We start from the raw sequence: 57,052 nt of genomic DNA on the forward strand, positions 1-57,052 counted from the left end.
CTGCTCCGCGCGACCTACCCGCGGGTCAAGGTCGACCCCGATGTTCTGTACGTCGACGACGGGCAGTTCGTCACCTCGGCCGGCGCCACCGCGGGCGTCGACATGTGCCTGCACCTGATCAGCCTCGACTACGGCGCCGCGATCGCCGCCGACGCGTCCCGGCTGGCCGTGGCCGCGCTGCACCGCGACGGCGGCCAGGCGCAGTTCATCCCCCGCCCCAGCGCTCCCGCCGCGCAGACCGGCCTCGGCGAGGTGCTGCAATGGCTGGAGGCGCACGTCGAGCGGGACCTCACGCTGGCCGACGTCGCCGCGCGGGCCGGGCTCAGCACCCGGACGCTCAACCGGCGCTTCCGCGACGAGACCGGGCACACCCCGATGCAGTGGGTCAACGCGGTACGCGTGCGACGGGCCCAGGAACTCCTGCAGAGCACCGACCACGGCGTCGACCGGATCGCGCACCTGGTCGGTTTCGCCTCACCGGCTCAGTTCCGGCTGCAGTTCAAGCGACACAGTGGAGTGCCGCCGCAGTCGTATCGCAACACGTTCCGCTTCCCTCATCGGGGCGCGCAGATATCGGGCTCTGCAGGAAAAGCGTAACCAATCGATTGCGCCGCTTTCGAACTCCGGCGTCCTGTTCGCACCCTGGTTTCAGCTTTCCCGTCGACGCTGGATCGCGGCGCCCTCCGGCCGCACATTGGGCATTGTCCAACAGTCGCCAAGGCATCGGGGGAACGTCTCTTGGACTTGGCTGGAGCCTGAAGCGCGTCCTGGGGGTGGGCGGACGACTCGGCGCGGTCGCCCACCCGCGCCTCTTCCCGTACGGTCAACTGACCAAGACGGTCGCGAGGGATCGGGCAGACGGCATGGCACATGCCCCAGACCGTGAGGTGCCCCCGTCGTGAGCCCAAGGGGCGCCCCGGGCGCCCGCCGGTGCAAGGAGTGCCGGGCTTTCTGCCGACGACGCGTTCTCGCGAGTAGCGTTCACCGGCGTGCACCTGGATCTGAACCTGCTGGTCGTGCTGGATGCCCTGCTCGACGAGGGCAGCGTGATGGGCGCGGCCGAGCGGCTGCATCTGTCGTCGCCGGCGATCAGCCGCAGCCTCGGCCGGCTCCGCAAGCTGACCGGTGACGACATCCTGGTTCGCACGGGGCGCACCATGGTTCCGACGCCGTACGCGACGGCGATCCGGGAGGACGTCCGCCTGCTGCTCAGCCAGGCCCATGACGTGCTGGTGCCGAGCCGGACACTGGATCTCGACCGGTTGGAACGCACTTTCACGCTGCAGTGCCATGACGGACTCGCCACGGCGCTGACCCCGGCGTTGCTGCGCCGAGTGCAGGAGAACGCACCGCGGGTACGGCTTCGCATCCTGACCGAGAGTTCCGTCGACACGGGCGATCTCCGGCGCGGCCGTGTCGACGTGGAACTCAGCGAGGACCAGCCGGATCCGGCGGAGTTCCGTTCCGAAACGCTCGGCTCCGATCCCCTCGTGGTGGCGATGCGTTCCGGACACCCGTGCGGCGGGCAACTCGACCTGCGGGCCTACGCCTCGTATCCGCATGTGGTCGTATCGCGGCGTGGCCGTCTCGCCGGGCCGATCGACGAGGTGCTCGCCGCGGAAGGCCTGCGACGTAACGTGTCCGCGGCGGTGACGACCGGCGCCATGGCTCTGCACGCGGCCAGCCGCAGCGACATGCTGGTCACCACGACGGCGCTCGTCAGCCGGCCGCTCGTCGAGGCCTTCAACATGATCTGCGTGCCGTTGCCGGCCGCTTTCCCGGCGGCTTCGATCAACTGCAACTGGCATCAGCGCTACGACTCCGATCTGGCTCACACCTGGCTGCGGGACCAGGTGCGGGCCGCGGTCACGGACCTCGTCGCCGGTTGAGCCAAGGGCGGCACGGCGTGAATTGCGAGAGCCGTACGCCGATTGCGTGACGGTAAACCGTCGATTTACCGAATGGCATTGGATTTCGTGCGGCACGGGATTTAGCGTGGCTCATCGATCAGCGCCCGCGACGGTGTCGCGCAATCGAAGCCATGACGTTTATCGAACGTCAGCCTACTGACGATCCCGGATGCCTATGGACCTCGGACACATTCTGCTGCTGATTCTCGCCGGCGTGGTCGCCGGCGGGATCAACGCGCTGGCAGGTGGCGGCTCGCTGGTCACGTTCCCCAGCTTGATCGCGACAGGTCTTCCCTCGATCGAGGCGAACGTGACGAACTCGGTCTCCGTCTTCCCCGGCTACCTCTCCAGCGCGCTGGGCAGCCGGGCTGACCTGGCGGGGCAGTGGCGCCGCATTCCGGCGGTGCTGCCCGCCTGCGTCGCCGGGACGGTCGCGGGTTGCGCTCTGCTGCTGCGTACGCCCGCTCGCACGTTCGAGGTTGTCGTGCCGTTCCTGGTGCTCGGCGCGGCGGCGATGCTGTTCTTCCAGGACCGGCTGCGCGGTCTGGTCGGTCATCCGCGCGCGTTCGGACCCCGCCGCCGTGCGGTCGCCCTGCAGTTGGTCGTCTTCGCCGGCGCCGTGTACGGCGGCTACTTCGGCGCCGCGCTGGGCGTGATGTACGTCGCCGTGCTGGCCCTCGTGCTGGACGAGACGTTCCACCGCATCAACGCGCTCAAGAACGTCCTCACCGTCTCCGTGGGCGCTGTCACCCTGGTGGCGTTCGCTCTCTTCGGCCCGGTCAACTGGTCGGCCGTTCTGGTTCTGGCTCCCGCGACGGTCGTCGGAGGCTACGCGGGGGCGACCTTGGCCCGGCGCCTTCCCAGCCGCTTCCTGAAGGGACTCATCGTCACCTTCGGCGCGGCGATCGGCCTGGTCCTCCTGATTCGAGCGAGAGAGGTAACGCGATGAGAAGACGTGGGCAGGGCGCATGATCGACTGGGTTGAGCTGACCGAGTCGCTGGGATCGTCGCCGTGGTTGTATCTGATCCTCCTGTCGGTGTCGTTGCTGGACTCGTTTCTGCCGCTGATCCCGAGTGAGCCCGTCATCATCATCGCCGGCGTCTTCGCTGCCACGGGGTCCGTCAACCTCGTGCTGGTCATCGGCGCGACCGCTGTCGGCGCCTTCCTGGGCGACCAGATTCCGTACGCGCTCGGCAGGCGGCTGAGCCTCAGGATCGGGAAGCGGCTTCCGCCCGGCTCCAGGCGACGTGCGACGCACGACTGGATCTCCCGGCACCTGGCGGCTCGCGGCGGATTCGTCCTGGTGAGCACCAGGTTCGTTCCGGTCGGGCGCTATCTCGTGACCGTGACCACCGGAATGGTGCGGTACGACTATCGGAAGTTCATGCTGTTCACCCTTCTCGGTGGCACCGCCTGGAGCGCCTACACCGTCATGACGGGTTACCTCGGCGGCGTGCTCTTCCAGGACAACGCGTTGCTGGCGTTCGCGGTCGGGCTGGGACTCGCACTCGTCCTGTCCGGTGTGCTGGAGGTGATCCGCCGGGTTCGCACTCGCGACACGGTGGCGTGAATGGGTGGTACCGCAATTGCGCGTGAGTAAATCGTCGCTTTACCACATCGCACTGGTTTACCATTACGCCGCGGTTTAGCGTGGTCGGCATGAACGTGAACGTGCTCGACCGTATTCGAATTTCCGACGTGGTCGCCAATCTCGCGCATGCGCAGGACGACAAGGACTGGGAACGCTTTCGGGATTTGTTCGCCGATCGCGTGACGCTGGACCTGACGGGGCGCTCCGGTGAGCCTGTCGAGGAGCTGACGGCGGATGAGATGACCGCCAAGGCCCGCGCGGTCATCGATGGATTCGCCTGCACGCATCACGCGAGTTCCAACCTGCTCATCGAGGTTTCCGGCACGACCGCGCGCTGCCGGGCCCACATGGTCGCCTATCACCACGTCCCGACGCCGGGCGTCGACCATCTCACCATGCGGGGCTACTGGCGGCTGGAGCTGGTCGACGCGAACCAGAGATGGGCGATCCGGCGGTGGGCGATCGTGCGGACCGCGCCGTGGGAAGGAAATCCGAACCTGTACGACATCGCCCGAGAAGGAGCTCACGGTGATCTATGAGATGCGTCGTGAGCCGGCGGTGCCGGGCCGGGGCGCGGAACTGGCCCGATGGATGGACGAGCAGGTCGTTCCGTTGCACGAGGCGAACGGGATGACCGTCGCGGGCACGTTCACCGACGCCGACGACGAGGATGCCTTCGTCTGGATCCGCGGGTTCCGCAGTGCTGAGGAACGAGAAGAGGTCGTGGAGCGGGTGCACCGCGATCCGCGCTTCGATTCCGAGATCAGGCCGCGCCTCGGGGACCTTCTCGCCGGCGAAGCGGTGACCGTGCGCCTGGCGCCGACCGAGCGTTCCCGGCTGCGCTGACTGCCCGAACCCGCGTCCGGCGCGGAGACGTAACGAATTCATGGCCGATTCAGGAGGTAGGACACGTGCGTGCAGTAGTGGCCGGCGGCGGGATCGTCGGGCTCACCAGCGCGATCGCGTTGCACCGGCGGGGCATCGAGGCGGTGATCCATGAGCAGGCGCCCGCGATCCGTGCGGCGGGTGCGGGGCTCGGCTTGTGGGCGAACGCCGTGGCGGTCTTCGACGAGCTGGGACTGGGTGAGCAGGTACGAGCCATCGGCAGACCGGCGGAGATGTATTTCCGGGACCACACCGGCGAACTGATCCGTCCTTCCGGGTTCTCGGAGGACGACCACCGGTATCTGCTCGTGCACCGCGCCAAGTTGAACGAGCTGCTCGCTGACGCGGTGGGCAAGGACAACATCCGCCTGAATTCGCGACTGGTCGGCTACGAGGAGACCGGCGCCGGTGTCACGGCCCACTTCGACGACCGGACGAGCGTTGAGGCGGACGTCCTCGTCGGCGCCGACGGCGCGTACTCCGCCGTTCGTTCCCTGCTGCTGCCGGGCAGCGACGCCGTCGAGCACGAGGGCCATCACGCCTGGCGCTCGGTGGTCAGGCCGCCGGCGGGCGTCACCATCGACGAGGGCGTCATCGTGCTCGGTGAGAACCGTACCCGTGGAGGGTTCGTGCCCACCGTCGACGGCACCGTGTACTGGCTGGTCAACCAGTTCGACGTGGACTCGTTGCGGGGCACCGCGAAAGAGCAGGCCGCGCAACGGGCCGGGTTCCTCGACACGACGGGCTGGAACCCGGTGTTGCCCGCCCTGATCGCATCGACGCCGGACGACCAGGTGCTGCACAACCAGATCATGCTGGTGCCGCCGTTGTCACGGTGGGCGTCGCCTCGGGTGGTCCTGGCCGGGGATGCCGCACACGCGCTTTCTCCGCACATCACCGCGGGTGCGTCGTTGGGCGTCGAGGACGCGCTGTTGCTGGCCCGGCTGCTCGCCTCGTCCGACGAAGTGTCCGCCGCGCTGGCCGCGTACGAGCGGGACCGGATTCCGCATTACCGCAAGGTCGCCGAGTTGTCCCAGAAGGTGGAGGACTCCGTGACGCCGGAGGAGTTCGCCTCCCGTTACGTGGCGTTCAGCCACTGGATGCTCAGCCGGTAGTGGCGTCGAACGAAAGGGAGAATCAGGTGGGTCTGTGCATCGACACCGACGTCGCCGTGCCGGTGCGCGATGGCGTCACGCTGGCGACCGATCTGTGGCGACCGGCCGGGACCGGACCGTGGCCGGTTCTGCTCGCTCGTACTCCGTACGGCAGGACCTCCACCGCCCACCTGGGCAACCCGAAGCTGCCCGACATCCGCGCCCTGGCCGACAGCGGTTACCTGGTCGTCGTCCAGGACGTACGCGGCACCGGGCAGTCGCCGGGACGGATGGAGCCGCACCGTTTCGATCAGAGCGACACCGTCGACACCCTGGCGTGGATCGCCGACCAGGACTGGTGCGACGGCCGGGTGGGGATGTGGGGCGCTTCGTACATGGGCTTCTCGCAGTGGCAGGCGGCAACGCAGGCGCCGCCGGAGCTCCGCGCGATCGCGCCCATGATGACCTCGGCGGACGTCTACCGGGCCTGGTACCCGGCCCGGGGCGCGGTGTCGCAGAGTACGTTGTTCAACTGGTCGGCCCGCATGGCCATGGCCAACTTGTCGCGCCCGGGGAACGACGGACCGTCGGACCCGCGGGACGTGGCACAGATCCGGGCCGCGCTCGAACGCCCCGAAGACCTGTACGCGCTGCCGACCGGCGACCGGGGCGCCCTCGCGCGGGGACTTCCCTGGATGGGCGAGATGCTCGCCCACCCCGGCCATGACGCGTACTGGAAGCCGTTGGCCTCGTTGGACCGCAGCTCGGCGATCACCGTTCCCGCGTTGAACGTGACCGGCTGGTACGACGTGTTCGCGCGAGAGGTGGTCCGCTCGTACACCACCATGCGCCGGGACGGCGGCAGCGTGCCGGCCCGGGAGGGCCAGCAACTGATCATCGGCCCGTGGGGTCACGGTGATGGCGCGGACCTGGGAATCTTCCCCGACCGCTCGTTCGGCCCCGCGGGGTCCGTCAAGGCGGCGGCGATGACGCAGGCCCATCTGCGCTTCTTCGACCGGTGGGTGAGAGGCCGCGCCGACGTCGACCAGGGTGCGCGGGTGCGCATCTTCGTGATGGGCCCGGACCGGTGGCGGGAGGAGGACGACTGGCCGCTGCCCGACACCCGGTACGAGGAGTACTTCCTGCACAGCGCGGGGCGGGCCAACAGCTCGGAGGGAGACGGGCAGCTGCACCGGAGCCCCGCCGCCGAGGATCGCAGCGACACGTTCTCCTACGATCCGCTCGACCCCGTCCCGACGGTGGGCGGAGCGACACTCGGCGTCGACGGGTTCGCCGGTCCCGCCGATCAGGCGGACGTGGAACGTCGCGACGACGTGCTCTGCTACACCAGTCGATCCCTCGAGGAACCGCTGGAGGTCACCGGCCACGTCGCCCTCACCGTGCATGTGTCCTCGTCGGCGGTGGACACCGATGTCACGGGCAAACTCGTCGACGTCTTCCCCGACGGTCGCGCCATCATCCTCTGTGAAGGCCTGTGCCGGATGCGGTACCGAGCCGCGGCGGGCCCGCCCCGGCCGCTGGTGCCCGGCCAGATCGTCGAGGCCACGATCGACATGGGTGTGACGTCGACCGTCTTCGCTCCCGGGCACCGCATCCGGCTCGAGGTGTCCAGCAGCAACTTCCCGCGATACGACCGCAACACCAACGGCGGCGGCACCTTCGCGTCCACGACGGACATCCGGGTCGCCCGGAACCGGATCTTCCATGGACCGGCGCATCCCAGCCGGCTGACGCTGCCGGTGATCGCGAGGCCCGCATGAGCACGCGCATCGAGGCGGACCTGCTGATCCCGGGCCGTGGTGCACCCGTCCGCGACGGTGTCGTCGTCATCGACGGGCCCGTCATCGCCTACGCGGGTCCGCGCGACGGCAGCCCGATCGGTGCCCCGGCGGTCGCGCCGGTGCGGGCCCGCACCGTCATGCCGGGAATGTGGGACTGTCACACGCACGTCAAAGGCGGTCGTCCGGGCACCTTCGACTCCGCCCAGCTGGTGCAGGAGCATCCGGCGACGCGGGCCGCCCGTGGCGTACAAGGTCTCCGCCGTGCCCTCGACGCCGGCGTGACGAGCGTCCGTGAGCTCGGCGGAATGGGTCTGCACCTCGCCCCGGTCGTCGCCGAGGGCTACCTGCCCGGCCCTGCCATCTATGCCGCGGGAGCCATTCTGTCCGCCACCGGCGGCCACGGCGACATCCACAGCCTGCCCAGTGAATGGGTCCACGACTGTGCCCGGATGGGCACCGGATTCCGGCTCGCCGACGGCGAGGCCGAATGCGCGAAGGCGGTCCGGGAACAGCTTCGCCGCAACGCCCGGATCATCAAGGTGTGTGCCTCCGGCGGCGTGCTCAGCGTCATCGACGACCCGATCCACCAGGAGCTGACGGTGCGGGAGCTGCGCACCGTCGTCGAGGTCGCCGGGCTCGCCGGACGTAGCGTCGCGGCGCACTGCCACGGCAAGCCGGGAATCATGGCGGCCCTGGAGGCGGGTGCGCTCACCATCGAGCACGGCAGCTACCTCGACGACGAGGCCTGTACGGCGATGAGCGAGGCCGGCGCGATCCTCGTGCCCACCCTCACCATCGTCCGGGAGCTGCTCGACGACGGTGGGCTGCCACCGTACGCGGCTCGCAAGCTTGCGGGAATCGCACAGGTCCACCGGAGCAACGTCGCTCGCGCCCACCAGGCCGGGGTGCGGATCGCGATGGGGACGGACATTCAGAGCAGCGGCGACGCCCCCGCCGCCTGGGGACGCCACGGGCGCGAAGCGGTGTTGCTCAATGACATCGGCATGGACGCGCTGGACGTCATCGAAGCCGCCACCGCCAACGGTCCCGCCACCCTCGGGCTGCAGGCGCCTCGCTCCGGCCTGCTGCACCCGGGCTTCGACGCGGACATCATCACCGTCGACGGCGACCCGCTGCGCGACCTCTCGTTACTCGCGGACCCGTCCAGAATCACCGCGGTCTGGCAGGCCGGCATCCTGGTGAAGGGCTGACCCGCGCGCAGCCGCTCATCTCCTACCTCGCGGGGCGTTCGCCGAGCCGCGGACGTCGACGCCGGTGTCCGGGGACAGCGAGCAGTGCGCCGCGGTGTTCAGGCCGGGGGCGGGCGTCGTGTCGAGCCCGTTGCGGTACGTCGTGCCGTCGTACCCGCTGAGGCACGGTGGCGGGTTGAAGAACGTGGTGACCAGCCCCATCTCGATGCCGTCCGGGGTGATGGCCGTCGAACCGGCCGCCGTCACGGATGGCAGCGTCACCAGCGCCTGCTCCAGGCCGTCGCGGCGGATCAGCGCGATGTCCGAGGTGGTGAGCAGATTGCTCAGCAGCACGCCGAGGCTCGGGTCGGTGTCCTCGAGCAGCCCGCTCACCTGGTCCGCGGCCGCGGGGGCGGCGAGGATGAGGCGCCGCAGGTCCGGGTCGGAGCTGTCCAGTTGCGCGTTGAGAAGGTTCAGGTCACGACTGAACGAGCGCAGCGCGTCGCTCGAGTTCTGCTGCGTCCGGAGCACCACCCGCCCGTTGTCGAGGAGCTGGGTCGTGGGACCGATGTTCTCCGACGCGGCGCGGGTCAGGTCGCCGCCGGTGTCCAGCAGGATCTGCAGGTTCTGGCCCTGGCCGGCCAGGGCCAGGTTCAGTTCGTCGACCACGGTGCGCAGGGAGTCCTTGGGCACCGAGGCGGCCAGGTCGTCCACCGAGGTCAGGACCGTGGTGACCGGCAGCGGGAGCCGGGTGTCGGCACGCCTGATGTGCGACCCGGCGGCCAGGAAGGGTCCGCCGTCGCTCTTCGGGCGCAGGTCGACGTACTGCTCGCCGACCGCGGACCGGTTCGCGACCACGGCCTGCACCTCGGCCGGGACGGGTGGCGCGGAGTCGTCGATCTTGAGGTCGGCCTCGATGCCGTCGCCGGTCAGCCGCATGTCGCCGACGCGCCCGACCGCCACGCCCCGGTAGGTCACCTCCGCGTTGGTGAAGATGCCGCCGGCCTCGCCCAGCTCGAGGTGGACCACGTAGTAGCCGCTGTGCCCGACGAAACGGCCCAGGTCGGCGTAGCGCAGCCCGATGAAGCCGATCACCAGCGCGCCGAGGACGACGAACAGGACGATCTTGGCCTTCGCACCGATCGTCAGCATCAGCCGGTACCTCCGGGGGACGGTTCGAGCGACGGTGGTGGCTCCGACGAGGAAGGGGACGACGATGGGGCCTCCGGAGAAGGCGAAGAGGCCGGCGGGACGGAGCTGACGGAGGGCAGGGGAAGGGGCGGAGCGCTGGAACGGGGTGAGGGACGGGTCGAGGCCGGGGCGCGACGCTGCTGGTACGTCTTGGCCGCGGCGGCGATGGCGTCGCCGGGCGTCAGCGGCGGGATGACGGTGGTGCCGGGCGCCGCGACCAGCGACAGGTACACGTTCAGATAGTCGCCCTTGATCGCGTCGAGGGCGGCGTCGGTGAACGGGTAGGTCAACAGGATCTGCAACGCCTGCGGGAGGGTCTGCCCGGCGTTGCTGAGCTGTCGCAGCACCGGTTCCAGCAGTTCCAGGTCGGCCACGAAGTCGGCCTGGCTCCGCTCGATGGTGTCGACCGCCGTACGCGACAGGGCGTCGAGCGACTGCAGCATCGTGACCAGCTCGCCGCGCTGCTGCTCCAGCACCCGCAGGCCGGGGGAGAGGTCGTCCAGAATGGTGCCGATCTGCTGGTCCCGCTGGGCCAGCGCGCCCGCGAAGCGGTTGAGCCCGTCGATCGCGGCGGTGATGTCCTTCCGGTTCGCGTCCAGGCTCGACATCAGGGTGTCGATGTTCTTCAGCAGCGCCCGGACCTCCGGCTCGTTGCCGTCCAGCGCTTCGTTGAGCTCCGCGGTGATGGTGCGCAGCTGGGCGATCCCGCCGCCGTTGAGGAGCATGGAGAGGGCGCCGAGGACCTCCTCCACCTCCGGGTTGCGGTTCGTCCGGGCCAGCGGGATCTCGGCGCCGTCGCTCAGCGTCCCGGCGCCGGAGCCGTCGGCGGGCGCGGCCAGCTGGATGTACTTCTCGCCCAGCAGGCTCGACTGATGCAGGCGAGCCACGGCGTTGGCCGGCAGGTGGACGGATCCGTTGACCAGCAGGGTGACCCGCGCCGTCCAGCTCCCGACGGGCAGCTCGATCTTCGCGACCCGCCCGACCGGCACGTTGTTCACCCGTACCGCCGCCTGGGGAACCAGGTCCAGGACGTCGGCGAAGTCGGCGACCACCCGGTACGGGTGGTCGCCCAGGTCGGCGCCGCCGGGCAGCGGCAGGTCGGAGGCGCCGGAGAAGGAGCAGCCGGAAAGCAGCAGCGTCACGACGGCGGGGAGGACCAGCAGGCGGCGCATCAGCGTCCTCCCACAGCGGGCAGGGGCAGGGGAGTGAGTTCCCTCAGGTTCCCCCGGCCTTCGAAGGACCCGGTCTTCGGGTTGTACGCGCCCATCACGTTGGTGAGCGCCAAAGGTGCCACGTCCAGCGCTTCCTCGAGCGAGGCGCGCTGGCTGAGCAGGGTCTCGGTGATCGGCGCCAGTTTGTCCACGTTGGCTTTCAGCAGGGCGCGGTTGTCCTTGATGAAGTCGCGCACCTGGATCAGGGCGGTGGCGAGCTCGTTGAGCGCGGCGGCGAGTTCCTCCCGGTCGTCGGCGAGGAAGCCGGCCACGTCGCGCAGCTGGGTCTCCGCCGTGCGTACCTGTTTGTCGCTGTCCCTCAGCATGGCCGTGAAGCGCTCGAGGTTGGCGATCGTGCCGAACAGGTCCGCCTGGGAGCCGGACAGCGTACGCGTGGCCTTGCCGAGGTCGGCGATGCTGTTGCCCAGCGCCTTCCCGTTGCCGTCCAGGTTGGCGGCGCCGGTGTCCAGCAGGTCGGAGAGGGCGCCGTCGCGGTTGGCGCCGTCCGGTCCCAGCGCGGTGGCCAGCCGGTTGAGGCTCTCGTAGAGCTGGTCGAGTTCGACCGGCGTGGCGGTGCGGTCGGCCGGGATCTCGTCGCCGTTCGCCATCTTCGTGCCGCCGGTGTAGGGCGGGCTGAGCTGGACGTACCGGTCGCTGACGACGCTGGGCGCGACGACCACGGCCAGGGCGCCGGCCGGCACCTCGATCCCGCGGTCGATCGTGATGCCCACCCGTACCCGTGTCCCCTGGGGTTTGACCGAGGTGATGGTGCCGACCGGCACGCCGAGCACCCGCACGGCCGAGCCGGCGTAGACGCCGACCGCCTCGCTGAAGTACGCGACGATGCGCTTGGTGCCGAAGTCGCGCATCACCAGCCAGGCCAGCGAGCCGGTGAAGACGATCAGGACCGCGAGGAGCGCCGCGAGCAGACGGCCCTCCCGGGGCAGTGCCGGGCTCATCGCGAGCTCCCTGTCCGAGGTGGGATGCAACCGGTCGCGGGCGGGGTGCTGCCGGGCGGCAGGTACGAGCCGGGCACCAGGCCGCACAGGTACGCGTCGAACCAACGGCCGTTGCCGATGGCGTTGCCCACCATCCGGTAGTACGGACCGGCCAGCGCGAGTGCCCGGGTGAGGTTGTCCTGGTTGCGCTGCAGCACGTCGGTGACCCGGTCCAGCGAGGCCAGCGCCGGGCCCAGGGTCGCGGTGTTGTCGGCGACCAGCCCGGAGATCTGCGCGGCCAGTTGCTGAGTGCCGGTCAGCAGCGCACGGATCGCGTCGCGCCGCCGCTGAACCTCGGCCAGCAGCAGGTTGCCGTCGGCGAGCAGAGCCTGGAACCGCGCGTTGTCGTCGGCCAGCCGCCCGGTGATCTGCCTGGTCGCCGCGAGCAGCTCGGCCAGCTGGGTGTCCCGGGAGGAGATCGTGCGGGAGAGGTCGGACAGTCCCCGCAACGCCCCCTGCACCGAGTCGGGCGTGTTGCGGAAGGTCTGCGACATCACCGTGAAGCTCTTGGCCAGCGCGTCGGTGTCGATCTGGTCGACGGTGTCCGACAGCTGGCCGAACGCCTCGGTGACGTCGTACGGCGAGGCCGTCCGGGCGGCCGGGATGGTGGTTCGCGGGTTCTGCTCCGCCGCGCCGAGCGGGTCGAGAGCGAGGAACTTCTCGCCGAGCAGGGTCTTGATCCGGATTGCCGCGGTGCTGGCGTCGCCGACCCAGGTGTCCTTGACCCGGAAGCCGACGCGCACCAGGCCGCCGTGCAGCGCCACGCGCGTGACGGTGCCGACCTTCACGCCGGCCACCCGCACCTCGTTGCCCGTGCGCAGTCCGGCCGCCTCGGTGAAGTCCGCGGTGTAGGTCGTGCCGCCACCGACGATCGGGAGGCGGTCGGCGTTGAACGCGAGCAGCGCCAGCACGGCGGCGAGGACGATGCCGAGGACGCCGGCCAGCGCGGGACGACGGGTGGGCCGGCTCACTGGCACCTCGCCTCGGTCACCGGAAGGCCGGTCGGCGGCGGGCTCCCGTCCGAGGTGGCGACCCCGCTGACGGTCGCCGAGCAGAGATAGAAGTTCAACCAGCTTCCGTACGACGCGGTCCGGCCGATGTCCTCCATCTTCACCGGCAGCCGCCGCAGGAACGTGTCCAGCTCGGGGCCCTCGGTCAGGTTGGCCGACACCTCGCCGAGCGCGATGATGTCCTGCCGGAGCGGCTCCCGTCCGTCCTTCAGCAGACCGGCCGTGGTGGTGGTCAGATCGCCGATCGCGTCGATCGCCGTGCCGATCGGCTTCCGGTCGCGGGCCAGCCCGGACACCAGCTCCTGCAGGGTCGCGATCAGGGTGGAGAGTTCGTCGCCGCGGTCGTTGACGGTCTTCAGGACCGCGTTGAGGTTGTCGATGACCTTGCCGATCACCTCGTCCTTGGCGGCCAGGGTGGAGGTCAGCGACGCGGTGTGGGCCAGCAGACTGTCGACCGTGGTGGCCTCTCCCTGCAGGACCTGGACGACCTCGTTGGCCAGCTGGTTGACGTCCTCGGGGGCGAGCGCCTGGAACAGCGGCTGGAACCCGTTGAACAGCTCGGTGAGGTCCAGCGCGGGTGTGGTGCGCCCCAGCGGGATGGTCTGCCCGGGCGCCAGGGCCTGACCGACCGGGCCTGCCCCCTGGCCCAGGGTGATGTAACGCTGCCCGACCAGGTTGCGGTACTTGATGGTGGCGGTCACCGAGGCCGGCAGGGTACGTGCGGCGTCGACGGTGAACCGCACCTCGGCGACCCGGCGGTCGACCACCCGGATGCCGGTCACCTGGCCCACCCGCACCCCGGCGATGCGGATGTCGTCGCCGTCGGACAGCCCGGCCACGTCGGTGAACCGGGCCCGGTAGGACTGGGTCTCGCCGACGCTGGTGTTGGCGATGCTCAGGCCGAGGACGGCAGTGGTGATCACCGTGACGACGGCGAAGACGGTGCCCTTGACGGCCGGGCCGGCGATGCTTTTCGTCATGGGGTCAGCGACACCTCCTGGCCGCGGAAGATCGGGCCGACGAGCAGGCTGCTCCACGGCGGCAGCGACCGCGGCGCGACGTCGAGCGAGGCGGCCATCAGCTCGTTCAGGTACTCGCTCTCCTGCGGGGCGTTGGCCAGGCCGTACGGCGTGGGGTAGCAGGCCGGCCCGCTCTTGTCCCGGTACACCGGGTCGTCCTTCCCGGGCAGGTACGCCCCGCGCGACCGGGTGACGTGCAGCTTCACCCGCAGTCCCGGGTCCGATGTGCCCTTGCCGAGGGCCTGGTCCATGTCCGCCGCCGTGTCGGTGAGCTGTTGCAGGACGCAGGGGAACTCGGGCGCGTACTCGGCCAGCACGGCCAGCGTCGGCCGGCTGTCGGCGGACAGTCGCACGATGGTGTCCCGGTTCTTCAGGAGGAACGCGTTCGTGTCACCGCCGGCCGAGGTCACCGACGAGAACACGGCGCGGAGATTGTTCTGCTGCTCGACCAGGGTGCGGCTGGTGACGCTCAGGTGGGTCAGCGCGTCGGTCAGGTCGGGCGCCGCGTCCGCGTAGCTGTTCGCCACCGCCACCAGCCGGGTGATGTTCTCGTTCAGCTTCGGCAGCGACGGCTCGAGTTCGGTGAGGTACGCGTTGAGTTCGGTCAGCGTCGTCCCGAGCTGGGCGCCCCGGCCGTCCAGTGCCCGGGCGATGGCGGTGAGCGTCACCGACAACTTCTGTGGCTGCACCGCCTGCAGCAGGGGCAGCAGATCGGCGAGAACCCGCTCCAGCTCGATCGCGCCGGCCGAGCGGTCCTGCTGGATGACCGTGTGCTCGGCCAGCCGGGCCGGGCCGGGGCGGCTGGGCAGGACCAGGGCGACGTACCGCTCGCCGAACAGGGTGGTCGGCAGCAACCGCGCCGTGATCCCGGCCGGCAGCAGCGGGAACTGATCGGGCCGCAGCGCCAGTTCCAGCCGGGCGCCGGCGCCGGTCGACGAGATCCGGCGGACCTCGCCCACCACGATGCCGCGGGCCTTCACCTCGGCGCCCGGGTGCATGTTGTTGCCGGCGCTGTCGGTCGCCACGACGACCATGGCGGCCGGGGTGAAGTGCCCCTGATAGCGGGCGACGACGAACCAGACCAGCAGCACGATGACCGCGAGGAACGCGAACCCGGCCAGGCGGCGGCTCAGCACGGTCATCAGCCGGCCACCTTGACCGTCGTGGTGGCTCCCCAGATCGCCAGGCTGAGGAAGAAGTCGGTCAGGCTGATCAGCACGATGGCGCTGCGGACGGCACGGCCCACTGCCACACCCACACCGGCCGGTCCGCCGCTCGCCCGGTAGCCGTAGTAGCAGTGCGTCAGGATCACCAGGACGCTGAAGACGAGCACCTTGGCGACCGACCACAGGACGTCCTGGGCCGGGAGGAACAGGGCGAAGTAGTGGTCGTACGTGCCGGCGGACTGGCCGTTGAACACGATGGTCGTCCAGCGGGAGGCGGCGTAGGAGCTGATCAGGCCCATGCCGTACAGCGGGATGATGGCCACGAAACCGGCCAGCACCCGGGTGGTGACCAGGTAGGGCAGGCTCGGGATGCCCATCACCTCCAGCGCGTCCACCTCCTCGGAGATGCGCATCGCGCCGAGCTGAGCGGTGAACCCGGCGCCGACCGTCGCCGACAGGGCCAGGCCGGCCACCAGGGGTGCGATCTCCCGGGTGTTGAAGTAGGCCGAGATGAAGCCGGTGAAGGCGGAGGTGCCGATCTGATCCATCGCGGCGTACCCCTGAAGCCCCACGACCGTGCCGGTGAACATGGTCATCGCGACCATCACGCCGACCGTGCCGCCGATCACGCCCAGGCCGCCGCTGCCGAACGCGACCTCCGACAGCAGACGCAGGATCTCCCGGTAGTACCGGAACAGCGCCCGCGGCACCCACAGCGCGACGCGTACGTAGAAGCCCAGCGAGTCACCGAGGGTGTCCACCGGCGACAGAGCCCGATTCCATCTCATCTCAACCCCCCTTCGGTGGTACGACGCGCAGGTAGATCGCCGTGATCACCAGGTTGACGAAGAACAGCAGCAGGAAAGCCATCACGACGGACTGGTTCACCGCGTCACCGACCCCCTTGGGGCCGCCCTTGCTGCCCAGCCCCCGGTTGGCGGCGACCACCCCGGCGATGAAGCCGAAGATCAGCGCCTTGATCTCGCTGATCCACAGGTCGGGCAGGTGCGCCAGGGCGGAGAAGCTGGCCAGGTACGCCCCCGGCGTGCCGTGCTGCATGACGACGTTGAAGAAGTACCCGCCGATCACGCCGACGGTGGAGACCAGCCCGTTGAGCAGGACGGCGACGCCCATCGCGGCGTGCACCCGGGGCACGACCAGGCGCTGGACCGGCGAGATGCCCATCACCTCCATCGCGTCCATCTCCTCCCGGATGGTGCGGGCGCCCAGGTCGGCGCAGATGGCCGAGCCACCCGCCCCGGCCACCAGCAGCGCGGTGACCAGCGGGCTGGCCTGCTGGACGATGGCCAGCACACTGGCCGCGCCGGTGAACGACTCCGCGCCCAGCTGCCGGGTCAGCGAGCCCACCTGCAGGGCGATGACCGCGCCGAACGGGATCGAGACCAGCGCCGCCGGCAGGATCGTCACGCTGGCGATGAACCAGAACTGCTCGACGGTCTCGCGGACCTGCGGCCGCCTGCTGAACGACAGCCGGGCCACCTGGGCCGCGAGCGTGAACACCCGGCCGGTGTCAGCCAGGACGTTCATGCTTTGTCCTTCTCCTCGGACATGCCGATGGGTCCGTCGCGCCGGCCGTTGAGGAACTGCTCCACCGCGGGCTCGCCGCTGGTGAGCAGCACCTCGCGAGGCCCGAAGGCGACGAGTTCCCGGCGGTACAGCATGCCGATGTTGTGCGAGACGGTCCGGGCCATGTCGATGTTGTGGGTGACGATCAGCATGGTCGCTCGGATCTGGGCGTTGAGGTCGATCAGCAGCTGCGACAGGTAGGCCGTCCGCACCGGATCCAGCCCGGAGTCGGGCTCGTCGCAGAGGATGAACTCGGGGTCGAGGACCAGCGCGCGGGCCAGGCCGGCGCGTTTACGCATGCCGCCGGAGATCTGGCCGGGCAGCTTGGACTCGGCCCCGCTCAGGCCGACCATCGCCATCTTCTCCTCGACAGTGGCCCGGATGTTCCGCTCCGTGCGACGGGTGTGTTCGCGCAGCGGGAAGGCGATGTTGTCGAACAGGCTCATCGAGCCGAACAGCGCGCCGTCCTGGAACATCACGCCCATCAGCCGCCGGGTGCGGTAGAGCTGGCGTTCCCGGCAGGAGGCGATGTCCACGCCGTCGATCACGACCCGGCCGCGGTCGGGCTTGACCAGGCCGACGAGGGTCTTGAGGAAGACCGTCTTCCCGGTGCCGGACGGGCCGAGCATGACCGAGATCTCGCCGGCCGGCAGGGTCAGCGTGACGTCGCGCCACACCGTGTGCCGGTCGAAGGACTTCGTCAGCCCGTCGGCCGCTACCTCGATGCCCATCCACTCTCCTCGGTCGTCATCGTTGCGGCTCCGGGATCACGGGCGGGCACCCGTTGGCGCCACTGATGTCGGGGGAGCAGAGGTTCCCCTGGATCATCTTCGTGTAGTTGCCCGGACCGGACACCGACGCCGTGAACAGCGGGGTCAGGTCCTCGCCGTCGTCGCCCACGCAGTCGGTGAACGGGGGGATGTCGGTGGTGCCGACGAGCGGCCCACCGCGGGCGACGGTGTATCCGCTGGGCGGGATGGTGGAGTTGTCACCCGATCCCGAGAGGCGGAGGTTGTCCTCCTCCGGATCGAGGGTGTGACACACACCGGTGTTCATCGGCACGCCGTTGACCTCGACATCGGTGAGCTGGATCGTGACCTTGCCGGACAGCGTGGTCGAGACCAGAGTGTGCTGGCCGTTCGCCTGCGTCGTCTCCGCGGTGCCGGAGATCGGGCCGACCAGCCTGAGGTGCATCTTCGCGCTGACCGGCATGAAGCCGAAGGTCAGCAACGTCTGGGCGGCCGGCGGGAACTCCCCTTCCCGCATGTCCGGGGTGATGCCGTTGGGCTCCAGCATGAACTTGTAGTCGGTCACGGTGTGCCGGACGCCGCCCCGGGGGACGCACAGGGCGAGCGGGATGGTCGACGGCACGCAGAAGCTCCGGTTCGCGGTGATGACCACGCTGGCCAGACCGGGGTCGGGGACGCCGAGCAGGACCGCGCCGTTCAGTTTGTTCACGTTGGCGTAGCCGACCACGTACGCGCAGCCCAGCTGCTGGAGCTCACCCGGCACGTGGAACGCGCTGCACGCGGGCGGGGTGGGCCGGGGGGCGGCTGCTTGCGGGACCGCGCGGCCGGTCCGGTCAGTGCTGGCCGGCGCGGCCGAGGTGAGCGTGCCTGCGGCCGCGAGGGCTAGGCAGACCATGGTCAGCCAGCGCCCCGGCCGCAGCAGCGACCGGGGCGTGGCGGTTCTTCCCACGCGCACTACGGCGACGTGATCTGCAGGCCGGAGTCGAGCACGTACGGCGTGTCGGTGCCGAACGGGTCCTCGGCGTCGGCGGTGGCGTAGTACGCGCCGATGTCGCCGTTGTTCACCTCACCGAGGCAGCCGCGGACGTTGTTGATCGTCAGCGGCCCGTGCGGCAGCGTGACCTCGCCCCCGACGCCGGTCCCGTACTCCGGCGCGATGTCCGGGGTGACGTTCAGCGAGGTGGTCGCGTTGTCGTAGTACACCGGAGCGTCGCCCGAGACGGTGAACGAGCAGGCCGGCATGGACACGTTGACGTTCTTGATGTGGATGTAGCCGTTGCCGTTCGCCGGGGTGACTCCGTCCGACTTCACACCCGGGTACTGCTGGATGACGATCTCGTACGGCGTGTCCGTCGCGATCGAGGTCACGGATCCGAGCAGGCTGGTGCAGCCGCCGGCGGTGTTGAACAGCAGGCTGTCGATGCCGCCGCCGAGCGACGCGGGCAGGGCCGCACCCGCCTGGTCGGGCAGCGCGCCGGTGCCCTGCGAGCCGTAGTTCTGGCCACCGCCTGCCGTGCAGGTCAGCGTGACCCCGGAGTTGAGATCCAGGAACGAGCTGTGCGAGGTGACGGCGGTGTACGCGCCGCCCTCCGACGTGCTGGTGATGGTGATGCTGTCGGCGTCCGCGGCGTGAACCGCGCCGGCGCCGATCAGGACGGCCGCGCTGGTCGCGGCGGCGCACGAGAACAGGGCGCCGGTCACGCGTGTACGCATTCTCATCGTTGTCTCCTCAGTGGGGGATGCTCAGCCGAGGACGGCTGGGCCGAGGGTCAGGGCGAGCGTGTTGCCCGGCCCCGGGATGACCAGGTTGATCAACCCGGTGTTCAGCAGGCAGTGCTCGAACGGCGGGATGGTGTACGTCCCGGAGACCGTGCCGCCGCGCAACACGCTGAAGCCGGGCTCCGAGTTCAGGGGGATCTCGGCCGGGGTGACGGTCTGGCAGCGGTTGCCGACGAAGGCGGGCAGGCCGGCGATGGTGAGGCGGGTCAGCCGCATGGTGATGTGCGACGTGCTCTGCATCGCGCCGGTGTTCAGGTTCAGCGTGCCGGTGGTCGGCTCCGCCTCGCTGAGCTCGACGGTCGCGCTCACCGGGATGATGCCGAGCTCCTTGAAGTTCCCGGTGGCCGGGGGCAGGGAGACGGCGGCGGTGAGCGCGCCGCTGTCCAGGTTGACGGTGGCGCGCAGGGTGCCCGGACCCAGCGGCAGGTCGGAGTCGTTGGAAGCGATGTGGCTGGCGCCGTTGATCGGATAGGTGGCGTTGATCTCGGCCACGGCGGCGGCGGGTGAGGCGCTGACGCCGATCGCCGTCGCGGCCATCACCGCGACGAGAACACTTGCTGTCCGTACGCGCATTGGCACTCTCCTGTCGGGAACGCTCCGCTGGTCTTCTCCCGAGCCCGCTCGGCGCCGTGCGCAGGACTTCGGATTGATGGCCGTCAGTGGCTCGGAGGCGGCCTCGGCGGTAGGTTACTGGCGGGTTACATAGGGCCACAAGCAGTCATGACGATGAATTGTTGCGGCGGTCACCCGGCCGCGATTTCTTATCACTTATGGCGAAGAGTTCCGGGATCTCTTGTCACTACCCGCGCATTTGCGCCAGCTCGGTCGAGATGGACTATGTTCGATGCCTGCGTCCAGGCGCAGGGGTTTCAGGGAGGTGTGGTCGTCGATGACCCGTCCGCTGCAGGTCGACGGCCAGGCTGCGAAAAACGGCCGGGCGCGACCGGGGGAGATGTTCCCCCGTCACATGGCCGTCATCATGCGGGCCGAGCTGCCGAGCCTGGCCGCGGACATCATCGCCGAGATCCGCGAGACCATCCCGGAGTACGCGCGTCCCATGGACGGCCCCTACGGCCAGACGATGCGGCTGGGCGTCGAGCACGCCCTCGAGTCCTTCGTCGACCAGGTCGCCGACCCGTCCGCCTCCCACCAGGGCTGGGACTGGGTCTTCCGGCGGCTCGGCCGGTACGAGGCGAACGAGGATCGCAGCCTGGACAGCCTCCAGGCGGCGTACCGGGTCGGCGCCCGGGTGGCCTGGCAGCGGGCGGTGAAGGTGGGCCGGCGGGAAGGCCTCGCGTCCTCGATCATGTTCCAGCTCGCCGACGCGCTGTTCGGCTACATCGACCAGCTGGCCACGCTGTCCGTCGAGGGCTACATGGAGGCGAAGGCACGCTCCGCCGACGCGCTCATCCAGTGGCGCCGCCGGCTGCTGCGGCTGATCCTGGAGTCGCCGCCCGCCCCGGAAAGCGCCGTGAAGGACCTGGCCAACCTGGCCGGCTGGACCGTGCCCGACGAGGTGACCATGATCGCGGTCGGCCTCGGCACGCAGGACGTGACACCACCTCTGGACGACGTGCTGTCCGACCTGGACACCATCGAGCCGTACCTGCTGGTGCCCGGGCGGCTGTCCGCGGATCGCCGGACCGGCCTGATCGAGGAGTTCCCCGGCAGCCGGCTCGCGGTCGGTCCCACGGTGCGGCTGAGCGCGGCGCCGGACTCGCTGCGCTGGGCCCGGCAGGCGCTCGCGCTGGGTGAGTCCGGCGCCATCGATCCCGAGCCGGCGATCCTGTGCGAGGACCACCTCTGCGAGATGCTGCTGTTCTCCGACTGGCCGCTCGTCGAGCAACTCGCCGACCGTGAGTTCGCCGCGGTCCGTGACCTCACCGCGCACCGCCGGGACCGGCTGATCGAGACGCTCGAGGCCTGGCTGGAGGCGCGCGGCTCGGCTGCCAAGATCGCCGAGCGGCTGCGGGTGCATCCGCAGACCGTCCGCTACCGGATGCGTCAGCTCGAGCAGAGCCTCGGCGAGCAGCTCGACGACCCCGACTCGCGCTTCGCCATGGAGTTGGTGCTGCGGGCCCGGCGGCTGCACGAGCGCACCACGCGTGGGGGTGTCCGATGACCCGTCCCCGCTCGCTCGTACTGGTGGCGCTGGTCCTCGCCCTGGTCGCCGCCGGCGCCGCGGGGTGGACGGGCTGGTCGTGGTGGTCGGCCGCGCACGACGACTCGCTGCGCTACTCCCAGACCCGCGACGAGGTTCTGCGCAGCGCCCAGCAGGCCGTTCAAAACCTCAACACCCTCGATTACCGTACGGCGGAGAGCGGTGTCGATCTCTGGGTCGAATCCACCACCGGCACCTTGCGTGACCAGCTCACCCAGGGCCGCCAGAACTTTCTCACGCAGATCCGGAAGGCGAAGACCGTCACCACGGCGAAGATCCTCGACGGCGCGGTGACCGAGCTGGACGATCGTGCCGGCAAGGCGAGCGTCATCGTGGCCATCGAGCTGACCGTGACCCCGGCGGCCGGCCGGCCGACCACCAAGCGGGAACGGCTGGCGGGTCAGCTCACCCGGACCGGGTCGACCTGGAAGCTCAGCTCCATCGGACAGGTACCGGTCTCCGCGGCCTGAGCCCGCGTACGGAAGGAACCAGCGCGCATGCCGACACCAACGTCCGAGCCGCCCAGCCGGACCGTCGCCCGGCGCCTGACGCGGCGCCGGACGCTCGTCGACCGGACACCGCCGGCGCCGGCCGATTCCTCAGCGGCCGATTCCTCAGCGGCCGACTTCTCATCGGCCGACTTCTCATCGGCCGGCTCCTCGCCGGGCGATCAGTCCCCGCCGCGTGCTCAGCCCCTGTCGCCCGCGAGGCGGGCCTGGCTACCGGCGTTGATCCTCGGCGTGTGCGCGGTTCTCCTGGGCGGGCTGGCGGTGTGGTTCGCCCAGCAGGCACACCAGGTGCGCGCCGCGGCGGGAACCAACACCGCGCTGACCGACAACGCCGCCACCAGCGAGGCGAACGGTCAGGTCGCCACCGCGGTCAACACGCTCTTCTCGTACCACTACAACGACCTCGACAAGACCCAGCAGGCCGCCCGGACCCTGCTGACCGGCAAGGCCGTCTGCCAGTACGACCAGCTGTTCGCGGTGGTCCGGCAGCACGCTCCCCAGCAGCGTCTGGTCGTCACGGTCACGGTCACCAACAGCGGGGTGGAGATGCTGACCGGCAACCGGGCGCGGGTGCTCGTCTTCGCCACCCAGAGCGACACCAGCACGGCCACGAAGCAGACGGCCACCGCGGGCGCGATGTTCGCGGTCGACGCGGTGCGCCGGGACGGATCCTGGAAGGTGGAGAACATCGACACCTTCAACGGGGAGTCGCAGACCTCCAGCTGTGGCTGACCTCCAGCTGTGGCTGACCTCCAGCTGTGGCTGACCTCCAGCCGCGGCTGACCCGGCCGCACGGATCAGGCACAGCGAAAGACCCGGGCGCAGCATCGCGCCCGGGCCTTCACCGACCGGATCAGAAGATGTAAAGCGCGTTCCAGCCGTTGCCGATCGAGAAGTCGGCGTCCGAGCCCTCGCCGGAGTCGGGCGCGGAGACGATGACCGTGTTGTTGACCTGGATCAGCAGGTCGGGCATCGGCTCGTAGCCGGCGTCGGAGTAGACGTTGCCGGCCCCGACCAGCTGACGGACGGCACTGTAGTCACCGACGTCCGCCCGGTTCCCGGCGTCGATCGGGCTGTCGCCGTCCCGGCTCGGGTAGAGGAACAACTCGCCGGCGCTGTCCCGGTAGAACAGCTCCGTGCGGCCGTCCCCGGTGATGTCGCCCAGCGAGGTCAGCAGGCCACCGGTGAAGCTGCGGCCGATCACGGCCGGGCTGCCGGCGAGCGGGTTGGCCCCGTTACCGGTACCCCGGTAGAGCAGCAGCTCCCCGTTGGTCTTGTGGGCGATCAGGTCGTCGAGGCCGTCGCTGTTGAAGTCACCGACGCCGACGATCGACTTGAACGTCTGCCAGCTGCGGCCCACCTGGACGCCCGGCCGGAAGACCGAGGGCGCGGTGCCGGTGCCCTCGTAGAAGAACAGCGCACCGGCCGTGTTGCGAGCCAGGACGTCCGTCTTGCCGTCGGCGTTGAAGTCGCCGTGCTTCACGATGGTGGTGAACTGGCTCCAGCCGCGCCCGACGCTGAAGCGAGCGCCGAAGACCGCCTTGGACCGCGTGCCCGTGCCCGGGTACACGTACCCGGTGCCGGGGTAGATCCACAGCGTGCCGGTCCCGTCGACGGCGCCCAGGTCGGGCCGCCCGTCGCCGGTGATGTCGCCGAAGGTGAGGCTGTCGGAGGCAAGGGCCTCGGCGCCCTTGGCCTTGCGGTTCTTGCCGGCCTTGGCGGCCAGGTCGGCGAGCGTCGACTTGATGGTCTCCGAGCCCGACCCGTTGCCCGGGTCGGTGGCGGCGCCGGCGGCGCCGCCGAACAGCACAGTCGTCGCCGTGACGGTGGCGGCGACGAGCGCGATGGCGGCCGGCCGAGCGGCACGCCGGAAGAGGGACTTACTCATGCAGAGGACTCCCCGTAGACAAGGCGCCGCACTGAGGACGGCGGCGCGATTGGCCCGGAAACCGTATCGATACATGGGTGATCGTCACAGCCCCGGCCTTCGATTGATGCCGATGTGTCCAGCTATCGATTAGGTCACAGGGCGCGCCGCCCGATGGGGGTTGTTCAACCCTCACCGGCCGGGTTACGCGTCAGTAGCGTCGTCGTTCGAGAGGGCGGCGACCCACCTGCTCGGATGGGTGGCGTGCGGGGCCGCCACAGAGGGGGGAGTGTCAGCATGATGTTCCGGATGTTCGGCCCGCTCGAGATCGATCTCGGTGACGTCTGTGTGCGTCCGGGTCCCACCAAGTCCCGCCGGCTGCTGTTCATCGCGCCCGACGACGCTTTCGGCCCGCTCGGTCAGCGTGACGACCTTTGCGTGCCGCGTGGCGCCGCCCAGGCGTACGGTTGTCGTGTCGTCCTGGACCCCGGCGGCTGACAGGTGCGCGATTGGTCGAATCGATCGCGCAGCCGGCTGACCGTTCTTGAAGGACTCGCTCGTGACCGTCGAATCGACGAACGCACGCCACCGGACGCCTGTCCCGCCAGGGCTGACCGACGACGCTCGAAGTGACTGGGCCGACCTTCGCACGCCGACCATGGCGCCCGCACACTTCCACCCCGACATGACCGCCGACCTGCCCGAACCGGTCCGGCGATGGCTGACGTACGCGATCGCACCGGGCACCCCGATGCTGTTGTCCGTCGAACTGGCGACGCACGGTCAGATCCGGATCGGTGGGTGGCGCGGCTACACCGCCGTTCAGGAGACCTCGGCCCTGCGTGGCTTCGTGTGGGCGGCCAACGCCCGGGCGATGGGGATGCCGATCATCGGCTTCGACCGGTACAGCCGCCACACCGGCCAGATGCGGTGGCGGGCTCTCGGCGCCATACCGGTGACGGCCGGCGCGGGTCCGGACGTGACGCGCAGCGCCGCCGGCCGGCACGCCGGCGAACTCCTGATCAGCCTGCCCGCCGTCGCGCTGAGCCCCCAGGTCAAATGGCGTGCGGTCGACACCGGCACGATCGCCGCCCGGATCAAGGTCGGCAACGGCTTTCACGAGGTCACCCTGAGCGTTTCCGACGAGGGCGCCCTCACCTCGATGGTGATGTCCCGCTGGGGTGCCACGGGCCGGGGATCCTTCGCCGAGCGGGTGTTCGGCGCCGAGCTGGGCGCGGACGCGACATTCGACGGTTTCACCATCCCGTGCGAGGTCACCGCCGGCTGGGATCGAGGTACCGACGAGTGGGCCGGCGGCCAGTTCATCCGCTACACCGTGGACGACGCCCGATTCCGCTGATCGGCCGGGATGCGGATCGTCACTCCCAGGGGAAAGGCCACCGGCGGGCTGCCGGTGGCCTTTCCTTACCCTGCTTTCCCGGTCAGACCGTGGTCGGCATCCCGCTTTCCCGGTCAGACCGTGGTCGGCATCCTGCTTTCCCGGTCAGTCCGCGGTCGGCGGGACCGGGACCGAATGGCCGGTGAAGGTGACCGGCGCCGTCTTCTTCGAAGCTCCCGACACCTCGCGGACGTAGACGCGGGTGGCGTCGCTCGCGTTGCGGAAGACGACCGCCCAGGTCCGGCCCGAGGCGTTGGTGATCGGGGCGATCGTCGGATCGGTGGCCGACACGTCGGCGCCGGTCGGGTCCAGCGGCGCCCAGTCGCCCCAGGCGTTCGAGTCCGGTGCGACCTCGAAGACGCGGTGGATCTGGTTGTCGCTGCCTCGCGCCACCACCGCGGTCCGGCCGGTGGCGGGGTCGACGACGGCGACCGGGGCGCCCGCCGCGGTGAACGTGCCCACGGTCTGCCAGGCGGCCGGCCACGTGCCGGCGGCGTCCTGGATCTTGGTCAGGATGCTGCCGTCGCCGGCCCGCACGAACACCCGCAAGCGGGATCCGGAGAGCAGCGCGGCCGGCTTGTCCTCGACACCCGCGGCGCCGATCGTGGCCCAGGCGCCGATCGTGCCGTCGTCGGCGTAGCGCACCGTGCGGACCGCGCCGGACCAGTCCCGCGCGAACAGCTGCTGGCCGCCGGTGACCGGAACCGCGGTCACCGAGCCGGCCAGGTCCTGGTCACCCAGGTTGCGCCAGTACGACGTGGTGCCGGTGACCAGCCGGTGGTGCCACAGCGCCCCGTTGTCGTCGATGCCGAAGTTGACGTTGACGCCGGTGGAGAGGCTGACGGGGGCCGGCGGAGAGTCCATCGTGCCGCCGCCGTTGCCCCACTTGTTGTAGGTGGCCGCCCCGACCGCGGTCTGGCTGGCCACCCAGTAGCCGCCCAGCACGTTCTGCACGGTCACCTGGATCCGGCCGTCCGGGTACGCGTTGACGCCCGGCTGCCCCGCGTACGGCTCCTCGGTCGCCGGCGCCTCGCTCCACGTCACGGTCGAGAAGTCGTCCGGGTCGTTCTGGTGGCCGAGCCGCAGCACACCGGTGTTGTCCACGTAGGCGTACTCGATCGTCCCCAGCGTCCCGCCCGGGTTCGCCGGCTGGATGACCGACGTCGGCGAGTTCTGCGCGATCGGCAGCGGCGGGAGCGACTCGGCGAACCATCCCTGCAGGTCGACGACGAGGCGCACCGTACCCGTGGAGACGCTCTTGACCCTGATCTTGCCGTCGGTGCCCGGCCGGATGACGGCCATGCCGGCGCGGGCCTTCCCGGCGTTCCAGGTCGACACCGAGCTGCCCGGTTCGGTGTTGCCCACGCCCCACGACTTGAAGTAGCCGTTCTGCGCGGGGCTGTTGGCGGCGAAGTTGAGCGCCAGGCCGGCGATGCCCCGGGTGGGCAGGCCGTTGGTGCCACCGACCGCGACGTCGACCGTCCCGTTGGCCGGCAGCGTGGTGTCGATCAGACGCTTGGCCAGCGGTCGGAGCCCGGCGCCGGTGACGCTGAGATCGGTGTGGTAGCCCAGGAGACGGACCAGCACGTTGATCGTGCCGGCGCTGTGGTTGACCAGGTTGACCCGGCCGTCCGCCGCGACCCGGATCATCGTGCCCGAGGAGGTCGTGCCGGTGTCGAAGGCGAGGTTGGCGGTCTCACCACTGCCGCCGGTGGGCGTGGTGCCGACCCACCCCTCGGCGGTGGCGCCGGCCACCTGCAGGTCGACGAAGACCGTGGGGGAGCCGGCCGGGACCTTCCCGCCGAGCAGGTTGACCGTACGGCTGCCGTTGGCCGGGATGGTGCCGGCCGGGACGCCGACCCCGCCCGAGGTGTTCAGCACGGTGGGGTTCGAGGGTACGGCGACGAAGCCGCCCGGACCGCTCGTGCCGCGGACCGCCGTGTAGTAGCCGAGCACGTCGACCAGGACGTCGATGTTGCCGGCCGAGTTGTACAGGTAGAGCTTCCCGTTCGCGCCGACCTCGACGATCGCCGAGTTCGAGAGGTTGTCGGCGGCGGCCACGTTGAGGGTCGCGACGCCCGGCCGGGCCGTCACGTCGCCCTTCCACAGGGTCAGCCAGGTGGCGGCCGTCGGCGCCTTGGTGGTCACGTTGACCAGGACGGCACGGACGTTGGTCGCGGGCACGCCGGCCACGCCGAGGACCTGGAACTGGGTGGTGCTGGCCGGGCCGCGTACCCCCTTGGTGGTTCCGACGCCGGTCAGCGTGTTGAGCACGCGTCCCATGCCGGTCGACAGCGCGACGTAGTCGCCACCCTGGCCGGCGTCATCCGCCCGGGCGGGCCGCGCCGCGGGCAGCGCCACCACTGTGCCGACGGCTACCACCAGCGCCAACAAGACGTGGCGGAATCGCCACCGATGCCTCGTCATTCGTGTGTTCCTCCCCGTGAGATCCGGGGGAACAGCCCACGCACGACCTGCTCCCCCGAACAGCAAAGATGTCAGCGGCCGAACGGCGGCGCGGGCGACGTTGTGCCTCGCGGAGCCGGGCGTTCTCTCCTGGCGCTGATAGAGACGTTGAGCGTCGTTGATGTTACGGAAAACGATCACCGGCGTCTGCCCCGCGCTGTTCCGGACGGGCTCGATGCCCCGGCAAACGGCCTCGTGACCTCTTGGCGTGAGACCAGGCGCGGGCTGGTGGCTCAGCGGGTGATGCCGTACCGGCGCTGGATGAGGCGTTCCGCGGTGGTGCGGGGGATGAGCAGAGGACCCCGAAGCCGGTGCCGCCGGCGCAGGGTGCAAACCTGAGGGCAAATGCGCTGCCCTTCTGTGCACCCGCCCATCCGCCGGGTCGTGACCTGCGTACTGGGTGGCATGCGCACGCTCAAGAGGAAACTCGCCCTCGCCGCAGCCGCCGTCGTCACGGTCGGCATCTCCGCCGTCACCTACCAGGCCTCCGCGGCCGAAACCTCGCCTCTCCAGCCACCTGCCGGCCTGAAGATCGTCGGCCAGTTCGTGGTCGGCACGGGCACCCAGACCTACACGTGCACGGGTGGCAAGTTCACCGGCTCGTCGGTTCCCGAGGCCGCCCTGTTCGACGGCGCCAACCGCAAGATCCACCACTTCGGCGGTCCGAGCTGGCAGTCGGAGTCGGACGGCTCGCTGATCACCGCCGCCCCGGTGGCCAACTCTCCGGTCCCCGGTGCCATCCCGGAGCTGCTGCTCGAGGTCAAGACGCACTCCGGGCAGGGCTTCCTCAGCACGGTGACGCACATCCAGCGGATGAACACCTTCGGTGGCGTGGCCCCGGCCACGGCCTGCACGGACGGCCAGAAGGTGAGCGTCCCGTACAACGCCAACTACATCTTCTGGGGTAACTGAGCCTGTCCGGCGACCAAGCGCAGGGCGGGCCTTCGTGGCCCGTCCAGCGCCGCCGCCGTGGCGGCGTCAGCGGGCAGGTAGACGATAACGCCGAGGTCGTGGCGGCCGACATCCGTTCACTGATCGAGGGCGACGGCGGCCTCCGGACGTACGCCCCGGCGCCGGACGCGATCGTCCTGACGCTCGGGCCGCGCGGCGGAGCGAGCTACATCCCGGGCACCGACGTTTCTCGGCGCGGCCGCGACTGCCGAGTTCAAGCGGACTTTCCGCCTGGCGGAGTTCCGGGAATTGCTCGGAGCGAATTGATTCGATGCCACAACCCGAGGCTAAATCGCCATTACGGAATACCTGCCGATATCGATCGGCAATGATCGCGGTGAATCAGATGTCGATGATCCGCAAAGTCGGAGGGCCGCTGCTCGTGACGACGGTGATCACGAACAGTTTGGTGGCGTACTCGGACCAGGCCAGCCCGCGGAGGGCGACGACGTCCTCCGTGATGTCGAGCCGATTGACCGGCAGGACACCGCCCGGCTCGTAGATCAGCACATCGTTGCCGGGGTTCTGAATGCCGAGCGCGAGGTACTGATCGTCCGGGGAGATGGACACCGCGGCCGGGTGGTTGCCGACGCGGTACGCGCCCCGGCCGGTCAGCCCCGTGGTCTCGTACGCGGGGAAGTCGTTGGTGGACCGGCTGGCGGTGTAGAGCAACTCGCCGGTCGCGTCGACGTCGGTGTCGACGAGGTTGCTGCCCGGAGCGTCGCTGCTGGCCTTGGACACGAGGGCGTTGTCGTCCACCGTGTATGCCCAGCTGGTCGAGCGGCTCATCGCCAGCTGGCTGGCGACCAGCGGCCCGTCGGCGTCGTCCGCGGACGCGAGGACCGGCGCACGCAGGAACCGGGCGTCACCCTGCTGTGACGTCTGAACCGTGGCCGGGCTGACCGCCGTGTCCAGGCGGCCGACGCCGCCGGTCCAGTTGTCGTCGCAGCCGTGGCCGAACCAGATGTTGTCGCCGGTGCGGGCCAGGTGGGTCGGGCAGGTCCTCGTCCCCGTGGGGTGCCGGTCGATCTCCCTCAGCGTGTTGAGGTCGATGACGCTGATCGCGTCGCCGGCGGCGAGGGCGACGTAGAGCTTGGTGCGGTCGGCGTTGAGGGCCATGCCGGTGGCGCCGTACTGCTTGCCGATGGTCTTCCTGACCCGGCCGTCGAAGTCGGTGACGACGATGCCGTTCGAGCTGGGGCCCCCGCTGACGAACACCAGGGAGTGCTCGTCATCGACGATCATCGCCCCGTAGCCGGGCAGGCCCAGCGGAGTCCCCTCCGCCGCGTGCGCCGCCGTCGCGGTCATTCCCAGCAGCAGAAGCGTTCCGGCGCAGACGGCGCTGATGCGACGCATGGCCGATTGTCTGTACATGATCCATCGCCTCATGGTGCCTCCCCCGTTGTGACAACCCGAGCATCGGGAGATTAGCGCCCGTGATATTGGGCTGCAACCCCGTCCGTTACACAGTGGAGAGACCTTCTGAACATCCGTCAGATCCTCGACCGAAGGAACCATTGCCTTCTAGCAACTTTTCTGCGTAGCGTGTCCGTGGCAATTGCAATACACGGGGGCTCGGCTTTCTCAGGCACAGGCACGACAACGTCGCGTCTGGCCGCACCGCATTGTCCGATATCAATCTCTTTCGCGTTGTTCCGGCGCCAGCCGCACGACGCGCCCCCCGTGCTGCGTTCCGACAGTTCGTGCTGGGACAACAACCACGGGGGTTGGCGTGTCGAAATCCGTACGGTTCAGATGGTGGATCGCCGTCGTGGCGGTTCTCGCGCTCGTCGGGAGCGGTGTCTATGTGGCGGGCCGCAGAGGCGGCTGGCTGCCCGGCGCCGATTCCGCCGAGCCGGGACCGGCGACCGGCGCGAGCGGGACGGGAGTGCCACCGGCGACCGGTCGCAACCTCGTCACGAGCGACCGCGTGCCGGCCAAACTGGTCGGCACACCCGAACGCCCGGTCGCCAAGGTGCCGCTACCCGCCGCCAAGGTGGTCAAGGAGCTGATCGACCAGCGGGCGGTCAACATCAAGCGATTCCTGCTCAAGGACGGGCGGGTCCAGGACCAGGTGTCCGCCGGGCCGCGGCACTACCGCGACAGCAAGGGTCGCTGGCAGAACATCGACACCCGGATCAAGGCCAGTGACCGGGCCGGCTATCCGGCCGCGAACACGACCAACTCGTTCGTCACCCACTTCGGCGGCCGCACCGACCGCCTCCTGACCTTCGACCAGGACGGCCGCCGGGTGTCCATCGGCCTGGACGGGCCGGCTCGCGCGGTGCGGCCCACGATCAAGGGGAGCACCGCCACCTTCGCCGTGGACGGTGTCGAGTACGCGTACACGGTGACGCCGACCGGCTTGAAGAACGACATCCGGCTCCGCTCGGCTCCGGCGGTCGCCCCGGCGTACCGTTTCGTGCTGGATCTGCGGGGTGTCGGCGCCGTCGCGCAGCCGGACGGGTCGATCGCGTTCGCGGGCGGTGACGGCCCGCCGCTGTTCTACCTGCCCAAGCCGTTCATGTACGACGCCAAGGACGACGCGCGCGGCCCGTACGGCAAGGCGTACACCGACAAGGTGACGCAGACGCTGACCACCCGCGGCGCCCAGTCCCTCGTGACGATCACGCCGGACGCCGCGTGGCTCAAGGACGCGGCGCGGAAGTACCCCGTCGTGGTGGACCCGACTGTGAAGATCCAGCCGACCACGACGCAGTCGCAGGACGCGATGATCACGTCGGACGAGCCGGCGAAGAACTTCGACGGCAACTGGCGGCTGTCGGTGGGCACCACCACGAGCTCCACCGCCCGCAGCCTGCTGCGCTTCGACCTGTCGCGCATCCCCGCGGGGACGACGCTGGACTCGGCGCAGCTGCGCACCTGGTTCGACCAGACGCACACCACCGACGCGGCGAACGTCGAGATCGGCGCGTACCGGGTCACCGCGCCCTGGACCGAGAACACGGTCACCTGGAACTCCATCAACGGCTCGAGCGCGGATCTGGCGCAGAACAGCACCACGGTGGACAACTCGGAGGCCAACCGGACGTCGTTCACCGGTGAGTGGACCAACACCACGGGCGCCGGCAACGGCGGCGGGTACCGGCTGAACAACGACACCCGGACCGGTGACACCTTCACCTGGGTGCCGCGGCTGACCGAGGCCGGCGTCTACACCGTCGAGGCGTACCACGTCGGCGGCTCCGACCGCGCCACGAACGCCCCGTTCACCGTGCACCACGCCGGCGGGACGGCGACGGTGAACGTGAATCAGACGGGCGGCGGCAACGGGGCGTGGACGTCGCTGGGCACGTACTCCTTCACGGCGGGAACCACCCACAAGGTCGTGCTCCGCGACGTGGCCGGCAAGGCCGTGGTCGCCGACGCGGTCCGGTTCATCAAGCGCGGCACCGACGTCAAGAAGAAGGACCAGGTCAACGCCTGGCACAACTTCAGCGTCCGGGACACCGTGCAGAACTGGCTCGACGGCACGCAGGCCAACAACGGGTTCATGCTGAAGGCGACCACCGAGACCGCGAACGCCGGCGGGCCCCGCTACGAGGCCGCCGAGTACGCCTACAACGGTGAGATCGACCAGACGCCGAAGCTGCTGCTGACCTACGGCAAGCCGGGCGTCGAGCTCGATGCCCCGATGACGATCCGGTCCACCGGCGCGGACCTGACATGGGCTCCGTACGCCAACGACGACTTCGTCGAGTACCAGATCCACCGCAGCATCTGGCAGCACTTCCTGCCCACCCGGGCCACGCTGGTCGCCCCGGTGAAGAAGGGACTGACCGCCTACAACGACACCAGCGCCGAGCCGACTCCGGCGAGTTCGCCGGAACCGTTCGGCAACGCCTTCTACTACCAGGTCGCGGTGAAGCTGCGGGACGGGTCGCTGCTCGGCTCGCAGAGCCAGCTCGTCCGCCTGCCCAAGGCGGGCCGGGTGGTCAAGGTGATCCAGGGCGATGCCCGCGACACGACGTTGTCCAGCACCGAGTCGACCACCGGCCACGACGTGCTGCAGGGCTCGCCGTGGCTGTCGGTGGGCAACAACAGCACCACGTACGGCAAGACCCGCGCCGTCGTGAAGTTCCCGAGCATGAACGGCGTGCCGACCGGAGCCCGGGTCCTCGACGCCAAGGTCAGCCTCTGGGGCTTCTACACCGTCGGCAGCGGCGCCACGTATCAGCTGCACGAGCTGACCAGGGACTTCGACGAGGGCACCGCCTCGTGGAACCGGGCGAGCTCCGCCTCCGCCTGGACCGCGGCGGGCGGCGACATCCAAACCACCGGGCTGGGCACCGTCACCCAGGTGACGAACGACCCGGCGGTGCGTGAGTTCGACGCGGACGCGCTGGTGCAGAAGTGGATCGCCGATCCGACCAGCAACAAGGGCGCCCTGATCAAGCTGGCCGACGAGGCCGGTCCGCAGGAGCGCACGCTGTTCCTCTCCGGCGAGGGCACCGAGCCGGCGCTGCACCCGAAGCTGAAGGTCGTCTACGCCGACCCGGCGGGCACGTACTACGCCCCGACGGTGCCGAACCGGATGATCCCGGGCGACGAGTACTCCGCTCCGGTCACGGTCGCCAACACCACCGACCAGGTCCTCAAGAAGGACGACTGGGTGCTCTCGTACCACTGGGAGACGGCGGACGGCCGAGACGTCACGACCGCCGACAACCGGCGCGACACCGCACTCACCGCGGACCTGAACCGTGGTGACGCGCAGACCCTGACCGCGAAGGCCATGACGCCGGCCCGGCAGGACACGGCCAACAAACGGGAGTCGTTCGTCCTGAAGTGGGACCTGCGCCGGAAGGCCACCGGGCAGTGGCTGTCGCAGACCGCGCAGATCCCGCCGCTGGCGCAGGAGATCGCCGTCGAGGACCCGACCTCGGACCAGCTCGGCCTGGAGAAGTTCTACCAGTACGGCGGCTCCCCGGCCGGCGCCGGCTCGAACGTGCTGGTCAACCAGTTCGGTGGCAACGCCGTGTTCAGCTACGACGTGCTGGACAACCCGAGCCGCGGCCTGAACACCTTCGTCCGGCTCACCTACAACAGCCAGGACACGTCGAACTCGTACATCGGCTACGGCTGGTCGCTGTCCACCTCCAGCATCGCCCGGCTCGGCTCGCCGCTGCGGTTCACCGGCGGCACGCCGGACTGGCCCGAGAAGGTCGACCTGGTCGACGGCGACGGCACGACCAACGTGTTCCAGCTGAACAAGCACAACAGCACCAAGCCGTCCGACTGGGACTACGACCATCCCAAGGGCGTGCACCTGTACTTCCAGCGAACCGGTGACGAGGACCCGACCAAGGCGTACGTGATGACCCGGCCGGACCGGACGAAGGCCTTCTTCGACACCGACGGCTACCAGACCGCGGTCATCGACAACAACGGCAACGAGCTGAACTACACCTACGAGCGGACGTCCACGTCCAACCTCAACACGGGCGTGCTGAAGTACATCACCGACTCGGCCGGCCGGCGCACGTTGTCGCTGGACTACTACGCGCAGGGCGACCCGCAGTACGACTACTTCGTCAACAACGAGAAGAAGAGCGGCGTCAACCTCGACAACGGCAAGATCATCGAGCAGCTGAAGTCGATCACCGACGTCAACGGGCGCACGGTGACGTTCACGTACAGCAACAAGGGCCTGCTCCAGCTGGTCGTCGACGGCGAGGGGGACAGCGGGGAGAAGCCGTTCCAGTTCTGGTACGACGACAAGCTGGGCGACGGCAACCCGAAACTGGTGCGCGTCGACGACCCCCGCGGCAACCCGACGGTCGTGCGCTACTACGACACCAACGACAACAAGAACCGCCGGCTGCGGGCGAAGGCAGTGGTCGACCGCGAGGAGAAGGAAACCGTCTTCGACTACCTGAACCTCGACGGCGACGCCAACAAGCAGATCACCTCGACCCTGCTCGACGCGCAGGGCCGGCTGTCCACGTTCCTGATCGACGGCTTCGGCCGGCCCACCCTGCTGACCAACGCCAAGGGTGAGAAGACCGAACTGCACTGGGACGCCGACAACAACGTGGACCGGCTGACGGAGGACAACGGGGCCACCACCACGTGGGCGTACGACCCGAAGACGGGCTACCCCACGGAGATCCGCGACGCGGAGGCCAACGCCGACCCGCAGGCGCCGCAATCGCCCACCAGGCTCATGTACCGCACGGGCCTGAAGGGGTACACCGCCGAGCTGATCGACAAGATCAGTCCGGAGGGGCGGCACTGGGTCTTCGGCTACGACGACTTCGCCAACCTGGTCTCGGTGACCGACCCGAAGGGCGTCGCCACCGACCGCGTCGAGGGTGACTACACCACCACCTACACCTACGACCGGTACGGCCAGATGGAGTCGGCCACCGACGCGAACGAGAAGACCACCCTCTTCTCCGACTTCGAGCCGGTCGGCTACCCCAAGCGGATCACCGACCCGCTCAAGAACGTCACGACGTACACCTACGACGTGCTGGGCAACGTGACGAGCGTCGAGGACGCCCGCAAGAAGAAGAGCACCTACGAGTACGACCTCTTCGGCCGGCCCCGGGGCAGCAAGGTGCCGAAGGACCAGGACAAGGGCGCCTACATCATCACCCCGGGCCCCAGTTACGACCGGAACGACAACGTCTACGAGGACATCCGTGCCAACGGGGCCAAGACCACGGCCACCCACGACTCGATGGACCGGATCCGCGGCGTCATGGAGCCGCCGGACACCGAGGGCGGACCCGAACGGCGGAGCACCTACGAGTACGACAACGTCGGCAACCTGGTCTGGCTCACCGAGCCCAAGGGCAACGCGAGCGCCGACCCGGACGACTACCGGACGAGGTACGTCTACGACGAGCTGAACCGCGTCCTGCAGATGACCGACGCCAAGGGCGGCAAGGTCACCTACACCTACGACAAGGTCGGCAACCTCAAGACCGTCGCCGACCAGCGCAAGAACGAGACGGCCGACCCCGCCGACGCCAACATGACCTACGAGTACGACCGTAAGCACCAGGTCACCGCGGTCATCGACGCCGACGGAAACCGGCAGGAGACCCGGTACGACGGCGACGGGAACCCGATCGTCCGCAAGGACCAGGACGGCAACGAGACCACGACGGTCCTCGACGAGCGGGCCAAGCCGATCGAGCAGCGGGTGCCGCACAGCAGGGCAGCCGACGGCAAGGTCACCTACCGGACCACCAGGTTCGGCTACGACGAGGTCGGCAACCGCACCAAGGTGGAGACCCCGCGCGGCGTCGAGACCGAGCAGGACGAGAACGACTTCAGCAACGTCACCGTCTACGACGCGATGAACCGGGTGAAGGAGCAGATCCAGCCGTACGACGTGGACGACTCGGAGTACAAGACCCCCGAGAAGACGACGTACGAGTACGACGAGGTGGGCCGGGTCAAGCAGGTCAGCTCGCCGCCGTCGGGCAAGCAGGGCCAGGACAAGCGGATCAACACGACCCACGAGTACTTCGACAACGGCTGGGTCAAGAGCAGCACCGACGAGTGGAACATCAAGACCACGTACGACTACGACGCTCTCGGCGCGCAGACCAGCCGCAAGGTCACCGGCGGTGACAAGAACCAGTCGATGACCACGACGTACTACCCGGACGGCAAGAAGAAGTCCCGCACCGACGACGGGGACGGCGCCGGCCAGAAGAAGAAGAGCTTCGCCTACAGCTACGACCTCAACGGCAACGTCACCGAGATGAGGGACACCAGCTCGGACGCCAAGATCGACCAGTACGTCCTGGCGTACGACCAGCTGAACCGGGTGGAGAAGATCGAGGAGAAGAAGTCCGGGGCGACGAAGAACACCACCTCGTTCACCTACTTCTCCAACGGCCTGACCAAGACCCGCACCCACGACAAGCAGTTCTCCGAGTTCAACTACAACCCGCTCGACCTCGCCGCCGAATCGAAGGTCGGCACGTCCAGCACCGATCCCAAGCTGAAGGTCACCAAGTTCACCTACACCAAGCGGCACGAGGTGAAGACCGAGACCAAGGCCAACGGGAACGTGGTCACGAAGGACTACTACCTCGACGGCAAGGAGAAGCACCAGGTCGAGAAGAAGAACAACGACGCGGTGGTCAACGAGCACAGCTACGAGTACAACCCCAACGGCCACCGCAGCAAGGACGTCGCCCACAAGCAGAACGCCGACAACAACGCCGCGTTCCTGGACACGACGACCGAGAACTCGTTCGACCCGCTGGACCGCATCCGGAAGGTGACCAAGACCGGGCACGGCGCGACCACCGAGGAGTACGACCACGACGCCAACAACAACGTCATCCGGCAGAAGCTGAAGGACGGCGAGACCAACTTCACCTACGACCGCAACCGGGTGACCAGGTCGACCACCGACGGGATCGCGGCGGACTACACGTACGACGACTTCGGCCGCATGGAGAAGATCACCTCGCAGGGCATCGACCTGCAGACCTACAAGTACGACTCCTTCAACCGCGTCACCTCGGCGTCGAAGTTCCAGGGCGGGACGACGGAGTACACGTACGATCCGCTGGACCGGCAGGCCTCCCGCAAGAAGGGCAGCGAGACCACCGAGTACGGCTACCTCGGCACCTCGGAGAAGATTCTGTCCGAGGAGGTCGGCGGTCAGCTGAAGAAGTCGTACCAGTACTCGCCGTCCGGGCAGCTGCTGTCGCAGACCACGTTCACGCCCGGCGGGCAGGAGGACGCCTACCTCGGGTACAACGCGCACGAGGACGTCGAGCAGCTGACCGACGACAAGGGCAACTCGAAGTCGACGTACGGCTACACCGCCTACGGCAAGGACGACGACCAGCAGTTCACCGGCATCGACAAGCCCAGCGGCGCACAGCCGGGTGACCCGGCCAAGACGCCGTACAACGCGTACCGCTTCAACGCCAAGCGGTTCGACGAGGTCAGCGGCGATTACAACATGGGGTTCCGCAACTACAACCCCGGCCTGAATCGGTTCCTCAGCCGCGACTACTACAACGGGGCACTCGCCGACCTCGACATGTCGGTGGACCCGTTCACCAACAACCGGTACGCCTTCGCCGGCGGCAACCCGGTCACCAACATCGAGATCGACGGCCACTTCTCCCTGGGCGACATCGGCGACAAGATCAAGGAAGGCGTCGACAAGCTCAAGAACGTCGCCAAGGACGCCGTCGGAGCCGGCGGTGAGGCCGCGAAGGGCGCCGCGCAGAGCGCGTCCGACAAGGCCGGCAAGCTCTGGGAGCAGACCAAGGACAAGGCGAACAAGGCGATCGACAAGGGGATCGAGAAGGGCAAGCAGCTCGGCGACGACCTCGGGGCCATCCAGTCGGCCGGGGAGGGCATCGCCAAGCAGACGGAGAAGTGGACCGACGCCGCCAAGCTGAAGGACCCCGCCACCGACATGGCCGGCAAGATCGGCCGCAGCAAGGCGTGGAAGGCGGCCGGTCCGGTCGGGGACATCATCGGCGGCGGTCTCGGCTTCATCAAGCACAAGCGGGAAGGGGACAAGTGGTTCGCCGCCGGCTCGAAGGCCGTCGTCGAGACGGGCCTCTCCATGGCCGGTGGCGCGATCGGGGCAGCGGCCGGAGGCGTCTGCGGGCCCGCGGCCCCGGCCTGTGGGGCGTTGTTCGCCGGGGCTCTGTCCTACGGCGGAGGCCAGCTCGGCGAGAAGCTCACCAACACCGACAAGTCCGGCGACGACGCGGGCTGGACCATCGGCGGCAAGACAACCGGCCAGCACATCGAGGACTGGGCGGACAAGCAGCAGGAGGACTTCGGCCGGGACGTCGGCATATCGGACTGACGTCCCCGCCGGAGGAGGGTGCCGGGGCGGCCATCGGCCGCCCCGGCATGTTTCGGAACGCCGCCCGGCGGCAAAACTGCAATTCCAATCAGGACCGCTGACGGGGAGGAACGGACTGTGACGGATCCAGGTGGCAGGTACACCGTTGGCAACATCATCGGCATCACGGTGGCCACGTTGCTGTGCGCCGGCCTGGGGTTCTACGCGCTCTTCGGCGAGCCCACCGGCCGGATCGGCCGGAACTGGCAGAGCGTCGCGGTCTTCGGCGTGCTGGGAACCCTGGTCGGCCTCTTCTACGTGATCAAGGGCATCCGGAACCGGCGCTGAGCGCGGTCATGGTGTCCGGGTCTCCCAGACCGGCTGCTGGGGGTCGTCGTTGTGCACGATGACGGCGACCCGAGCGGCCGGGCGGACCGTGGCGAAGTAGAGCTGCTGGGCGGGGATGTAGCGCTCGCGCCAGCGCCGTTCGACCTCGGCCCGGGCTGACACCCGGCGCTCTCGGATCACGGCACGTTCCACGGTCCGCTCGAGCGCGGCCGACACGAAGACGCTCAGATCCCACCGGTCGATCAGTTCCGGGCGCATGAGGAAGACGCCGTCGAAGACCAGCACGGCGTCGGTGGGGGCGGTCGTGACCGGCGGGGACAGCGTGGTGTCCGCCGTACGATCGTAGACCGCGTCCTGGAAGCGTCGGTCTCCGCCCGGGCCGAGCGGATCGAGCAGAACCCGGTTCAGAGCGTGGTAGTCGTGGGTGTCGTAGTAGCAGCCTTCGGCCGAGTACTCGCCGCGGGGATAGCGCTGTGCCCGGGGGAAGAGGAAGTCGTCGATCGTCGCCCGGATGACGTCGCGACCCCGGGTGCGCAGGACATCGGCCAGTTCGTCGGCGAGCGTGGTCTTGCCGGCGGCGGGCGGTCCGTCGACGGCGACCCGCGTCGGGTGCGGGACGGCGACGGACCGGACGGCCTCAGCCAGGCGCCCGAGCATCTCGTCGCGGGTGCCTCGGTTCACAGAGCCGACCATATCCCTGACGCGTTCACTCGTTTGGTGGGCGTCCGTAGCGTTCGGCGGAGAGATCGCGTACCCCGTTCATATGGTTGGAGTCGCCCATGACTGAGGATCCGGTGCGCGAGACGGCGGTGGTTTCGCGGGTTCCGGCGGAGCGCCGGCCGTTCGCGACGTACCTTGCCCGGCGGGTTGTGGCCGCCGTGGCGCCGGACGAGCTGACGTTGTTCGAGGTGCGCAGCCGGCGGTTCTTCGGGTGGCAGTGGCGCGCCCGCGACCCGCTGGCGTGGGACGTCCTGGGCGTCAGTGGTGAGGTGCTGACCCCGGCAGCGTTGTCGGCATCGGCGACCGTACTCGGTGTGATGTCTTCTGACCTGCTTGAACGCGGCACGCGCTGGGCGGTCGGCCGGTTGCGGTTCGGGCGTTCCCGCCGCCCGGCGCTGACCCGTACCCCCACGGTGAAGGAGCTGGCGTCGTACCGGTCCGCCGCTCTGGCCGCGGCTCGCCGGCACGTCGGCGATGACGAGGCCGCGTTGATCGCCGACTCCGTCGTCGCGGAGATCGTCGCGGCGGCGGCCGAGCGTGGCGATGACGCGAAGCGGTGACCGTATGCCGGGGCGCCCGCCGTCGAGCCTGCTGCCGCGCCTGATCCTGTTCGCACTGACGATCCTGGTGGCCAGCGCGACGGTGGGTGCCACCCGCCCGGACCAGTGGCTGGTGAAGGGCATGGCATTCCAGTCCTGCGAGTCCGAGGCCCGGGCCGAGTATCAGTTCACCAACTTCGTCCCCTTCGACGCGGTGACGGTACCCGGCTCTGCTCCCCTCCCGCAGGTGCCCGACGCCCATCGCGCCGAGCTGGACCGGTGGGTCGAGCGCCGGTGCGGCCCTCGGCCCGTGGACAGGCCGGAGCGGCCCGCCGCGGCCGCCGTCGCGGGTGTGCTCATCGGTGGCTTCCTGCTGTACTGGCTGATCCCGTACTGGCGGATCCGCACCCGCCGCCTGACCCGCGTCGGGGACGGCCGGGACGACGGGCGGTACGGGTCGGCGGCGGGGCACGAGGTACGCCGCCTCGCTGCCGCGGCCGGGGTGACCCTGCACCGGGTCTGGCTGCATCCCACCGACTACAGCGACAACGCCGTCGCCTTCGGGCACTGGCGGCGCCGGGCGATCGAGATCAAGAGCGGGATGGTCAGCCTGCACCGCCGTGACCCGGATGCCTTCCGTGCCATCGTCGGCCACGAACTCGGCCACCTGCATCACCGCGACGTGGACGCCGCGTACGCGATGACGGGGTTGTGGCAGGCATTTCTGGCCCTGAGCGTGACCCTGACCGTGACCGGTGGAGTGGGGGACACGCTGGGCAACTCCTCGATCGAGGAGGCGCTGGCCACCGCGGCCCGGCTGGGCGCCCTCGTCCTCGCGGTCTACCTGGCCCGGAACGGCATGCTGCGGGCGCGTGAGTTCCACGCGGACGCCTTCGCCGCCACGATCGACGGCGGCAGCGCCCGACCGTCACTGGAGCGTCTGCTCGCCCGCCAGCGACGGCGCTGGGACGCCGGGTGGGCCTGGCCGTTCGCCACCCATCCCAGCAGTGAGCGGCGGCGGGCGGCGCTGCGGGGACACGTCGACGGCGGCGGCCTGGTCGCTGCCGACACCGCGCTGATCGGGTTCATCGCCACGTTCGGCTACCTGCTCACCGTTCCGCATCACTTCGACCTGCTGATGATGGCGTTGCGCTGGAAGTGGATGTCGCTGGACGAGGTGACCACCCTGCGGCCGATCTACGTGTGGCTCTACCTGCCGTTCCTGGTCCCGTCCGGGGTCGCGCTCGCCCTGGGGGTGTGGCATCACGCGTGGCGCGCCGAGCGGGTGACCGGTCGTGAGGGTCTGCTGCGCGGGCTGGCCGGGCTGACGGCCGGACTCTGGACGGGCATGCTGATCGGTGGCTCCCTCGACCCGTGGAACGCGGCCGCCGACGACTGGCCCGCGCTGCTGGAAGCGTCGTGGTGGCGTTCCCTGGTGAACGGCCCCGGCGCACGGTACGCGCTGACCGCCGTGACCGTGGTCGCACTGATCGGCACCGTCGTGGTCGCGTGCCGGGCCATCGCCGGGACGTCGTCCCGCCGTGGCTGGAGCGTCCTCGTGGCGGTCTACGGCGCGGTGGCGATGGTGAGTCCCTTTCCGTCGGCGCTGCCGGAACAGGTCCGCCCGTCGGTGTATGTCGTCGTGGCGGTCGTCCCTGTCGTTCTGGGGCTGGTGGCGCTCACCCGGCGGCGTGGCCGGGTCGTCGCGGACCCACCTGCTCCGGGCCCGCGGGCGGACCCCGGTGCGGCACGGTCGACGACGCTGCCCGGCCTTCGTCGGCCGCGGTGGCAGCGCCGGCTCATCCACGCCTGCGCGGTGCTGGTGGCTGTGCTGGCCGGGCGGGTGCTTCTGGGCCTGCTGAGCGCCGAGAGCAGTCAGACACCGTACGCGTTGATCGTCGGCGTCGGCCTGCTCATGGCGCTGACGAACGGGGTGCGAGCCGCGGCCGCCGCCGACGAGGACCGGTTCGACCAGCAGATCGTGTACGGCCGCAACTGGCTGACCCTGACCAGCGTGGTCGCGGTGGGTGGCTTCCTGGTCGGGCTGCCGTGGCGCACGACGCCTGCGGACGACGACGTGCCGCGGCTGGTCGCCGTGGTCGTGATCACCGGTGTGCTGGCGGGGATCGGCTTCGTCGGCCGGGAGACCGCCGCGGACGTGTACTCGTACCGGCACCGCCGGCGGACCCGGAACGCCGAGCTCAGGAGCTCGGTCGAGGTGCCCCGAACAGGTCGTCGGGCGCCTCTCGCAGCTGGGCCGCCTGACGTTCGTACTCCGCGGACTCCTGAGGGGTGAAGCTGTCGCGACGGCGTTGCGCGTCGTCGAGGGCGCCGAGCAGTTCGTCGCCGTACACCCGGCTCGCGGACACCTCGCGGGCGGTCAGCTCGCCGCGGCGCAGGCCTCCGGCGATCTCGCCCAGAATGCTGCCTCGGGGGCTCTGGTCCTCGAGGGCGCGCAGCAGCGCCTGCTCCAGGTGCCCGGTCCGCGGTTGGTAGGTGTCCATCGGCTGCCCTTCAGTTCGCGGCGGGGTGGTCGAAGCCCTGCTTGACGGCCTTGCTCAGGTCGGCGCCGGCCTCCAGGGCGCCGATGACGCCGGAGATGCCGTAGAAGGCCGACTTGGCGTTGCCGTACACGCTGGAGATCCGGTTGTAGATCTCGATCGCCTCGTAGGCGAAGTAGGCCGCGGCGCCGTAGCCGAGCACCGGGCCGATGACGGTCGGGATCGTGGCGGTGCCGCCGGCAAGGGCGATGCTGATGTACAGAAGCTTGTCCAGCAGCAGCCCTACCGGCCCGGACGCGGCCTCGAACAGGTCGCGGGCGGCCTTCGACGCTTCGGCGTACTGCTTCTGGTATTGCGTCATGGTGTCCTGCACGTCCCGGATCGCCTTGGCCAGGGTGACCAGATATTCCTGGCAGGCCTCGGCTGCCTGACCGGTCCAGACGCTCGGGATGTCACCGGCGGCCCGTTCGAGGTTCTGCGCCATCGCGTCGCACCAGTCACCGAGGAATCCCCACACGACCGCCGCCTCGGAGTACTCGTTCCACTCGCCGCTGCTCCAGGCGAGCCAGATGACGAACGGGTCGAAGTGGAAGGCGTACTGGCAGGCGGCGCGTATCCCGGCGGACGGGCTGCTCAGGTCGGTCAGCAGGTCGAGCTGGAACTCGGTGGAGGCCGACGTGAAGGACGGGTCGCGGGTGATCTTCGTCGAGGCGTCCACGGCATCGCTGAACGCGGCGGTGGCGAACGCGGAGTTCTTCGGCGGCGGGTTGGCCACCGTCGTCGACGCGTCCTTGGCACCCGGGAGCGAGGCGTCCACGGTCTTGGCGGTGCCGGCGTCGGTGATCCGGTAGTAGTTCTGCACGGTGCTGATCTCGGAGGCGGAGTCCCGGCAGATCTTCCCCAGATCCTTCAGGAAGCCGGTCACGTCGTCGAAGGCGTGCTGGTGCGCGCCCTTCAGGATCTGGATCAGGCCTTCCTCGTAGAAGCTGAGGTCGGCCTTGTCCTGGACGACCTTCAAGGCCTCGTCCGAGTCGTCACCGAAGTGCAGTAGCTGGTTGTGGAGCCCGTGCAGCCCGCTGATGTCGACCGAAAACTCCGCCATGGAGGTGGCATTCCGTTCGTTGTGTCGCTCGAGGTCGCGACGCCGTTGGTGTTCCTCGAGGCCACGATTCACCGCTGCGGGATGTCCGGCCACCGGCCGCACTGTCCGGGGCTGATCGGAACGCCGCCGAACACTGTCGAACGGCGCTGACCAGGGCAGTAGGGCCTGAGATGGACGGTGGAGAGGGCCGGGCGGGCAGCCCGGCCCTCGTACAGGTCGATGGTGCCGCTCCCCGCCGTTCCGGACCGAGGTCGTCTCGCCGAGGTCGAGGTCGCCGGCACCCGGCGTGACCCAGGACCTGCTCGTGCCGTTGGCGCCCGGGGAGGCGGACTGCGGGAAACCGCAAAGGTCGCGTCTGGATGAGTTCGTTCGGTTGACCAACATCCATTTCCTGTATATAAATTGTGCAGTCAAACATTTACGGGGATGTTTGCGCTGCCGCGGTTCATGGCCATGACCGCGCGCCTTTTGGCGGCCGCAGAGTCCTCGTGAACCTGCGAAAGGGATCCGCCAATGAATTCTCTATCCACTGTTGCTGAGCGACTGCTCTCCGTCTTCGTTCCGAAGGCCGAGGCGCAGGCCACCGAATGCCACTGGGAGACGAAGTGCAGCGGCACCTGCGTGTGGCCTTTCAGTCAGAGGCGGACGCGGCTCTGCTGCACCGACCAGGACGGTTCGTACTGCAACGGCTGGGAGAAGGACGGCTGCTGCTAGTCCGGCCCAGCTGACCTGGTTGTCCCGTGGCTCACGGTTCGCACGTGGGCCACGGGACGGAGGAGCGTCATGGATCTGATCGGAACAATCGGCGATTTCATGCTCGTGACGGTATTGGTTGTCGCGGCCCTAGGAAAGCTGCGGAGCCGCGCGTCACGGGATGAGGTCGCCACCCTCGCTCGATTTGTAGGAATACCTCTGCGGTGGGTGGCGATTGCGCCGGGCGCGCTCATTGTCGCCGAAATCGGCGTCGCCATTCTGCTCGCCTTTCCCATTGCTCGTGGATGGGGTGCCATTGCCGCGACATTGTTGATGGCCGTGCTCACCGTGGGCGCCGAGCGGGCTCGGCGTGCCCCGGAGCCGCCGGCGTGCCGATGCTTCGGCGGCGCGGCCGAGCCCATCGGTCGCCGTCACGTGGCTCGCAACGCCGCGCTCGCGGCGATCGCGACGATCACCGCGGTGCTGACGTTCGTGCCCACCGGGCCGCCACTGACCGCCACCGGCATGGTCGCGGCCGTCCTGTCCGGTGTTCTGCTCGCGACGGTCGTCGTCCATCTCGACACGTTGCTGTTCCTCTGTGGCCTCCGGCCGACAGCCCCACAACCGACCCAAGGACGATAACGATGAGTACTCTGATCGCCTGTGCCGCCCTTCTCGTGGCGCTCTTCGCGTTGGTGGTCGCGCTCGGCACCGCCACCCGTCTGCGCGACGCCGTGGCCAAGGGAAGCGTCGGAGCGGCCGCCTCGACACGCGCGCCGCTTCCGCGGATGTCGATGGAGATCGGCGACTTCGTCGCCCCGCGCCTCGACGGCACCGCCTTCACCAAGGCCGACCTGGCCGGCGGCAACCGCCTGGTCGGGTTCTTCGCCACGGGCTGCCCCTCGTGCAAGGACCAGCTGCCGGCGTTCCTTGCCGCCGCGGCCGGCCGGCAACACGGCACGGCGGCGCCGGTCGCGGTGCTCAGCGGCCCGGAGGACGACACCCGCGACCTGGCCGAGCTCTTCACCGAGGACATCACCGTGGTGACCGAGTCCGATCTCGCCTTCTCGCGCGGCGCGAAGGTTGAGGGGTACCCGACCTTCGTGCTCGTGGCGGACGGCAAGGTGACCGGGGCGGCCACTCGAGTGGACCGTTTGCCGGTCGGGGTCTGACCGGCGATGCTCGCACTCGCGATCATGCCGCTGGCGGTGTTGCTTCTGCTCGCGCTGCTGCCCGCCACGCTCATCGTGGTGACGGTGCACGGCGACAGCATGGCGCCCGCCTTGCTGCCGGGCGACCGGGTGCTCGTCCTGCGGCGGTGGGCGACGCGCCGATTGAAGCGTGGCGACGTGGTCGTGGCCCGAGTCGATCTCCCACTCGGCGGACGGCTCCTGATCAAGCGGATCGCCGCGCTCGGCGGCGACCGCGCGGTCAGCCGGAACCAGGAAATCACTCTCTCCGACCGGGAGGTCTTCCTTGTCGGAGACCACCGGGAGGCGAGCTTCGACTCGAGACAGTATGGAGCGTTCCCGATCGATGGCGTCATCGGCAGATCCATCCACCACTTCCCGGCCCGGCGAGCGGTGGCCGGGGACTGAGCGGGGCGCTCTGCCGCACTGGCGTCTGCTTCGCCTGACCGTGCTGCTGGTGGTTCGCGCGGCCCCGATGCAATGTGTCCTCGTGGTGGTCGCCGCGGTGGTGCTCGCGGCTTCTCCGGTCGCCACCGCCTGGTGCGTCAAAGCGCTGTTCGACGTCCTGGCGAGCCCCGGTCACGGTTCCTTCTCCGCGCTGCTGGTGCCGGTGTGCGCGGCGTTCGGGGCGGCGCTCGCCGGCGCCGGGGCGGTCTCCATGCAGCAGCTGGCGTCCTCCCGGGTCGTCCGGGCGGTGCGGGCCCAGGCCCAGGACGGCCTGTTCCGGGCCGTGGACTCACTGCCGTGGATCATGGAGATCGAACGTCCCGACTTCCAGAACGAGCTGAGGCTCGCCGAGCGGGCCGCCGAAGACACCGCTCGCCGGCTGCTCTCCAGCGGCCTGATGGCGGTGACCGGGGTGCTGCAGTGCGTGGGCTGGTGCGTCAGCGTCGCGGTGACCTGGCCACCGATGATCGCTCTGCTGGCACTGGTCACCATCCCCTACTTCTGGCTCGGACACCGGACGGCACGGCGTGAGGCGCGGCTGCAGTCGAGCCTGGTGGGTTCGGGCCGTCTGCGCATGTTCTTCCGCAGCCTGCTGGTGGATCCGCGTGCGGCCAAGGAGAGCCGGCTGTTCGCCATCGGACCATATCTGCGATCACGGCTGGCCACACTGCTGCGCGCGGAGAGCGCGCTGGAGGACACCGTGGACCGGACGACCGCCAGGACCGACATGGTGCTGGCCGTCGTGGGCGCCAGCAGTCTGGCGGTGGCGACGCTGGTCGTCGTGCTCACCGCGACATCGAGGGGGTTGTCCGCCGGGGACCTGTCGCTCTTCCTCGCCGCGGCGGCCGGCGCTCAGACCACCATCGCCCTGGCCGCCGACGGCTACACCGGCGTGGCGGCGTCGCTGCTGGTGATGAAGCATTACTTCGCATTCCATGCCCGGGTACCGCCGGTCGCGCCCAGCGGGTCACTCGTCTCGCACGAGCCGTCCGGCGAGATCGAGCTGCGGGGTGTCTGGTTCCGCTATGACGCCGACGGCCCGTGGGTACTGCGGGACGTCAACCTGCGCATCCCGGCCGGTACGAGAGTCGGCGTGGCCGGCCCGAACGGCGCCGGCAAGAGCACTCTCATCAAGCTGATCTGCCAGCTCTACCAGCCGACCCGCGGTGAGATCCTGTTCGACGGGGTGCCGGCCGGACGGCTCGATCCCGCGGCGATCCGGCGGCGGATCACCGCGGTGTTCCAGGACTTCATGTCCTATGACCTCACGGTGGCGGAGAACATCGGCGTCGGCGACATCCAGCGGGTCGGCGACCGTGCGGAACTGCGCAGGGTCGCCGCGATGGTCGACATGCACGACGAGATCGAAAGGATGCCGGGCGGGTACGACACGCTACTCAGCAAGATCCATATCGCTGACGACGACGCCGCGGTCCATCTGCTCTCCGGCGGCCAGTGGCAGAGGCTCGCGATCGCCCGTGCCCTGCTGCGCCGCGACGCCACGATCGCGATTCTGGACGAGCCGGCCTCCGGCCTGGACGCGTTCGCGCAGCATCGTCTCCGCGAGATCATCGACTCCATCGGCGCGGACCGCACCGTGCTGCTGATCTCCCATCACCTCGGCTCGATGCGGCGGATGGAGACGATCGTCGTCGTGGACGACGGCAGGATCGCCGAGCACGGAACACATGACGAACTGGTCCTCACGGGCGGCACTTACGCCCAGCTGTTCTCCCTCCAGGCGGCCGGTTACGTCGCCTGACGGCCTGCCGGACGCGGCGGCCGCAACGGGCCGATCTAGCCGAAGCGGATCTGCGTCACCGCCGCCACGTCGATCGAGCCGGCCGCCGGACCGGGCAGGCCCGTGGTCGCGTCGATCGGGAACCACGCGAGGTTGCCGGAGCGCTCGTTGGCCACGTACAGCCAGGTGCCGGTGGCGTCGATCGCGAGATGGCGCGGCCAGGCGCCGCCGCACGAGGGGGTCGCGACCAGGGTGAGACGAGCGCCGCCCTCGGTGACGGCGAACACCGCGACGGTGTCGGTACCCCGGTTGCTGACGTAGACGAAACGGCCGTCGGCGGAGACCGCGATCTCGCCCGGGTAGTTGTCGACGCCGGGATCCCGCACGGTCGGGGTGACCTGGCCGGCGGTCAGCGTGCCGGCCGCGTACGAGCACACGGTCACCGTCGAGGCCAGCTCGTCGGCCGTGTACGCGTACGCGCCGTTCGGATGGAAGGCCAGATGCCGGGGGCCGCTGCCGGTCGGCAGAACCAGCCGGCCGGCCTCGGCCAGGGTCGCGCCGGTCACGTCCAGCTCGTAGGTGAACACCGTGTCGACGCCGAGGTCGACGGCGAGCACGTACTCGCCGGCCGGGTCGACGACCACCTGGTGGGCGTGCGACGTCCGGCCGCCCGAGGACTGCCGCCGGGTGTCGGTGGCCGCGCCGACCGTGCCGTCGGCGAGGATCCGGTGGGTGACGACGGCGCCTCCGCCGTACAGCGACGTGAACAGAAACCGCCCGCTCGGGTGGACGGCGACGTGGGCGGGGCCGGAGCCGGTCGGCTGCGTGTTCAGCGGTGCCGGGGCTGTGCCGTCGCCGACGGTCAGCGCGTTCACCGTCCCGGCGGGCGACAGCTCGCTGATCGCGTACAGGTGCTGGGAATCGGGCCCGAGGTCGAGCCACGACGGCTGGGCCAGGGCTGTCCACGAGTCGATCCGCGGCGTGCCGGTGCTCGGATCGGCGAAGCCGTGGGCGATGCCTCGGCCGCCGGACGCGGTGTAGGTGCCCAGGTGGAAGCGCTGGACCTGCGGCTGCGAGGCCACGGCCGGGGAGTCGCGCAGCGCCGGGTTTCCGGTTGCCAGGCTGACCGCGGCGGCGCCGCCGGCCTGGAGGAGCCCGCGTCGAGAGATCGGCATGTCGATCAACATAACCCGCGCCAGGCCCGACATCCATCGGTAGACGTCAATGGGCTGACGTTATTTCGTACGGGTGGCGGGGGTTCTGTGCGCACATCGTCATCTTGCTATTAGACGATCGATTGTGAAAACCATTATCGTTTTGCTTCTCAGGACAGGAGCGAAACTCATGAATCTCCGGCAACGCATGCTCTCGGCGGCGGCCGCCGTCACGGCCGTCACCGTTCTGGCCGGCTGCGGTTCCGGCGGGGATGACGCCGGCCAGGCGGCGCCCGGTCCTTCCGGATCCGCGCCGCCGGCCGTGGTCGCGACCACCCCCGAAGTGGCTGACTTCGTCCGCAACATCGGCGGACCCGAGGTGACCGTCACGCAGATCATCAAGCCGAACGTCGACCCGCACGACTACGAGCCCACCCCGGCCGACATCAAGGCGATCGGTGAGGCCAAGGTCGTCGTCAAGAACGGCGTCGGACTCGAAGGGTGGCTCGACCGCACCATCGAGGCCTCCGGTTTCCAGGGCTCGGTCGTGGACTCCAGCCAAGGCGTGGCGCTGCGTGAGGGTGGCCACGAAGAGGGCGAGGAAGCCGGCGAGGAGCACGCGGGTGAGGATCACGACCCCCACATCTGGCACAACCCGCGGAACGCCAAGATCATGGTCACCAACATCGAGAAGGGCCTCGCCGCGGCCGACGCCACCCGGGCGGAGACGTACGCGAAGAACCTGACCGCGTACTCCGCGGAGCTGGACAAGCTGGACGCGGACAACGAGGCCGCGTACGCCGAACTGCCGGCCGCCGACCGCAAGCTGGTCACCAACCACGACGCCTTCGGCTATTACGTCGACCGGTACGAGCTGGAGTTCGTCGGCTCGGTGATCCCCAGCCTGGACACCTCGGCCGAACTGTCCGCGAAGCAGCTCACCGACCTGGTGGCGAAGATCAAGGCGACGGGTACGAAGGCGATCTTCACCGAGAGCTCACTGCCGCCCAAGAGCGCGGAGGCGATCGCCCAGCAGGCCGGCGTCGAGGTGGTCGGCGGCGAGGACGCACTCTTCGGGGACAGCCTGGGCGAGCCCGGCACCCCGGAGGGCACCTATCTGGGTGCTGAGCGCCACAACACCGAGGTCATCGTCTCGGCGCTGGCCGGCTGAGATGGATGCCGCTCTGCGGTACGCGGGGGTGAGCGTCGGCTACCACGGCACTCCGGTACTCACCCACGTGGACCTCGAACTGCGGCCGGGGCAGCGGCTGGCCCTGGTCGGCCCGAACGGCGCCGGCAAATCCACCTTGATCAAGTCGGTGCTCGGCCTGGCCCCGATCCTCCGGGGCACGGCCGAGGTGCTGGGCAGCGAACCGGCGGCGGCGCGTGACCGGGCCGGATACGTGCCGCAGACCGACACCCTCGACGCCGACTTCCCGGTCAGCGTCCGGCAGGTGGTGATGATGGGCCGCTACCGGCGGATCGGCTGGTGGCGCCCGGCGCGGGCCGCGGACCGTCTCGCGGTGGCCGGCGCGCTGGAGCGGGTCGGGCTGGCGGACCGGGCGGGGCACCGCTTCGGCACACTCTCCGGTGGTCAGCGCCAGCGCGTCCTGCTGGCCCGCGCCATCGCCGCCGAGCCGCGGCTGCTGCTGCTCGACGAGCCGTTCAACGGCGTCGACGCCGTCAGTCAGGAGGCCATCTCGCGGGTGCTGCGCGAGCTCAGCGCCGACGGAACCGCGCTGGTGCTCAGCACCCACGACCTGACCGTGGCCCGGGATCTTGCGGACCTGGTGTGCCTGGTCAACGGCCGGCAGTGGGCGGTGGGCCCGCCTGCCGAGACGCTCACCGCGGAGCCGCTGCGGCGGACGTACGCCGGGAGCGCCGTCGACGTGAGCGACGGCAGCATGGTGCTGGTCGAGCCGTGATCGAGCCGTTCACGCTGCCGTTCATGTCCCGGGCCCTGGCCGAGATGGCTCTGCTGGCGCTGATCTGCGGTCCGGTCAGCGTGTTCGTCTTCGCCCGCCGGTTGTCGTTCGCCTCGGACGCGCTGACCCACACCGTCTTTCCCGGCGTGGTGATCGGGTTCCTCGCCGGTGGGCTCGAGGGCGTCTTCACCGGTGCGCTGATCGCCGCGGTGCTGACCGCGGCCGTGCTGACGGTGCTCACCCGGGGCGGGCGGGTCTCGGACGACGCCGCCACGGCGGTCGTGCTGACGGCGATGTTCTCGGCCGGTGTGGTGCTGGTCTCGCGGCGATCCTCGTACACCGCCGATCTGACGTCCTTTCTCTTCGGCCGCCTGCTGACCGTGACGCCGCGGCAGATCGCCGAGACCGCCGTCCTCGCGGTCGTGGTGCTGGTGGCGCTGCTGATCGGCGCCCGCGCGCTGCTGTTCCGCACTTTCGACCCGGCCGGTGCGGCGGCGGCCGGGTTCCGGATCGGCGGCTTGGACCTGTGGCTCAACCTGATCGTCGCGCTGGTCGTGGTCGCGGCGGTCCGTGCGGTCGGCACGATCCTCGTCGTGGCGTTGCTGATCGTCCCGGCCGCGGCGGCCCGCATGGTGACCGACCGGCCGGCCGCCATGGCGGTGATCGGCACGGTGCTGATCGCCGGAGCCGGGTACGGCGGGCTGCTGGTCAGCTGGACCGCGTCGCTCGACCACGGCATCGCGCTGACCTCGGCCTCGGCGGTGGTCCTGCTGCTCGTCGTGGCCTACCTGCTGATGATCCCGGCGCGGTTGCTGCGGACCGGAGGGCGTCGCGGCCGGTCGCCCGTACCGGGAAGGAACTCCGGTCATGAACTGGTGGGATGACGCCCTGCACCGGGCCGTGGCCGAGGTGGTCCTGGCCGGGGTGCTCGCGGGACTCGTCGGGGTCCATGTGGTGGTGCGCCGGCTCTCGTTCTTCACGCTGGCGCTCACCCACGCGACCTTTCCCGGCGTGGTGGCCGCCTCGATCATCGGCGTCAACATCCTGGTCGGCGGGGTCGTGGCCGGTGGGATCATCGCGCTCGGGGTCGCCGCGCTGAGCCGGCGTCGCGGTCAGGACGCCGCGGCGGCCACGGGCGTGCTCGAGTCCGCCGGCTTCGCGCTCGGGGCCGCGCTGGTCGCCACGCAGAGCGGTTTCAGCCGGGACCTGTCGTCGTTCCTGGTCGGATCGATCCTGACCGTCAGCGCCCGGGACCTGGTCACCACCGCGGTGGTGCTCGTCGTCGTCCTCGCCGTGCTGGTGACGGCCGCCCGGCCACTGCTGCTCATCGGATTCGACCGGGCCGGTGCCCAGGCGGCCGGCCTGTCGACCGGGGCGTGGGACGTCGTGCTGCTGCTGACCATCGAGGTGGTCGTCGTCACCGTGGTCCCCGCGGTCGGCACGATCCTCGCGCTGTCGCTGATCGTGGCGCCCGCCGCGGCGGCCCGGCTGTGGTCGGCACGCCTGCCGGTGATGACGGCCCTCGCGGTCGCCTTCGCGGTCGGCAGCGGGGTGACCGGCTTGTGGATCTCGGCCCGCTGGAACGTCGCCGCCGGCGCGAGCATCTCGCTGGCCGCGAGCGCGGTCCTCGCGGTCTCCTGGCTGCGAACGCTCCCGGCCTCCCGCCGCGACGGCGGGAGGCCGAGCGAGGTGGAGTCAGCGACCCCCTGATCAGACAGGCCGGCGGCTGTCTGGCACCTCGTCCTCCAGGTCCACCACGTGGATGAGGTTGAACTTCAGATTCACCTTGCAGTTCGGGCTGCCACCCTTGATGGTGTGTTCGCCGAGCGGGACGGGATACGTGAGCTTGTAGTCGTAGAGATTGACGGGATAGTGGCCGATCCACTTGCTCTGAGTGACATTGCCGGAAATGGTGATCGAGTCCCGCCCGGGATCCTTGAAGAGAGCGAACTGGCCCGGCTCGAGATTGTGACGGTATTTCGGTTCCAGTGGAGCGCCTGTCGGCAGCGAGAGACCGGGAAAATTGAACTCTCCCTGTACGGCCGGACCGGCATACGGTTTGGCGTCCGGCCGTTCCCAGACCGTCGTGCCGTTGACCAGCAGGGCGCCAAAGAGCGCCGGGCTTTTGCACGGTCCCTTGACTTCTCCGCGCAGACCGTCGATTTTCACCACGGCGCCGACGAGCACTTTCCGTGGCGGCACGACCGCGCAGGTGGTGAGGTTGTACTTCGTCGTCTCGGAGAACGCGGCGGCGCTGTCGTCGACGACGTTGTCCACCTGGTAGGAGATCGGCACGGCCGAGCTGAGGGCGTTCTGGCCGGCCAGGTAGGTGCGGATCTTGCGGTCGGCGATCAGTGACCGGGTGGCGCTCTCGTCGCCGCCCACCGCGACAACGCTGTACCGGGCGGAGCTGAGAACCGCCTTCCACCTGGCTTCCTGATCCAAGGTGCCGGACACCACCTTGGTGTCGGCCGAGAAGGACAGGGCGTCCTTGAGTTCTTCCACCGACGATTTCGCCGTCACGCTGTAGATCAGCTTGCGGCCGTAGACGATATGCGAGACGGCCACCGGCGGATTGGCCGGGCCGATCCGCCGGGCGGCCGCCTGTACCTTGAGGTCCTTGACCGTGAAGTTCCGGCCGAAATACCCGGCCGGAGTGCTCGGCTTCACCATGCTGACGGTGAACATCCGTTGCGTGATGGTGACCAGGACACTTGATTGGCCGGCCGTCCGGCTCATTCCCAGGGAAGCGCTGGCCTTGACACCGAGATACTTCAGAGAGATCCCGGCCTTCAGCAGCGCCTCTTCGGCACTCTGCGCCTCCTCACTGGCGTAACTGTAGGCGGCGGGCGGTTGCACGCCCGTCCTCTGCGCTTCGGCGACCAGACTGTTGATCGCCTGCTTGACGGTGGCTCCGGTGGGCGCCTTGACCGTCTTGGCGATGTGCCTTCCGGGAAGGTCGGTGTAAATGGTCAACGGCGCTCGATTCCGAATGGGAAGTTCGGCGAGCGATCCGGGGCCGCCCGCATAACCGCGCCCTTGCAGCAGCCCACCGAGCCAGAGTTTGCCCGCGTCGGCGTTGAGCGCGACGATGTCGTCGGGGTTGGCGGTGAGCGTCTTGGGTGTCGTCTGGCATCGATATTTCGTCTGGTCGACCACTGTGGTTGACGTTGTGGCCGGCCCGGCCGGCCGGTCGGACTCCGGTTTCGCGGTGAGTGCGGGAAGCCCCATGATGTAGCGATTCACGGCTTCGGCCGGAGTGGGTTTCACGCCCGCGGCGGTCATTGTCGACAGAGCCGCGATGGCCGCCACAATCCCCCTGGTCCTACGTACCCATTTCATTGCGAAGCACCTTTCCGTGATGCAGCGGTCTTGGATCCTTCGGGAGTGGCCTCGGGCGTCCGCCGGCAGAGGGGGTGCTGGACAGCGATCCGTCGACCACGTACAAAGCTTGGCAAAAGTGGTATCAAGCTGCTATTAGCAGGATTACGTACGGAGTTCGACGATGATCGACAGTTATCGCCGGGCGCTCGCAGGAGCCACCGCGCTGCTCGAAGCGGTCGGTGCCGCCGCTCCCCGAGCAACCCTCCGCGCGGTCGTCGCGGAGTGTCTGGGAGGCACCGCCAGTGTGTTCATCGACGGTGTCACCCGGCCCGGCACGAGCGTCTGGACGCCTCGAGCGCACGACGCGCTCCCCGAGGGCCGCGTTGCCGACGACTCACAGGAGTGGCGCCGGAACGGTTGCGGCCGGGGCATCGGTCACCACATGGCGCTGCCGGTGTCCGCCGACGGCGTCATCGTCGTGTGCCGGGCCGGCCGGCCTTTCGATGCGGGCGACCTTCGTGTGGCGCGGTGCCTGCTGCCGTTGCTCCGCAGCATCCAGCGCTACGTCGACGATGCCGATCGCCCCCGGCTGACCACCCGCGAACTTGCCGTCCTCCGTGCGACAGCCGACGGCCTCACCGCCGCGGCCGCGGGCCGCCGCCTGAAGATCTCCACACGCACGTTCGAGAAGCACCTGGAGCGGCTCTACCGGAAGCTCGGCACCCGGGACCGCGTGCACACCGTGCTGCTCGCCCAGGAGCTGGGCCTGCTGCCGGTCAGCGCGGCGCGGCCGGCGGCAGCACCCGCGTCCGGCGGAGGAGCAGCAAGGTAGCCAGCCGATCCCGCGTCCCACACTTGCGGTAGGCGTTCTCGAGATGCTTGTTGACAGTGTGCCCCGAGATCAGCAGCCGGCGGGCGACCGCCGCTGTCGACAGGCCCTCGCCGAGCAGGGCCAGTACGGTCAGCTCGCGCGGCGTCAGCCCGAAATCGGCTTCCGGTGTCGGCGTACCCGGCGGATCGAGCAGACGCCGGGTCTCGGCGAGCTGGCGGCTGACGCCGATCACCAGAGGCTGGATCGCCGCGGCCAGGTCGCGTTCCCGGTCGGTGAAGTCGCGCCCGGAGCGGCAGATGATGAAGGCGGTCGCGATGCCGATCGGCGTGGGCAGCGGAATGGCCAGATGCCGGGTGCCGCCGTCCAGGTCCTGATCACAGGAGTCGTAGGTTTGCGTCGCTCGCCAGGCGGAGGACGCGACGACGTCACTGACGGTCAGCGGGCGCGGGCTCCGCATCGCGGCGAAGGCATGCGCGAGGGGATGCTCCGCGCCATAGACGCGGGCGCGTTCGGCCCACGGGATCGTGGCGACCTCCGTGGGCGCGCACGCGACGCCGGTGATGGTGCGAGCGGCCGGGTTGAAGCCGTTCATGAACAGTGTCGCGGTGCCGCGCAGGCACTCGTTCAGCTGCCCGGCGATCATCGCCTGATAGCCGTCGACCGGCAATCCGTCCACCAGCGCAACGGCGAGATCCAGAACCCGGCGATAGTCGCGTGCCGCAATACGTGCCATCCGGACATTATCGGCGCTTTAGTGACGTAAAGTCGGCATTCCGGCCGGGCGTGGGAACCGGGCCGGGGAAAGGTCCGCTGCGCGGGCCGGTCCGGCGTGTCACCTCACCCGGGCAACGTCTGTGGTCAGGACACCAGATCCGGCGATCCGGGTACGGCTGGGCGGCCCGTTACAGTGTCGAGGTGGCCTGAGCGGCCGACGCCTGTCGCCCGGAGGTGGACTTGCCGATCGGATCGGTCCGCGGTGCGCATGGCTGGACGAAGACGCTGCTCAGCCTGGTCGCCGCCGTGGCTGCCGCCGGCGTGCTGCTGCTGGCGCCACCCGGGGACAAGAGCTCCTCCGCCACGCCGCTGACGGCGGGACTCGCCTGGCCGCGTGCCCAGCGCGGCAGCCTTCCCGCGACGCTGGCGGACGGCTCCGCGTACACCCCGGCCTGGTTCCTCGACGCCCGCACCTCGATCGGCACCGCGCTCAGCCGCGACGGCGCCCATCTGCGGCTGCTGATCCGAGGGCCCGACGAGAAGGTCCGCCAGTTGCGCCGCCTGCCCGTCCGGGGCAATCCGTCGTTCTCGGCGATAACGGCCGGCGGCGGCGTGGCGGTCTGGGCCGAAGGCGACGGCGACCTGAAACCGCAGCTGTGGGCGGCCGATCTCCGCGGTGGACGGCCGGCGCGGCGGCTGACGGCCGACATGGGCGAGGCCCGGTTCTACCTCTCCGAGTACGACCTGGTGATCGCCGACGGCCGGGTGCGGTGGGTCGCCGCCGCCGGCGGGAACGAGGTGACCGAGGTGCGATCGGTTGCCCTGACCGGTGGCGCGGTACGGCTCGAGAGGCAGCCGGGCACGTGGCAGCTGTCGGCGTGGCCGTGGATGGTGGACGGCGTCACGTCGGGTGCGGGCGCGACCACGCTGAAGAACCTCGTCACCGGTGGGTCTGTCGCGGTGCGAGCTGACCCGAGGGCGGTGACCAACTGCGGTCCGCTGTGGTGCCGCGCGGTCTCGCTGACCGAGGAGGGCACACGGGTGGAGCTCATGCGCCCCGACGGTACGGGCCGGCACAAGATCGCCGAGGGCCCGGTGGAGACGGTCACGGCCGACGTCGGCGTGCTGGGCCGGTTCGAGGTGTACGCCGAGACCGGCGGCAACGCCGACTTCTCCGGCAACGCGCGGTTGATGGTCTACGACATCGCGGGCCGGCGGGCGGTCCAGATCAGCCCGGACGCCGCCAACGTCGGATACCGCGGCGGGGTGCTCTGGTGGTCGACCGGCACCGCGGAGGTGTTCCTGCGGCACAGCCTGGATCTGCGCACCGCCTGACCCCTAGCTCGGTGACCACCGGGAAGGCCGCGCGCCGGCGCACCGGTCAGGCGTAGGGCTGCGCCGGCTCGGTGGTCTCCTGCCACGACTTGACCTCGAGATAGGCGACCTTCGCGCCGTTGACGGGGTCCTTGCCCACCTTG

General features: G+C 69.6%; 52 protein-coding genes (2 of these 52 cut by a window edge). 30 read left to right on the forward strand and 22 right to left on the reverse strand.

The window, feature by feature from the left end; translation table 11 throughout:
- The 9 genes from QSK31_RS05630 to QSK31_RS05670 form a co-directional block, all read left to right on the forward strand.
- A protein-coding gene (locus tag QSK31_RS05630) for a GlxA family transcriptional regulator (protein WP_285681677.1) crosses the window boundary here: on the forward strand, positions 1–597 show its 3' portion. Its footprint begins 399 nt before the window's first position; 597 of the gene's 996 nt are visible here — the last part of the coding sequence; its start codon lies beyond the left edge, outside the window; the stop codon is at positions 595–597.
- A 392-nt stretch (positions 598–989) separates the two neighbouring features.
- Positions 990–1,889 carry a LysR family transcriptional regulator gene (locus QSK31_RS05635; protein ID WP_285681678.1) on the forward strand — a complete coding sequence of 300 codons (900 nt, stop codon included), beginning with the start codon at positions 990–992 and terminating at the stop codon, positions 1,887–1,889.
- Between the two features lie 196 nt (positions 1,890–2,085).
- Complete coding sequence (locus tag QSK31_RS05640) at positions 2,086–2,859, forward strand: sulfite exporter TauE/SafE family protein (RefSeq protein WP_285682045.1); 774 nt, start codon at positions 2,086–2,088, stop codon at positions 2,857–2,859.
- 19 nt (positions 2,860–2,878) lie between these two features.
- Positions 2,879–3,481, forward strand: a complete 603-nt coding sequence (locus tag QSK31_RS05645; protein WP_285681679.1) for a DedA family protein — start codon at positions 2,879–2,881, stop codon at positions 3,479–3,481.
- A gap of 89 nt (positions 3,482–3,570) precedes the next feature.
- The gene (locus QSK31_RS05650; protein WP_285681680.1) at positions 3,571–4,041 is read left to right on the forward strand and encodes a nuclear transport factor 2 family protein; all 471 of its coding nucleotides are present in this window, start codon (positions 3,571–3,573) and stop codon (positions 4,039–4,041) included.
- Positions 4,031–4,348: a hypothetical protein gene (locus tag QSK31_RS05655; protein ID WP_285681681.1), complete on the forward strand. Its 318-nt coding sequence runs from the start codon at positions 4,031–4,033 to the stop codon at positions 4,346–4,348. Before QSK31_RS05650 ends, QSK31_RS05655 begins: the two co-directional genes overlap by 11 nt.
- A 65-nt stretch (positions 4,349–4,413) precedes the next feature.
- Positions 4,414–5,502: an FAD-dependent monooxygenase gene (locus QSK31_RS05660; protein ID WP_285681682.1), complete on the forward strand. Its 1,089-nt coding sequence runs from the start codon at positions 4,414–4,416 to the stop codon at positions 5,500–5,502.
- 26 nt (positions 5,503–5,528) lie between these two features.
- Positions 5,529–7,262 carry a CocE/NonD family hydrolase gene (locus QSK31_RS05665; protein WP_285681683.1) on the forward strand — a complete coding sequence of 578 codons (1,734 nt, stop codon included), beginning with the start codon at positions 5,529–5,531 and terminating at the stop codon, positions 7,260–7,262.
- Positions 7,259–8,494: a metal-dependent hydrolase family protein gene (locus tag QSK31_RS05670; protein ID WP_285681684.1), complete on the forward strand. Its 1,236-nt coding sequence runs from the start codon at positions 7,259–7,261 to the stop codon at positions 8,492–8,494. The genes QSK31_RS05665 and QSK31_RS05670 overlap by 4 nt, the downstream gene beginning before the upstream one ends.
- Positions 8,495–8,509: 15 nt before the next feature.
- Here QSK31_RS05670 and QSK31_RS05675 read toward each other — a convergent pair whose 3' ends face one another.
- From QSK31_RS05675 to QSK31_RS05730, 12 genes are read right to left on the reverse strand one after another with little or no spacing between them, the layout of a single operon-like run.
- Positions 8,510–9,625, reverse strand: coding sequence for an MCE family protein (locus QSK31_RS05675; protein WP_285681685.1), 1,116 nt, complete (start codon positions 9,623–9,625; stop codon positions 8,510–8,512).
- Complete coding sequence (locus QSK31_RS05680) at positions 9,625–10,836, reverse strand: MCE family protein (protein WP_285681686.1); 1,212 nt, start codon at positions 10,834–10,836, stop codon at positions 9,625–9,627. The genes QSK31_RS05675 and QSK31_RS05680 overlap by 1 nt, the downstream gene beginning before the upstream one ends.
- A complete protein-coding gene (locus QSK31_RS05685; RefSeq protein WP_285681687.1) occupies positions 10,836–11,834 on the reverse strand; it encodes an MCE family protein in 999 nt (332 codons plus the stop codon). Before QSK31_RS05685 ends, QSK31_RS05680 begins: the two co-directional genes overlap by 1 nt.
- Positions 11,831–12,844, reverse strand: coding sequence for an MCE family protein (locus QSK31_RS05690; protein ID WP_285681688.1), 1,014 nt, complete (start codon positions 12,842–12,844; stop codon positions 11,831–11,833). Before QSK31_RS05690 ends, QSK31_RS05685 begins: the two co-directional genes overlap by 4 nt.
- The gene (locus tag QSK31_RS05695; RefSeq protein WP_285681689.1) at positions 12,841–13,863 is read right to left on the reverse strand and encodes an MCE family protein; all 1,023 of its coding nucleotides are present in this window, start codon (positions 13,861–13,863) and stop codon (positions 12,841–12,843) included. The genes QSK31_RS05690 and QSK31_RS05695 overlap by 4 nt, the downstream gene beginning before the upstream one ends.
- Positions 13,860–15,044 (reverse strand): MCE family protein, encoded by a 1,185-nt coding sequence (locus QSK31_RS05700; protein WP_285681690.1) that lies wholly within the window; start codon positions 15,042–15,044, stop codon positions 13,860–13,862. The genes QSK31_RS05695 and QSK31_RS05700 overlap by 4 nt, the downstream gene beginning before the upstream one ends.
- Complete coding sequence (locus QSK31_RS05705) at positions 15,044–15,856, reverse strand: MlaE family ABC transporter permease (RefSeq protein ID WP_285681691.1); 813 nt, start codon at positions 15,854–15,856, stop codon at positions 15,044–15,046. The genes QSK31_RS05700 and QSK31_RS05705 overlap by 1 nt, the downstream gene beginning before the upstream one ends.
- Before the next feature lies 1 nt (position 15,857).
- The gene (locus tag QSK31_RS05710; protein WP_285681692.1) at positions 15,858–16,616 is read right to left on the reverse strand and encodes an MlaE family ABC transporter permease; all 759 of its coding nucleotides are present in this window, start codon (positions 16,614–16,616) and stop codon (positions 15,858–15,860) included.
- Positions 16,613–17,386, reverse strand: coding sequence for an ABC transporter ATP-binding protein (locus QSK31_RS05715; RefSeq protein ID WP_285681693.1), 774 nt, complete (start codon positions 17,384–17,386; stop codon positions 16,613–16,615). Before QSK31_RS05715 ends, QSK31_RS05710 begins: the two co-directional genes overlap by 4 nt.
- A 16-nt stretch (positions 17,387–17,402) precedes the next feature.
- Positions 17,403–18,353, reverse strand: coding sequence for a hypothetical protein (locus QSK31_RS05720; protein ID WP_285681694.1), 951 nt, complete (start codon positions 18,351–18,353; stop codon positions 17,403–17,405).
- A 5-nt stretch (positions 18,354–18,358) separates the two neighbouring features.
- On the reverse strand, positions 18,359–19,123 hold the full coding sequence (locus tag QSK31_RS05725) for a hypothetical protein (RefSeq protein WP_285681695.1): 765 nt from the start codon (positions 19,121–19,123) through the stop codon (positions 18,359–18,361).
- A gap of 24 nt (positions 19,124–19,147) precedes the next feature.
- A complete protein-coding gene (locus QSK31_RS05730) occupies positions 19,148–19,756 on the reverse strand; it encodes a hypothetical protein (protein WP_285681696.1) in 609 nt (202 codons plus the stop codon).
- A 316-nt stretch (positions 19,757–20,072) separates the two neighbouring features.
- On the opposite strand from QSK31_RS05730, the gene QSK31_RS05735 reads away from it, so the two are divergent.
- From QSK31_RS05735 to QSK31_RS05745, 3 genes are read left to right on the forward strand one after another with little or no spacing between them, the layout of a single operon-like run.
- Positions 20,073–21,305, forward strand: a complete 1,233-nt coding sequence (locus QSK31_RS05735; protein WP_285681697.1) for a PucR family transcriptional regulator — start codon at positions 20,073–20,075, stop codon at positions 21,303–21,305.
- A complete protein-coding gene (locus tag QSK31_RS05740) occupies positions 21,302–21,814 on the forward strand; it encodes an Rv1363c family protein (RefSeq protein WP_285681698.1) in 513 nt (170 codons plus the stop codon). The genes QSK31_RS05735 and QSK31_RS05740 overlap by 4 nt, the downstream gene beginning before the upstream one ends.
- Before the next feature lie 27 nt (positions 21,815–21,841).
- Positions 21,842–22,585, forward strand: a complete 744-nt coding sequence (locus tag QSK31_RS05745) for a hypothetical protein (RefSeq protein ID WP_285681699.1) — start codon at positions 21,842–21,844, stop codon at positions 22,583–22,585.
- Positions 22,586–22,706: 121 nt separating this feature from the next.
- Here the strand turns inward: QSK31_RS05745 and QSK31_RS05750 are convergent, their stop codons facing one another.
- A complete protein-coding gene (locus tag QSK31_RS05750; RefSeq protein ID WP_285681700.1) occupies positions 22,707–23,741 on the reverse strand; it encodes an FG-GAP repeat domain-containing protein in 1,035 nt (344 codons plus the stop codon).
- Positions 23,742–24,017: 276 nt separating this feature from the next.
- On the opposite strand from QSK31_RS05750, the gene QSK31_RS05755 reads away from it, so the two are divergent.
- Both QSK31_RS05755 and QSK31_RS05760 read left to right on the forward strand, forming a co-directional pair.
- Complete coding sequence (locus tag QSK31_RS05755) at positions 24,018–24,218, forward strand: hypothetical protein (protein ID WP_285681701.1); 201 nt, start codon at positions 24,018–24,020, stop codon at positions 24,216–24,218.
- Positions 24,219–24,279: 61 nt separating this feature from the next.
- The gene (locus QSK31_RS05760) at positions 24,280–25,080 is read left to right on the forward strand and encodes a DUF6544 family protein (protein WP_285681703.1); all 801 of its coding nucleotides are present in this window, start codon (positions 24,280–24,282) and stop codon (positions 25,078–25,080) included.
- 144 nt (positions 25,081–25,224) lie between these two features.
- Here QSK31_RS05760 and QSK31_RS05765 read toward each other — a convergent pair whose 3' ends face one another.
- Positions 25,225–27,546 (reverse strand): DUF8189 domain-containing protein, encoded by a 2,322-nt coding sequence (locus QSK31_RS05765; RefSeq protein ID WP_285681705.1) that lies wholly within the window; start codon positions 27,544–27,546, stop codon positions 25,225–25,227.
- 444 nt (positions 27,547–27,990) lie between these two features.
- Between QSK31_RS05765 and QSK31_RS05770 the strand changes: the two genes are divergently transcribed.
- Positions 27,991–28,497, forward strand: coding sequence for a DUF3455 domain-containing protein (locus QSK31_RS05770; RefSeq protein WP_285681707.1), 507 nt, complete (start codon positions 27,991–27,993; stop codon positions 28,495–28,497).
- A gap of 381 nt (positions 28,498–28,878) precedes the next feature.
- Here the strand turns inward: QSK31_RS05770 and QSK31_RS05775 are convergent, their stop codons facing one another.
- Entirely contained in the window at positions 28,879–29,892 is a 1,014-nt protein-coding gene (locus tag QSK31_RS05775; RefSeq protein ID WP_285681709.1) for a YncE family protein, read from the reverse strand.
- A 415-nt stretch (positions 29,893–30,307) separates the two neighbouring features.
- Between QSK31_RS05775 and QSK31_RS05780 the strand changes: the two genes are divergently transcribed.
- Positions 30,308–38,365, forward strand: coding sequence for a DNRLRE domain-containing protein (locus QSK31_RS05780; protein WP_285681711.1), 8,058 nt, complete (start codon positions 30,308–30,310; stop codon positions 38,363–38,365).
- 117 nt (positions 38,366–38,482) lie between these two features.
- Positions 38,483–38,692, forward strand: coding sequence for a hypothetical protein (locus QSK31_RS05785; protein WP_285681713.1), 210 nt, complete (start codon positions 38,483–38,485; stop codon positions 38,690–38,692).
- 6 nt (positions 38,693–38,698) lie between these two features.
- Here the strand turns inward: QSK31_RS05785 and QSK31_RS05790 are convergent, their stop codons facing one another.
- Entirely contained in the window at positions 38,699–39,373 is a 675-nt protein-coding gene (locus QSK31_RS05790) for a cytidylate kinase family protein (protein WP_285681715.1), read from the reverse strand.
- A 98-nt stretch (positions 39,374–39,471) separates the two neighbouring features.
- On the opposite strand from QSK31_RS05790, the gene QSK31_RS05795 reads away from it, so the two are divergent.
- Together QSK31_RS05795 and QSK31_RS05800 are read left to right on the forward strand one after the other, a co-directional pair.
- Positions 39,472–39,972, forward strand: a complete 501-nt coding sequence (locus QSK31_RS05795; RefSeq protein ID WP_285681717.1) for a hypothetical protein — start codon at positions 39,472–39,474, stop codon at positions 39,970–39,972.
- A 4-nt stretch (positions 39,973–39,976) separates the two neighbouring features.
- Positions 39,977–42,247: a M48 family metallopeptidase gene (locus tag QSK31_RS05800; RefSeq protein ID WP_285681719.1), complete on the forward strand. Its 2,271-nt coding sequence runs from the start codon at positions 39,977–39,979 to the stop codon at positions 42,245–42,247.
- On the opposite strand, the gene QSK31_RS05805 is transcribed toward QSK31_RS05800, so the two are convergent.
- Together QSK31_RS05805 and QSK31_RS05810 are read right to left on the reverse strand one after the other, a co-directional pair.
- Entirely contained in the window at positions 42,153–42,455 is a 303-nt protein-coding gene (locus QSK31_RS05805; RefSeq protein ID WP_285681721.1) for a hypothetical protein, read from the reverse strand. The two genes, QSK31_RS05800 and QSK31_RS05805, sit on opposite strands and share 95 nt — an antisense overlap.
- Before the next feature lie 10 nt (positions 42,456–42,465).
- Complete coding sequence (locus QSK31_RS05810; RefSeq protein WP_285681723.1) at positions 42,466–43,554, reverse strand: WXG100 family type VII secretion target; 1,089 nt, start codon at positions 43,552–43,554, stop codon at positions 42,466–42,468.
- 513 nt (positions 43,555–44,067) lie between these two features.
- Between QSK31_RS05810 and QSK31_RS05815 the strand changes: the two genes are divergently transcribed.
- The 5 genes from QSK31_RS05815 (at position 44,068) to QSK31_RS05835 (ending at position 47,646) form a co-directional block, all read left to right on the forward strand.
- Positions 44,068–44,268, forward strand: coding sequence for a hypothetical protein (locus QSK31_RS05815; protein WP_285681725.1), 201 nt, complete (start codon positions 44,068–44,070; stop codon positions 44,266–44,268).
- A gap of 69 nt (positions 44,269–44,337) precedes the next feature.
- On the forward strand, positions 44,338–44,889 hold the full coding sequence (locus QSK31_RS05820; protein WP_285681727.1) for a MauE/DoxX family redox-associated membrane protein: 552 nt from the start codon (positions 44,338–44,340) through the stop codon (positions 44,887–44,889).
- Positions 44,890–44,891: 2 nt separating this feature from the next.
- A complete protein-coding gene (locus QSK31_RS05825) occupies positions 44,892–45,419 on the forward strand; it encodes a TlpA family protein disulfide reductase (RefSeq protein WP_285681729.1) in 528 nt (175 codons plus the stop codon).
- Positions 45,420–45,425: 6 nt separating this feature from the next.
- On the forward strand, positions 45,426–45,845 hold the full coding sequence (gene lepB / locus QSK31_RS05830; RefSeq protein WP_285681731.1) for a signal peptidase I: 420 nt from the start codon (positions 45,426–45,428) through the stop codon (positions 45,843–45,845).
- Between the two features lie 49 nt (positions 45,846–45,894).
- Entirely contained in the window at positions 45,895–47,646 is a 1,752-nt protein-coding gene (locus tag QSK31_RS05835) for an ABC transporter ATP-binding protein (protein ID WP_285681732.1), read from the forward strand.
- Positions 47,647–47,681: 35 nt separating this feature from the next.
- Here the strand turns inward: QSK31_RS05835 and QSK31_RS05840 are convergent, their stop codons facing one another.
- Positions 47,682–48,800 (reverse strand): lactonase family protein, encoded by a 1,119-nt coding sequence (locus tag QSK31_RS05840; RefSeq protein WP_285681734.1) that lies wholly within the window; start codon positions 48,798–48,800, stop codon positions 47,682–47,684.
- Between the two features lie 169 nt (positions 48,801–48,969).
- Here QSK31_RS05840 and QSK31_RS05845 point away from each other — a divergent pair, with 169 nt between their 5' ends.
- Genes QSK31_RS05845 through QSK31_RS05860 form a run of 4 tightly spaced genes read left to right on the forward strand, consistent with a single transcriptional unit; the run spans position 48,970 to position 52,414 of the window.
- Complete coding sequence (locus tag QSK31_RS05845) at positions 48,970–49,950, forward strand: metal ABC transporter substrate-binding protein (RefSeq protein ID WP_285681735.1); 981 nt, start codon at positions 48,970–48,972, stop codon at positions 49,948–49,950.
- 1 nt (position 49,951) lies between these two features.
- A complete protein-coding gene (locus QSK31_RS05850) occupies positions 49,952–50,704 on the forward strand; it encodes a metal ABC transporter ATP-binding protein (protein ID WP_285681738.1) in 753 nt (250 codons plus the stop codon).
- Positions 50,701–51,588 (forward strand): metal ABC transporter permease, encoded by an 888-nt coding sequence (locus tag QSK31_RS05855; RefSeq protein ID WP_285681740.1) that lies wholly within the window; start codon positions 50,701–50,703, stop codon positions 51,586–51,588. The genes QSK31_RS05850 and QSK31_RS05855 overlap by 4 nt, the downstream gene beginning before the upstream one ends.
- Positions 51,572–52,414 carry a metal ABC transporter permease gene (locus QSK31_RS05860; protein ID WP_285681742.1) on the forward strand — a complete coding sequence of 281 codons (843 nt, stop codon included), beginning with the start codon at positions 51,572–51,574 and terminating at the stop codon, positions 52,412–52,414. Before QSK31_RS05855 ends, QSK31_RS05860 begins: the two co-directional genes overlap by 17 nt.
- Here the strand turns inward: QSK31_RS05860 and QSK31_RS05865 are convergent, their stop codons facing one another.
- Positions 52,415–54,046, reverse strand: coding sequence for a thiol-activated cytolysin family protein (locus tag QSK31_RS05865; protein WP_285681744.1), 1,632 nt, complete (start codon positions 54,044–54,046; stop codon positions 52,415–52,417).
- Positions 54,047–54,209: 163 nt separating this feature from the next.
- On the opposite strand from QSK31_RS05865, the gene QSK31_RS05870 reads away from it, so the two are divergent.
- The gene (locus tag QSK31_RS05870; RefSeq protein ID WP_285681746.1) at positions 54,210–54,860 is read left to right on the forward strand and encodes a helix-turn-helix transcriptional regulator; all 651 of its coding nucleotides are present in this window, start codon (positions 54,210–54,212) and stop codon (positions 54,858–54,860) included.
- Here QSK31_RS05870 and QSK31_RS05875 read toward each other — a convergent pair.
- A complete protein-coding gene (locus tag QSK31_RS05875; protein ID WP_285681748.1) occupies positions 54,805–55,593 on the reverse strand; it encodes a helix-turn-helix transcriptional regulator in 789 nt (262 codons plus the stop codon). The two genes, QSK31_RS05870 and QSK31_RS05875, sit on opposite strands and share 56 nt — an antisense overlap.
- Positions 55,594–55,814: 221 nt before the next feature.
- Here QSK31_RS05875 and QSK31_RS05880 point away from each other — a divergent pair, with 221 nt between their 5' ends.
- Positions 55,815–56,909 (forward strand): hypothetical protein, encoded by a 1,095-nt coding sequence (locus QSK31_RS05880; RefSeq protein WP_285681749.1) that lies wholly within the window; start codon positions 55,815–55,817, stop codon positions 56,907–56,909.
- A 46-nt stretch (positions 56,910–56,955) separates the two neighbouring features.
- On the opposite strand, the gene QSK31_RS05885 is transcribed toward QSK31_RS05880, so the two are convergent.
- Positions 56,956–57,052 carry the 3' end of a TIGR03943 family putative permease subunit gene (locus tag QSK31_RS05885; RefSeq protein WP_285681752.1) on the reverse strand. Its footprint extends 620 nt past the window's final position, so 97 of the gene's 717 nt are visible here — the last part of the coding sequence; its start codon lies off the right edge, out of view; its stop codon occupies positions 56,956–56,958.

The sequence above is a fragment of the Actinoplanes sp. NBRC 103695 genome (assembly GCF_030269485.1).
Taxonomy (GTDB): Bacteria; Actinomycetota; Actinomycetes; order Mycobacteriales; family Micromonosporaceae; genus Actinoplanes.

What these genes read in the sequence shown, in the direction of transcription:
- QSK31_RS05640 (WP_285682045.1), top strand. Translation starts at nt 2,086, where the DNA reads ATGGACCTCGGACACATTCTGCTGCTGATTCTCGCCGGCGTGGTCGCC.
- QSK31_RS05645 (WP_285681679.1), top strand. Translation starts at nt 2,879, where the DNA reads ATGATCGACTGGGTTGAGCTGACCGAGTCGCTGGGATCGTCGCCGTGG.
- QSK31_RS05650 (WP_285681680.1), top strand. Translation starts at nt 3,571, where the DNA reads ATGAACGTGAACGTGCTCGACCGTATTCGAATTTCCGACGTGGTCGCC.
- QSK31_RS05670 (WP_285681684.1), top strand. Translation starts at nt 7,259, where the DNA reads ATGAGCACGCGCATCGAGGCGGACCTGCTGATCCCGGGCCGTGGTGCA.
- QSK31_RS05675 (WP_285681685.1), bottom strand. Translation starts at nt 9,625, where the DNA reads ATGCTGACGATCGGTGCGAAGGCCAAGATCGTCCTGTTCGTCGTCCTC.
- QSK31_RS05680 (WP_285681686.1), bottom strand. Translation starts at nt 10,836, where the DNA reads ATGCGCCGCCTGCTGGTCCTCCCCGCCGTCGTGACGCTGCTGCTTTCC.
- QSK31_RS05685 (WP_285681687.1), bottom strand. Translation starts at nt 11,834, where the DNA reads ATGAGCCCGGCACTGCCCCGGGAGGGCCGTCTGCTCGCGGCGCTCCTC.
- QSK31_RS05695 (WP_285681689.1), bottom strand. Translation starts at nt 13,863, where the DNA reads ATGACGAAAAGCATCGCCGGCCCGGCCGTCAAGGGCACCGTCTTCGCC.
- QSK31_RS05700 (WP_285681690.1), bottom strand. Translation starts at nt 15,044, where the DNA reads ATGACCGTGCTGAGCCGCCGCCTGGCCGGGTTCGCGTTCCTCGCGGTC.
- QSK31_RS05705 (WP_285681691.1), bottom strand. Translation starts at nt 15,856, where the DNA reads ATGAGATGGAATCGGGCTCTGTCGCCGGTGGACACCCTCGGTGACTCG.
- QSK31_RS05710 (WP_285681692.1), bottom strand. Translation starts at nt 16,616, where the DNA reads ATGAACGTCCTGGCTGACACCGGCCGGGTGTTCACGCTCGCGGCCCAG.
- QSK31_RS05715 (WP_285681693.1), bottom strand. Translation starts at nt 17,386, where the DNA reads ATGGGCATCGAGGTAGCGGCCGACGGGCTGACGAAGTCCTTCGACCGG.
- QSK31_RS05725 (WP_285681695.1), bottom strand. Translation starts at nt 19,123, where the DNA reads ATGAGAATGCGTACACGCGTGACCGGCGCCCTGTTCTCGTGCGCCGCC.
- QSK31_RS05730 (WP_285681696.1), bottom strand. Translation starts at nt 19,756, where the DNA reads ATGCGCGTACGGACAGCAAGTGTTCTCGTCGCGGTGATGGCCGCGACG.
- QSK31_RS05735 (WP_285681697.1), top strand. Translation starts at nt 20,073, where the DNA reads ATGACCCGTCCGCTGCAGGTCGACGGCCAGGCTGCGAAAAACGGCCGG.
- QSK31_RS05740 (WP_285681698.1), top strand. Translation starts at nt 21,302, where the DNA reads ATGACCCGTCCCCGCTCGCTCGTACTGGTGGCGCTGGTCCTCGCCCTG.
- QSK31_RS05745 (WP_285681699.1), top strand. Translation starts at nt 21,842, where the DNA reads ATGCCGACACCAACGTCCGAGCCGCCCAGCCGGACCGTCGCCCGGCGC.
- QSK31_RS05750 (WP_285681700.1), bottom strand. Translation starts at nt 23,741, where the DNA reads ATGAGTAAGTCCCTCTTCCGGCGTGCCGCTCGGCCGGCCGCCATCGCG.
- QSK31_RS05755 (WP_285681701.1), top strand. Translation starts at nt 24,018, where the DNA reads ATGATGTTCCGGATGTTCGGCCCGCTCGAGATCGATCTCGGTGACGTC.
- QSK31_RS05765 (WP_285681705.1), bottom strand. Translation starts at nt 27,546, where the DNA reads ATGACGAGGCATCGGTGGCGATTCCGCCACGTCTTGTTGGCGCTGGTG.
- QSK31_RS05770 (WP_285681707.1), top strand. Translation starts at nt 27,991, where the DNA reads ATGCGCACGCTCAAGAGGAAACTCGCCCTCGCCGCAGCCGCCGTCGTC.
- QSK31_RS05775 (WP_285681709.1), bottom strand. Translation starts at nt 29,892, where the DNA reads ATGCGTCGCATCAGCGCCGTCTGCGCCGGAACGCTTCTGCTGCTGGGA.
- QSK31_RS05795 (WP_285681717.1), top strand. Translation starts at nt 39,472, where the DNA reads ATGACTGAGGATCCGGTGCGCGAGACGGCGGTGGTTTCGCGGGTTCCG.
- QSK31_RS05800 (WP_285681719.1), top strand. Translation starts at nt 39,977, where the DNA reads ATGCCGGGGCGCCCGCCGTCGAGCCTGCTGCCGCGCCTGATCCTGTTC.
- QSK31_RS05805 (WP_285681721.1), bottom strand. Translation starts at nt 42,455, where the DNA reads ATGGACACCTACCAACCGCGGACCGGGCACCTGGAGCAGGCGCTGCTG.
- QSK31_RS05810 (WP_285681723.1), bottom strand. Translation starts at nt 43,554, where the DNA reads ATGGCGGAGTTTTCGGTCGACATCAGCGGGCTGCACGGGCTCCACAAC.
- QSK31_RS05815 (WP_285681725.1), top strand. Translation starts at nt 44,068, where the DNA reads ATGAATTCTCTATCCACTGTTGCTGAGCGACTGCTCTCCGTCTTCGTT.
- QSK31_RS05820 (WP_285681727.1), top strand. Translation starts at nt 44,338, where the DNA reads ATGGATCTGATCGGAACAATCGGCGATTTCATGCTCGTGACGGTATTG.
- QSK31_RS05825 (WP_285681729.1), top strand. Translation starts at nt 44,892, where the DNA reads ATGAGTACTCTGATCGCCTGTGCCGCCCTTCTCGTGGCGCTCTTCGCG.
- lepB (WP_285681731.1), top strand. Translation starts at nt 45,426, where the DNA reads ATGCTCGCACTCGCGATCATGCCGCTGGCGGTGTTGCTTCTGCTCGCG.
- QSK31_RS05840 (WP_285681734.1), bottom strand. Translation starts at nt 48,800, where the DNA reads ATGCCGATCTCTCGACGCGGGCTCCTCCAGGCCGGCGGCGCCGCCGCG.
- QSK31_RS05845 (WP_285681735.1), top strand. Translation starts at nt 48,970, where the DNA reads ATGAATCTCCGGCAACGCATGCTCTCGGCGGCGGCCGCCGTCACGGCC.
- QSK31_RS05850 (WP_285681738.1), top strand. Translation starts at nt 49,952, where the DNA reads ATGGATGCCGCTCTGCGGTACGCGGGGGTGAGCGTCGGCTACCACGGC.
- QSK31_RS05860 (WP_285681742.1), top strand. Translation starts at nt 51,572, where the DNA reads ATGAACTGGTGGGATGACGCCCTGCACCGGGCCGTGGCCGAGGTGGTC.
- QSK31_RS05865 (WP_285681744.1), bottom strand. Translation starts at nt 54,046, where the DNA reads ATGAAATGGGTACGTAGGACCAGGGGGATTGTGGCGGCCATCGCGGCT.
- QSK31_RS05870 (WP_285681746.1), top strand. Translation starts at nt 54,210, where the DNA reads ATGATCGACAGTTATCGCCGGGCGCTCGCAGGAGCCACCGCGCTGCTC.
- QSK31_RS05875 (WP_285681748.1), bottom strand. Translation starts at nt 55,593, where the DNA reads ATGGCACGTATTGCGGCACGCGACTATCGCCGGGTTCTGGATCTCGCC.